Origin of the sequence: Mesorhizobium sp. M6A.T.Ce.TU.002.03.1.1 (assembly GCF_003997275.1) — a bacterium.
GTDB classification, from domain to species: domain Bacteria; phylum Pseudomonadota; class Alphaproteobacteria; order Rhizobiales; family Rhizobiaceae; genus Mesorhizobium; species Mesorhizobium mediterraneum.
The window spans coordinates 57,672-100,383 of record NZ_RZTI01000007.1; the positions used below are offsets into that span (position 1 = coordinate 57,672).

Annotated in this window: 46 protein-coding genes (1 of these 46 running past the window's edge); 14 read left to right on the plus strand and 32 right to left on the minus strand. The window is 62.4% G+C overall.

The window, feature by feature from the left end:
- The 9 genes from EOC93_RS03895 to pxpA form a co-directional block, all read right to left on the minus strand.
- Nucleotides 1-564, minus strand: partial view of a branched-chain amino acid ABC transporter permease gene (locus tag EOC93_RS03895; protein ID WP_127203905.1) — the 5' portion only. Its footprint begins 528 nt before the window's first position; the window shows 564 of its 1,092 coding nt (coding positions 1-564); it begins with the start codon at nt 562-564; its stop codon lies beyond the left edge, outside the window.
- A 4-nt stretch (nt 565-568) separates the two neighbouring features.
- The gene (locus EOC93_RS03900) at nt 569-1,474 is read right to left on the minus strand and encodes a branched-chain amino acid ABC transporter permease (RefSeq protein ID WP_095483664.1); all 906 of its coding nucleotides are present in this window, start codon (nt 1,472-1,474) and stop codon (nt 569-571) included.
- Between the two features lies 1 nt (nt 1,475).
- Nucleotides 1,476-2,210: an ABC transporter ATP-binding protein gene (locus tag EOC93_RS03905; protein ID WP_027036290.1), complete on the minus strand. Its 735-nt coding sequence runs from the start codon at nt 2,208-2,210 to the stop codon at nt 1,476-1,478.
- On the minus strand, nt 2,207-2,959 hold the full coding sequence (locus EOC93_RS03910; RefSeq protein ID WP_095483665.1) for an ABC transporter ATP-binding protein: 753 nt from the start codon (nt 2,957-2,959) through the stop codon (nt 2,207-2,209). Before EOC93_RS03910 ends, EOC93_RS03905 begins: the two co-directional genes overlap by 4 nt.
- Before the next feature lie 250 nt (nt 2,960-3,209).
- Nucleotides 3,210-4,181: a biotin-dependent carboxyltransferase family protein gene (locus EOC93_RS03915; protein WP_127203906.1), complete on the minus strand. Its 972-nt coding sequence runs from the start codon at nt 4,179-4,181 to the stop codon at nt 3,210-3,212.
- Nucleotides 4,171-5,046 carry a carboxyltransferase domain-containing protein gene (locus tag EOC93_RS03920; RefSeq protein ID WP_126103558.1) on the minus strand — a complete coding sequence of 292 codons (876 nt, stop codon included), beginning with the start codon at nt 5,044-5,046 and terminating at the stop codon, nt 4,171-4,173. Before EOC93_RS03920 ends, EOC93_RS03915 begins: the two co-directional genes overlap by 11 nt.
- A 9-nt stretch (nt 5,047-5,055) precedes the next feature.
- A complete protein-coding gene (locus EOC93_RS03925) occupies nt 5,056-6,420 on the minus strand; it encodes an acetyl-CoA carboxylase biotin carboxylase subunit (RefSeq protein WP_127203907.1) in 1,365 nt (454 codons plus the stop codon).
- Nucleotides 6,420-6,653 (minus strand): acetyl-CoA carboxylase, encoded by a 234-nt coding sequence (locus EOC93_RS03930; RefSeq protein WP_013533152.1) that lies wholly within the window; start codon nt 6,651-6,653, stop codon nt 6,420-6,422. The genes EOC93_RS03925 and EOC93_RS03930 overlap by 1 nt, the downstream gene beginning before the upstream one ends.
- 66 nt (nt 6,654-6,719) lie before the next feature.
- The gene (pxpA, locus tag EOC93_RS03935) at nt 6,720-7,442 is read right to left on the minus strand and encodes a 5-oxoprolinase subunit PxpA (protein ID WP_127203926.1); all 723 of its coding nucleotides are present in this window, start codon (nt 7,440-7,442) and stop codon (nt 6,720-6,722) included.
- Nucleotides 7,443-7,577: 135 nt separating this feature from the next.
- Between pxpA and EOC93_RS03940 the strand changes: the two genes are divergently transcribed.
- Nucleotides 7,578-8,483 carry a LysR family transcriptional regulator gene (locus EOC93_RS03940; protein WP_095483669.1) on the plus strand — a complete coding sequence of 302 codons (906 nt, stop codon included), beginning with the start codon at nt 7,578-7,580 and terminating at the stop codon, nt 8,481-8,483.
- Between the two features lie 189 nt (nt 8,484-8,672).
- Here the strand turns inward: EOC93_RS03940 and EOC93_RS03945 are convergent, their stop codons facing one another.
- Nucleotides 8,673-9,434 (minus strand): IclR family transcriptional regulator C-terminal domain-containing protein, encoded by a 762-nt coding sequence (locus EOC93_RS03945; RefSeq protein ID WP_127203908.1) that lies wholly within the window; start codon nt 9,432-9,434, stop codon nt 8,673-8,675.
- Between the two features lie 138 nt (nt 9,435-9,572).
- On the opposite strand from EOC93_RS03945, the gene EOC93_RS03950 reads away from it, so the two are divergent.
- From EOC93_RS03950 to EOC93_RS03960, 3 genes are read left to right on the plus strand one after another with little or no spacing between them, the layout of a single operon-like run.
- Complete coding sequence (locus EOC93_RS03950; RefSeq protein ID WP_127203909.1) at nt 9,573-10,304, plus strand: 3-oxoacid CoA-transferase subunit A; 732 nt, start codon at nt 9,573-9,575, stop codon at nt 10,302-10,304.
- A gap of 1 nt (nt 10,305) precedes the next feature.
- On the plus strand, nt 10,306-10,977 hold the full coding sequence (locus EOC93_RS03955; RefSeq protein ID WP_127203910.1) for a 3-oxoacid CoA-transferase subunit B: 672 nt from the start codon (nt 10,306-10,308) through the stop codon (nt 10,975-10,977).
- Nucleotide 10,978: 1 nt separating this feature from the next.
- Complete coding sequence (locus tag EOC93_RS03960) at nt 10,979-11,239, plus strand: hypothetical protein (protein ID WP_206532209.1); 261 nt, start codon at nt 10,979-10,981, stop codon at nt 11,237-11,239.
- A gap of 44 nt (nt 11,240-11,283) precedes the next feature.
- Here the strand turns inward: EOC93_RS03960 and EOC93_RS03965 are convergent, their stop codons facing one another.
- The 7 genes from EOC93_RS03965 to EOC93_RS03995 form a co-directional block, all read right to left on the minus strand.
- The gene (locus EOC93_RS03965) at nt 11,284-12,333 is read right to left on the minus strand and encodes a 3-carboxy-cis,cis-muconate cycloisomerase (RefSeq protein WP_127203911.1); all 1,050 of its coding nucleotides are present in this window, start codon (nt 12,331-12,333) and stop codon (nt 11,284-11,286) included.
- On the minus strand, nt 12,330-12,944 hold the full coding sequence (gene pcaG / locus EOC93_RS03970; RefSeq protein ID WP_127203912.1) for a protocatechuate 3,4-dioxygenase subunit alpha: 615 nt from the start codon (nt 12,942-12,944) through the stop codon (nt 12,330-12,332). The genes EOC93_RS03965 and pcaG overlap by 4 nt, the downstream gene beginning before the upstream one ends.
- A complete protein-coding gene (pcaH, locus tag EOC93_RS03975; protein ID WP_127203913.1) occupies nt 12,944-13,702 on the minus strand; it encodes a protocatechuate 3,4-dioxygenase subunit beta in 759 nt (252 codons plus the stop codon). The genes pcaG and pcaH overlap by 1 nt, the downstream gene beginning before the upstream one ends.
- Nucleotides 13,699-14,103, minus strand: a complete 405-nt coding sequence (pcaC, locus tag EOC93_RS03980) for a 4-carboxymuconolactone decarboxylase (protein ID WP_127203914.1) — start codon at nt 14,101-14,103, stop codon at nt 13,699-13,701. The genes pcaH and pcaC overlap by 4 nt, the downstream gene beginning before the upstream one ends.
- Nucleotides 14,100-14,900 (minus strand): 3-oxoadipate enol-lactonase, encoded by an 801-nt coding sequence (pcaD, locus tag EOC93_RS03985; protein WP_127203927.1) that lies wholly within the window; start codon nt 14,898-14,900, stop codon nt 14,100-14,102. The genes pcaC and pcaD overlap by 4 nt, the downstream gene beginning before the upstream one ends.
- Nucleotides 14,901-14,905: 5 nt before the next feature.
- Entirely contained in the window at nt 14,906-16,798 is a 1,893-nt protein-coding gene (locus EOC93_RS03990) for a bifunctional sugar phosphate isomerase/epimerase/4-hydroxyphenylpyruvate dioxygenase family protein (protein ID WP_127203915.1), read from the minus strand.
- Between the two features lie 84 nt (nt 16,799-16,882).
- Complete coding sequence (locus EOC93_RS03995; protein ID WP_127203916.1) at nt 16,883-17,569, minus strand: TetR/AcrR family transcriptional regulator; 687 nt, start codon at nt 17,567-17,569, stop codon at nt 16,883-16,885.
- Between the two features lie 178 nt (nt 17,570-17,747).
- On the opposite strand from EOC93_RS03995, the gene EOC93_RS04000 reads away from it, so the two are divergent.
- From EOC93_RS04000 to EOC93_RS04035, 8 genes are all read left to right on the plus strand, one after another.
- Nucleotides 17,748-18,656, plus strand: coding sequence for a shikimate dehydrogenase (locus EOC93_RS04000; protein WP_126103548.1), 909 nt, complete (start codon nt 17,748-17,750; stop codon nt 18,654-18,656).
- 48 nt (nt 18,657-18,704) lie between these two features.
- Nucleotides 18,705-19,691 carry a TRAP transporter substrate-binding protein DctP gene (gene dctP, locus EOC93_RS04005; protein WP_127203917.1) on the plus strand — a complete coding sequence of 329 codons (987 nt, stop codon included), beginning with the start codon at nt 18,705-18,707 and terminating at the stop codon, nt 19,689-19,691.
- 91 nt (nt 19,692-19,782) lie between these two features.
- Entirely contained in the window at nt 19,783-20,289 is a 507-nt protein-coding gene (locus EOC93_RS04010; protein WP_348627361.1) for a TRAP transporter small permease subunit, read from the plus strand.
- Nucleotides 20,286-21,587 (plus strand): TRAP transporter large permease, encoded by a 1,302-nt coding sequence (locus EOC93_RS04015; RefSeq protein WP_095483683.1) that lies wholly within the window; start codon nt 20,286-20,288, stop codon nt 21,585-21,587. The genes EOC93_RS04010 and EOC93_RS04015 overlap by 4 nt, the downstream gene beginning before the upstream one ends.
- A 4-nt stretch (nt 21,588-21,591) precedes the next feature.
- On the plus strand, nt 21,592-22,026 hold the full coding sequence (locus EOC93_RS04020) for a type II 3-dehydroquinate dehydratase (RefSeq protein ID WP_127203918.1): 435 nt from the start codon (nt 21,592-21,594) through the stop codon (nt 22,024-22,026).
- 173 nt (nt 22,027-22,199) lie between these two features.
- Nucleotides 22,200-22,955 carry a cyclase family protein gene (locus tag EOC93_RS04025; RefSeq protein WP_158302519.1) on the plus strand — a complete coding sequence of 252 codons (756 nt, stop codon included), beginning with the start codon at nt 22,200-22,202 and terminating at the stop codon, nt 22,953-22,955.
- 71 nt (nt 22,956-23,026) lie between these two features.
- A complete protein-coding gene (locus EOC93_RS04030; protein WP_127203919.1) occupies nt 23,027-23,293 on the plus strand; it encodes a hypothetical protein in 267 nt (88 codons plus the stop codon).
- 174 nt (nt 23,294-23,467) lie between these two features.
- Nucleotides 23,468-24,814 (plus strand): FAD-binding oxidoreductase, encoded by a 1,347-nt coding sequence (locus EOC93_RS04035; RefSeq protein WP_127203920.1) that lies wholly within the window; start codon nt 23,468-23,470, stop codon nt 24,812-24,814.
- A 72-nt stretch (nt 24,815-24,886) separates the two neighbouring features.
- Here EOC93_RS04035 and EOC93_RS04040 read toward each other — a convergent pair whose 3' ends face one another.
- The 8 genes from EOC93_RS04040 to EOC93_RS04075 form a co-directional block, all read right to left on the minus strand.
- Nucleotides 24,887-26,398 (minus strand): amidohydrolase, encoded by a 1,512-nt coding sequence (locus tag EOC93_RS04040; protein WP_127203921.1) that lies wholly within the window; start codon nt 26,396-26,398, stop codon nt 24,887-24,889.
- A 68-nt stretch (nt 26,399-26,466) separates the two neighbouring features.
- A complete protein-coding gene (locus tag EOC93_RS04045; protein WP_095483689.1) occupies nt 26,467-27,360 on the minus strand; it encodes an ABC transporter permease in 894 nt (297 codons plus the stop codon).
- The gene (locus EOC93_RS04050) at nt 27,345-28,391 is read right to left on the minus strand and encodes an ABC transporter permease (RefSeq protein WP_095483690.1); all 1,047 of its coding nucleotides are present in this window, start codon (nt 28,389-28,391) and stop codon (nt 27,345-27,347) included. The genes EOC93_RS04045 and EOC93_RS04050 overlap by 16 nt, the downstream gene beginning before the upstream one ends.
- Nucleotides 28,388-29,953, minus strand: coding sequence for an ATP-binding cassette domain-containing protein (locus EOC93_RS04055; RefSeq protein WP_126103542.1), 1,566 nt, complete (start codon nt 29,951-29,953; stop codon nt 28,388-28,390). The genes EOC93_RS04050 and EOC93_RS04055 overlap by 4 nt, the downstream gene beginning before the upstream one ends.
- A 22-nt stretch (nt 29,954-29,975) precedes the next feature.
- A complete protein-coding gene (locus EOC93_RS04060) occupies nt 29,976-31,046 on the minus strand; it encodes a BMP family ABC transporter substrate-binding protein (RefSeq protein WP_095483692.1) in 1,071 nt (356 codons plus the stop codon).
- 105 nt (nt 31,047-31,151) lie between these two features.
- On the minus strand, nt 31,152-31,472 hold the full coding sequence (locus EOC93_RS04065; RefSeq protein WP_095483693.1) for an NIPSNAP family protein: 321 nt from the start codon (nt 31,470-31,472) through the stop codon (nt 31,152-31,154).
- Nucleotides 31,469-33,100, minus strand: a complete 1,632-nt coding sequence (locus EOC93_RS04070; RefSeq protein WP_126103540.1) for a choline dehydrogenase — start codon at nt 33,098-33,100, stop codon at nt 31,469-31,471. Before EOC93_RS04070 ends, EOC93_RS04065 begins: the two co-directional genes overlap by 4 nt.
- Nucleotides 33,101-33,102: 2 nt before the next feature.
- Entirely contained in the window at nt 33,103-33,954 is an 852-nt protein-coding gene (locus EOC93_RS04075) for a uracil-DNA glycosylase (RefSeq protein WP_245329774.1), read from the minus strand.
- A gap of 225 nt (nt 33,955-34,179) precedes the next feature.
- Here EOC93_RS04075 and EOC93_RS04080 point away from each other — a divergent pair, with 225 nt between their 5' ends.
- A complete protein-coding gene (locus EOC93_RS04080; RefSeq protein ID WP_095483696.1) occupies nt 34,180-34,857 on the plus strand; it encodes a TetR family transcriptional regulator C-terminal domain-containing protein in 678 nt (225 codons plus the stop codon).
- Between the two features lie 74 nt (nt 34,858-34,931).
- Here the strand turns inward: EOC93_RS04080 and EOC93_RS04085 are convergent, their stop codons facing one another.
- Nucleotides 34,932-35,828 carry an arginase family protein gene (locus EOC93_RS04085; protein ID WP_095483994.1) on the minus strand — a complete coding sequence of 299 codons (897 nt, stop codon included), beginning with the start codon at nt 35,826-35,828 and terminating at the stop codon, nt 34,932-34,934.
- Nucleotides 35,829-36,225: 397 nt separating this feature from the next.
- Nucleotides 36,226-37,155, minus strand: coding sequence for a LysR family transcriptional regulator (locus EOC93_RS04090; protein WP_245461350.1), 930 nt, complete (start codon nt 37,153-37,155; stop codon nt 36,226-36,228).
- A gap of 77 nt (nt 37,156-37,232) precedes the next feature.
- Between EOC93_RS04090 and EOC93_RS04095 the strand changes: the two genes are divergently transcribed.
- Entirely contained in the window at nt 37,233-37,712 is a 480-nt protein-coding gene (locus tag EOC93_RS04095) for a cupin domain-containing protein (protein WP_158302520.1), read from the plus strand.
- Between the two features lie 29 nt (nt 37,713-37,741).
- On the opposite strand, the gene EOC93_RS04100 is transcribed toward EOC93_RS04095, so the two are convergent.
- The 5 genes from EOC93_RS04100 to EOC93_RS04120 all read right to left on the minus strand — a co-directional run.
- A complete protein-coding gene (locus EOC93_RS04100) occupies nt 37,742-38,818 on the minus strand; it encodes an ABC transporter ATP-binding protein (protein WP_095483698.1) in 1,077 nt (358 codons plus the stop codon).
- Entirely contained in the window at nt 38,815-39,615 is an 801-nt protein-coding gene (locus EOC93_RS04105; protein ID WP_095483699.1) for an ABC transporter permease, read from the minus strand. The genes EOC93_RS04100 and EOC93_RS04105 overlap by 4 nt, the downstream gene beginning before the upstream one ends.
- Before the next feature lies 1 nt (nt 39,616).
- Nucleotides 39,617-40,477, minus strand: coding sequence for an ABC transporter permease (locus tag EOC93_RS04110; protein WP_095483700.1), 861 nt, complete (start codon nt 40,475-40,477; stop codon nt 39,617-39,619).
- A gap of 69 nt (nt 40,478-40,546) precedes the next feature.
- On the minus strand, nt 40,547-41,551 hold the full coding sequence (locus EOC93_RS04115; RefSeq protein WP_127203922.1) for an ABC transporter substrate-binding protein: 1,005 nt from the start codon (nt 41,549-41,551) through the stop codon (nt 40,547-40,549).
- 68 nt (nt 41,552-41,619) lie between these two features.
- Nucleotides 41,620-42,712 (minus strand): aldehyde dehydrogenase family protein (locus tag EOC93_RS04120; protein ID WP_127203923.1); only part of this gene is annotated, 1,093 nt, incomplete at its 5' end.

Below are 42,712 nucleotides of genomic sequence, written 5' to 3' on the forward strand. Positions count from 1 at the left end.
AATGCCGACGACCGATGAGGTCGCTCCGGTCACGCTCTCCCAGTTGGAATAAATTGTGTTGATCATGGCGAGCATCGCGAAGGTCGCGATCGATGCTGCGATGCCCGATAGCCGCATCAGCACCCGCCCGAAAATGAGAGCGGCGAGGGCGGCGAACAACGCCGCCAGCACAGCCGATTGCCAGTACGGCAAACGGGTCGCCAGCAGCCATTCGGGCAGTCCCGGCAACGAACCGCGTTTCATCATCGGATTGATGGTGAGCCACGCGGCCGCGTAGGCGCCAAGGCAGGTGAAGCCGATATGCCCGAAGCTGAGAACGCCCGAATTTCCGATAAAGATGTATAGGCCCACGACGAGGATGACACGGACGAACACGTCGATCACCGTCTGGTTGAAGGGCCGCGATCCGGTCATCACCGTGATCAGCGCGATGGCCAGCAGCAGCAGAGAAAGCAGGACCGGCGTCAGGATTGTGCGGCGGGCAAGCGCGAAGCGGGCGGGCTTTCGCTCGGCAGCCGCGGCACCGGCAGCGGTAGAGTTGGCAAGGGAGGCGGCGACAGCCATGAAATCAGACCCTTTCCTTGGTGCCGCGCGCGGCAATGAGCCCTTGCGGGCGGAAGAGGAGAACGAGGATGACCGCTCCATAGACAAAGGCATCGCGGAATGGCCGGGCGTCGATGGGCAGCATGACCTGCATGATCACCGAGGCGGCACCCAGCAGGAAGCCGGCGAGCACGGCCCCCCCGAGGCTGCCGAGGCCGCCAATGACGGTGGCGATGAAGGCCATCAACATGATCGAGGCGCCCATCTGGATGTCCAGCGTGCCTGTCTGGGCGCCAAAGATCAGCGCAATGGCGGCGGCCAACGCGCCGGAGAGGGCGAACGCGCCCATGATAACCCGGTTCGCACGCACACCCAGCATGCGGGCCATCGAGAAGTTCTCGGCCGCCGCCCGCATCTCCAGGCCGAAGCGGGTTTGACGCAGGAACAGCGTCAGGCCGATCAGGATGACCATCGTAGTGACGATCGTTATGAGCTGGAGGAGGGGAAGCCGGGCACCAAGGATCTCCACCGGTTGGGACAGTTCGGGCAGCAGCGAGATCGATTTCGGCCGACTGGAGAAAAGCATGAGCAGGAAGTAGCGAATTACGAAACCGAGCGCGAAGGAGGCGATCATCATCGTTGCCGGATTTGCCTGGCGGAAACGCCTGAAGACGACGATTTCGCACAGCACTGACAGCCCGGCGCCGCAGAGGAGAACGAAGGGCACCAGCAGGTACCACGGCAATTGGCCAGCGAAGACGATGGCCATTGCGTCCGTAGATGGCCACAGCAGTGCGAAGACGCAGAAGGCGATGACGTCGCCATGCGCAAAGTTCACGAGCCGCATGACGCCGAAGATGAGGGCAATGCCGAGCGCTCCGAGCGCGTAGAGCGAACCAAGCGAGAGTGCGTCAAACAGGATCTGGAGCATCTCAATGGTCCTCGTAACCGAAATAAGCAGCCTGGATCGCCTCGCCGTTGCCGAGCGTCCGGGCGTCGCCATCGAGCACGATCTGTCCGCCACGCATCAGGATCATCCGCCCGCCCACCATCATCGCCCGGGCCGAGCTCTGCTCAACGATCAGGAGCGTGAGCTGGCGCTGCGCACGCAGCGCGATCAGCCGCTCGTAGACCTGGTCGTTGATGTTGGGGGCGAGGCCCAGCGAAGGCTCGTCGATGGCTACAAGCCGCGGATTGGTCATCAGCGCGCGTCCGATGACCAGCATTTGCTGCTGCCCGCCGGACAGCAATCCCGCCTGCCCGTGCCGCCTCTCTTTCAGCATCGGGAAGGTTGCGTAGACGGCTTCGAGCTCGTCGGCAGCTCGGCTGCGCCAGCCGCGTTCGCGGGCGTGCATGCCAGTTCCGACCAGGAGGTTCTCTTCGGTCGTCAGCGAGCCGAAGACATCGCGCCCCTCCGGCACCATGGAGAATCCGAGCCGGGCGATGTTCTCCGGCGCCTGGCCGGTGATCTCATGACCTGCAAGATCGATTCGGCCGCCCGCAACCGGCGTAACACCGGCGATCGCGCGCAGCAGTGAAGACTTCCCGGCTCCGTTCGGGCCGGTGATGAACAGGATCTCTCCCTCGTCCATGGAGAAGGAGACATTGCGGACCGCCGTGAGACGGCTGTAGCGGATGGTGATATCGGAAAGGGCGAGCAGGCTCATTCCATCGCCTCCAGCACAGGCAGGTCGGTGTTCGCGGCCGTGCCCATATAGGCGTGGCGCACCTTCTCGCTGTCGCGGATCGCGGCAGGCGGGCCTTCCTCGATGATCGCTCCGGAATCGAGCACGACGATATGCTCGCAAAGGCCGAGCACCAGCCCGACATTGTGCTCGATGAGCAGGACACCGCAGCCGAGATCGGCGGCGATGTGTCTTATCAGGGCCGACAGCTCCCGCGCCTCCAGCGCGCTCATGCCAGCCGCGGGCTCGTCGAGCAGGATGTATGCGGGCCGTCCCATCAGGGCGCGGCCAATGGCGACGCGGCGCTCGTCTGTATATGGCAACGTCCCGGCGATGCGGGTGCCCAGCGCACCGATGCCTATCCAGTCGAGCATCGCTTCCGCTTCGGCGATGGCAGCGCGCCGGCTCATTCCCAGACCAACGCCGGTTACCTCCAGGTTGTCCAGCACAGGCAGGTCGCGGAAGAGCCGCCCACCCTGGAAGGTGCGGGCGATGCCGCGCCGCCGGACCTGATGCGGCTTGAGACCCGTGAGTGCTGCCCCGTCGAGCTTGATGGTGCCTTCCGTTGGTGCCTGGAAGCCGGTCAGCACGTTGACGAGTGTGGTCTTGCCGGCGCCATTCGGGCCGATGAGGCCACTGATGCGGCCGGGCGTGATTTGGAGGTCTACCGATGACAGGGCCTTCAGCCCCGCAAACGATACCGAGACGTTCTCCGCGCTCAGATGACTCATGTCCCTTTCCTTCTTTTTACCGACGGAAAGGCGCGAAGCATCCAGCCTTGCGGCCAGTCACGTTGCAAATGTCTTCCCCTGTCGGTTCCGGCGGTCTCTAGCGGACTGCTCGGATGCCAAATTCACGCCGTTGCCCGGCGTCGTCTTGTCGTTTCGCGCACCGGATTTTGTCTTCCGCCACGCGCGGTCGGTTTTGGCCGACCGATCTCCTCGCCTCCGGCTCCTCTGCCGGCATTTTTCCCGGCTGACGTCAGCCGGCCAGATGCCTTTCAGCAAGCGCCAGCGCGGCGCGCTGTTCGGTTCGCGCGGCAAGCGCGTCTTCCAGCGTCACCGGAACGAAGCGCGCCGGGGTGTGCGGCTGGAGCTGGGCGATCAGGTCCATGTCGGCCGATATTACCACGCCCAGCATCATGTACCCGCCACCCGAAACTGCGTCCCGGTGAAGAACGATCGGCTCTGTGCCACTCGGCACCTGGACGGATCCATAAGGATAGCAGGCATCGACGATGTTCGAGGGGTCGGAGCCTGCACCGAAAGGCTGCTCGCGCTCAACGAACTCCAGCGCCGTTCCGCCACGGAAGCGATAGCCGATGCGGTCAGCTTCGGGCGCGACCTTCCAGGTTTCCTCAAAGAACCGGTTGCCGGCAGCTTCAGTGATCCGATGCCAGTACATGCCGGGCAGCATTCTGAGTTCCGCCAAACTACTCCGCGCGCGGCGCAGATTTGCAGGCAGCGAAAGACCGGCTTTGCCGGAACCTTCGCCGACGGGAAGCTCATCGCCCGCCTTCAGCGTGCGGCCCTGATGGCCGCCGAGTGCGCCCAGAATGTAAGTTGAGCGCGAACCGAGAACCACCGGTACGTCGATGCCGCCGGAGACGGCCAGATAAGCGCGCGCGCCGCCCTTGAGGAAGCCAAAGGAAAGCCGGTCACCCGCCTTCACCGGAAAACTTTCCCAGGTCGGCCGTTCCTCGCCATTAAGTTTGGGTGGGAGGTCTCCTCCCGTGACGGCGATGATTGCGGATTGGGTGAATTCGAGTTCGGGGCCCATGAAGGTGGCTTCGAGCACCGCAGCATCCGGATCGTTGCCGACAAGCAGGTTTGCGATGCGTGTGGCAAAGCGGTCCATGCCGCCGCCTTCGGGAATGCCAACATGATAGTGGCCTGGTCGGCCAAGGTCCTGCACGGAAGTGGACAGGCCGGGAGAGATTACCTTAACGGCCATTGATAAGCTCCATCAGCTTTGCATTGGTGCCGTAAATATCGCTGTTGAAGTCCTTTAGGCTGAAGGTGCACTCGCGAACCGTCGGCTGCCACCGATTGGCTTCGATTTCCTCCAGCGTGGCGTCGTAGTCATCGCGGCCAATGGCCTTGAACTTGACGATGTCGCCTGGCTTGAACAGGCACATGTCATCGGAGAGGTAGCGCACCTTCCTGGTCGGGTCGTAGATCGGGGCCGGGGTTATGCCATACATCTGGTAGCCGCCAGCGCCGCGCACCGAATAGATCGCTGCAAAGCAGCCGCCATGGCCAATGGTGAGCTTGGGAGTGTCGGTGCGTGGACGCAAGTATTTCGGCGCCTGAATCTGTTTCTTGCGCTCAACCATCTGGTACAGGAAGGGCAGTCCAGCGACGAAGCCGACCATGGATACGAACCAGGGCTGGCCGGAATAGGCAGCGATAAACTCTTCCACCGTGGCGTAGCCGTTGATGCGTGCCGAATATTCAAGATCGGTGGAGGACGGGTCCTGATGGCGCTCGCGGAAGCGCAAGCAGGTTTCACGCGTCCACGGATCCTGGAAATAAACCGGCAGTTCGATGATCCGGGTCTTCAGCACCGGGTCCGCCTTTGAGGCCGCCTCTTCCATCGACTTCAGTTCGCTGAGCAAATCCTGGGGCTTGACGATGTCGGGGTTGAAGCGAATCTGGAAGCTGGCGTTGGCTGGGCAGATCTCGGTGACACCTCGGATGCCTGCCGTACGCACCGCGTTGGTCATCGAAAGGCCGGTAAAGAAGGAGGTGAGCGACATTTCCTCGGACACCTCGCCGAAGATATGTTCGTCACCGCCGAAGTTGAATCGTATCGACATCGATCCTCCTTAACCCGCCAATGCTGCGGCGTTTTCGATGAGCCAGCCTTCCAGCCAGCGGGTATGCACGTCTCCCGCCCGCACCGCCGGATCGGCGGCCAGCGCAAGAAACAGCGGCTTGGTGGTATTGAGCCCGCCGATCTTCAACTCGTTGAGCGCGCGGATCAGGCGCACTATCGCCGCCTCGCGCGTCTCTGCATGCACGATCAGCTTGGCAAGCAGCGAGTCATAAAAGGGCGGCACCTGATAGCCTTGGTAGAGCATGGAATCGAAGCGTACGCCCGGACCGCCGGGAATGCGAAGCTCGGCCACCTGCCCGGGGAATGGAGCGAACTCCTTCGCCGGGTCTTCGGCATTGAGCCGGACTTCGATCGCATGCCCCTTGACGGAGACATCGCCTTGCCGAATCCGCAGCTTCTCGCCGCCGGCGACGCGAAGCATCTCCGCAACGAGGTCGATGCCGGTGATCGCCTCGGTGACCGGGTGCTCAACCTGGATACGGGTGTTCATCTCGATGAAGTAAAAGCGGTCTGCTTCATCGTCATAAAGATACTCCACCGTGCCGGCACCAGAGTATTTGACCGCCTTGGCCAAAGCGACCGCCGAAGCGCAGAGCTCCTCGCGCAGCCTGTCGGAAAGTGCGCGCGACGGCGCCTCCTCCCAAACCTTCTGGCGTCGCCGCTGCAGCGAGCACTCCCGCTCGTAGCAGTGGATGGCATCGCTTCCGTCTGACAGTACCTGCACTTCGATATGGCGGGCCTTGCCGATCACCTTTTCCATGTAGAGACCACCGTCGCCAAAGGCGGCGAGAGCTTCTGCTTCGGCCTGAGGAAAGGCTTGTTCGAACTCTGCGAGCGAGTTCGCAATGCGGATGCCCCGCCCGCCGCCGCCCGCCGCAGCCTTGATCATCACCGGAAAACCGGTTTCGGTCAGCACCTCGTGGCCAGCCTTGAGGCCCTCGACCCGGCCAGCCGAGCCAGGCACCACAGGGACACCTGCAGCGGCAGCGGCCGATCGCGCCGAGACCTTGTCTCCCATCATCCGGATCGCATCTCCCGACGGGCCGACGAAGACCAATCCAGCGCCTGTGACCGCGTCGGAAAACGCGGCATTCTCGGCAAGGAAACCATAGCCAGGATGAACGCTGTCGCAACCGGTGTCGCGGGCAGCCTTCAGAATTGCTTCGACGTTGAGATAGGACTTCTTTGCTGCCGGTGGGCCGATGTTGACCGCTTCGTCTGCAAGCTGGACGTGGAGCGATCCCGCGTCTGCGGCCGAGTACACCGCCACGGTGGCGATGCCCAGATCTTGTGCGGCCCGGATGATCCTGACCGCTATCTCGCCCCGGTTGGCAACCAGAAGCTTTTTCAGCATCAGTCGAGATCCGCAATAGGTGCGCCGGCCATGATGGGGTCCTCATTGTCGGCAATGAAGCGGATGTTCGTACCGGCCGTCTCGGCCCTCACTTCATGGAACGACTTCATCACTTCGATGAGACCGATTACGTCTCCGGCAGAAACCGCGTCGCCATCCGCCTTGTAGGGCGGCTGGTCTGGCGAAGCGCTCCGATAAAAAGTGCCGGGAAGAGGCGAAAGGATCTGGGCCATAAAAAGCTCCGGAAAACTGCTGACAGGCTAATTTGTAACCGCCTGCGCGGGCGGTTTCGGTCGACTTCAGTGCCAAGGGGCGATTGCAGTGCGCACGGCCCTGGCTATTTCGATGGCGTTCGGCGTATCGGAATGCACGCAGATGGTTTCGCAGCGCACAGGGAAGAAACTGCCGTCCTCTGCCGTGCCCTCACCCTCGCTGATGGCGCGCACGCAACGCTCGGCCATCTCTGCGGGGTCCTTGGCGTCATGAACGCGTGTCAGAATCAGCTTGCCGGAGGCATCGTAGTCGAGATCGGCATAGAACTCGGCGACGAATGGGATACCGCGCTCTTGATAGATCTTCTCGTGCAGGGTGCCCGTCATGCCGAAGAGGGGTACGCCGAAAACCTCTGCCGCGTCGCACACGCCATGGGCGACGGCCTCCTGCTGCATGGCCATGAAGTAAAGGCTGCCATGCGGCTTTATATGGTGGAGTTCCACACCCTCGGCCTTGAGGAAGCCGGCAAGCGCTCCCACCTGGTAAACGATGGTGTTCCTGACTTCGTCGCGGGTCATCCGCATCTCGCGCCGTCCGAAACCCTGAATGTCCGGTAAGCCTGGATGGGCGCCGATCTTTACGCCACTCGCCTTGGCGCTGCGGACGGCGGCGTGCATGTGATCTGGATCGGAAGCGTGAAAACCACAGGCGACATTGGCAACGTCGATGATCGGCATCATGCCCACATCATCACCAACCTTGTAGAGGCCAAAGCTTTCGCCCATGTCGCAGTTTAGCGTCACCGCCATCGCATTGTTACCCCTCGAAGCTGCCGTCTTTGCGGCGTTGCAGCATTTTTTGCGCATGCGCGGGCATTTGTGAAATAGTAGTTTATTGATTGTCATATCAAAAAAACAGATAATGGTTCTGGGCCGGAGCGCACCATGACCATCACCTTGAAACAGCTTGATTATTTTATCGCGACCGCCGAGAGCGGACAGGTCAGTCATGCCGCGGTGGAACTCAACATCTCACAATCGGCGGTCACTGCGGCGATAAAGACGCTTGAGGCTGACCTGGGCGTACGGCTTTTGGAGCGTAACCACGCTGGCGTAAGATTGACGATGGAGGGCGCGCGGTTTCTTGAACATGCGCGTGTTATCACCGGGGCGGTCGCAGCCGCCGTCCGAAGCCCGTTGCGCGATAGGAAAGGCCTGGCGGGCAAGCTGCGGCTGGGCATGACCTACACGGTCGTCGGCTACTACATGTCGCGCCACTACGCGCGGTTTCGAAAGACCTATCCCGAGATCGAGGTCGAGGTGCTGGAACTGCCCCGAGACGCTCTCGAAAGCGGCTTGATGTGCGGGGACATCGACATGGCCGTGATGCTGGTGTCCAACCTGGAGCACACCGAGGAATTGGCGCAGGAGGTCTTGATGCGGTCGAACCGCCGGCTCTGGCTTTCGGCTGATCATCATCTGCTCGCGCGGCAGGAAATCAGCCTCGCCGATGTAGCGGCGGAAGATTATGTCATGCTGACGGTGGACGAGGCACGCACGACGGCCGCCCGTTACTGGGATGCCGCGGGCCTTTCGCTCCGCGCCGTCCTTACCACCAGTTCGGTCGAGGCCGTGCGGTCGCTCGTGGCTGCCGGCATGGGGGTCACTGTCCTGTCCGACATGGTTTACCGCCCCTGGTCCTTGGAGGGGCAGCGCATCGAAGTGCGCGGGCTTGTCGAGCCGATCCCCACTATGGATGTCGGCCTGGCCTGGTCGCGTGACAGACCAATCGACCCGGCGGCGGCGGCCTTCCGGGCCTTCATGTCCGTGACCATGGGCGGCGGCGGCTAACCGCCGGCCCGTCAGACAGACGCTCTACCTCAGGCTCGCTGGTTGGACAGCGGATGGTCGTGAAATAGTCCGCGACGATCGCGTCCTTCTGGGAGCGGCTTCCCACTGGCGAGCCACGCTACAGGCGTCGCGAGTTGGTTCCGCGCCCGCCGGCGCGGTCGTCCGGGCTGAACCATTGCGCGACCATGTTCAGCGTAGGATTTCCTGCATTCTCGAGCTGACGGTCTGAAGCGCCGGGAGATAGCGCGCTGCGAGCTCTTCGATCGGCTCGCTGCGGGCCGGCAACCCGAGATTGACGGCAGCGACGATGACACGGCGTGCCGTCACCAGGGGAACCGCGATGGAGCGGAGGCCGATCTCGACCTCTTGGTCGATGACGGCATAGCCTTCTGCCCGAACGCGAGCCAGCTCGGCCATGACCGCCTCGGGCTCCGTAAGCGTATGCGGGGTGCGGCGGGGCAGGGGGACGGAACCGAGCCGCTCCCGCGCCTGGGCCTCGGGCAGGGCGGCGAGCAGCACACGGCCCATCGAGGTGCAATAGGCCGGCAGGCGCGAGCCGGGCATCAACGTGATCGACATCACCTTTCGCTGCGCCGCGCGGGCGACATAGACGATCTCGGCGCCATCGAGGATCGAGACCGAGGAGCTTTCCCCGATCTCGTCGGACAACTGGTCGAGCAGCGGCTGCACGAGTTGCGGCAGCGGCATGGTGGCGAGGCAAGCCGTGCCCAGCCGCAGCACGCGCGGGGTCAGCGTGAAGAACTTCCCGTCATAATCGGCATAGCCGAGATGTGCGAGCGTCAGCAGGCACCGCCGTGTCGTCGCCCGATCTAGCCCGGTGGCCGCCGCGACCTTGGAGATCGACTGGCGCGGGTGGTTGGGGCTGAACGTCTCGATCACAGCCAGGCCCTTGGCGAGGCCGCCCATCAGGTCGCGTTCGGTGACGGTCATGCTGCTTCTTACCTCAATCTTGAGCGATATGCGAACAAATGCATCATATCGCACAAGCTGAATGGACGGAAGCTCGGGCCGGGCCTATCCCTCGCTTTGCCGCAGGCGTTTTGTGCCACGGAACTGAGAGGAACTCGGATGGACAAGACAGTCGCAGACCCCGCCACGGCGGTGGCGGGGATCGGAGACGGCATGACCGTGATGATCGGAGGCTTTGGGGGGGCGGGGTCGCCCATCGAGTTGATCCACGCGCTCATCGACCGTTTCCGCGCCACGGGGCACCCGAAGGACCTGACGATCATCAACAACAATGCGGGCAACGGCCATGTCGGCCTCGCCGCGCTGATCGGGGCCGGGATGGTGAAGAAGCTGATCTGCTCCTTCCCGCGCTCTGCTGATCCGGTGGTGTTCACCGATCTCTATCTGTCCGGGAAGATCGAGCTGGAGCTGGTGCCGCAGGGCACGCTTGCCGAGCGCATCCGCGCGGGTGGGGCAGGAATCCCGGCCTTCTATACGCCGACGTCCTACGGAACGGATCTCGCGAAGGGCAAGCCGGTCGCTGAATTCGACGGACGGTGCTATGTGCAGGAACGCTGGCTGAAGTGCGATGTAGCGCTCGTGAAGGCGGAGATTGCAGACGCCCATGGCAATCTCACCTATCGGGCGGCCGCGAGGAACTTCAATCCGCTGATGTGCATGGCGGCGGCGGAGACCGTCGTGCAGGCGACGCGGATCGTGCCGGAGGGAGGGATCGACCCCGAAATCGTCATCACCCCCGGCATCTTCGTCCAGAAGGTGGTCGCGGTCGCCCATCCGCGGCAGGAAGAAGATCTGAACCGCGCGAACGCCGTCTATCCGGAAATTGCCTGAGATGATTGTGAAGCTGACCAACAACCAGATCGCCTGGCGCGCCGCGCAGGACATTCAGGACGGCGCCTATGTCAATCTCGGCATCGGCTTTCCCGAGAAGGTGGCGCAGTATCAGCCGCCCGGTCGGGAGGCGATCTTTCACACCGAAAACGGCATCCTGAGCTTCGGCGAGCCTCCGCCGAAAGGCGAAGAGGACTGGGATCTAATCAATGCCGGCAAGAAGGCGGTGACGCTGAAGCCTGGCGCCGCGTTCTTCCACCACGCGGACAGCTTCGCCATGGTGCGGGGCGGCCATCTGGATGTGGCGATCCTCGGCGCCTATGAGGTAGCCGAGAGTGGCGACCTCGCCAACTGGTCGACAGGGCCAAATGGGGTGCCGGCGGTAGGCGGCGCGATGGACCTCGTCCATGGTGCCCGGCGCGTTGCGGTGATTACCGATCACGTGACGAAAGACGGCAAGCCGAAGCTTCTGAGGCGCTGCACCCTGCCTCTGACCGGCGTCGGCTGCGTGACGCGCGTCTATACCTCGCTTGCGGTGATCGACATCGAGGGCGGGCGCTTCGTCCTGCGCGAGAAGCTGCCCGCATTGTCCCTCGATGATCTGCAGGCCGTCACTGGCGCCGAATTGCTGGTGACCGGCACTGTTGCCGACCTGATCGTCCCGGAACTCTAGGATGACGGACGTTTTCATTGGCGACTATATCCGCACGCCGATCGGCCGCTTTGGCGGGGCACTCTCTTCGGTACGGGCCGACGTTCTCGGCGCCATTCCGCTCAAGGCGTTGCTAGCGCGCAACGGTGGCGTCGATTGGGAGGCCGTGGACGATGTAATCTTCGGCTGCGCCAATCAGGCGGGCGAAGACAATCGCAACGTGGCGCGAGCATTTTGCAGCCAAGTGGAATCAATTGGCGTCGCAGAAATGCAGCTAAAATAAATATATAGAGCGGGATGTCCAGTTTAATTTGAATGCATCCCGCTCTAGGCTCCGATCGCCGTAATGTTGCTCAGCAGCCTGTCCGCGACACAGGTCGATGCTCCAGCCGCCATGAGCATCTGCGGCAGGATCAACCATTCCAGCGTCCAGGCGGCGCCAGAGCGCTCCTGCTCGTGGACGAGCGCATGATGCGTCCCGGAGAGCTGGACGGCGTTGTAGCGGGCGAGCGTCACCAGCATCTCGGCATCGATGGGATTGCGCTTGTGCGCCATGGCCGACGATGAACCGCCGCCCGCCAGTTGCAGCTCGTCGCCTGCCTGCGCCATCAGCGCAATGTCCTGCCCGAACTTGCCGAGGCCGCCCGTCACAAGCGACAGCCAGTTGGCCAGCTCAGCGATGCGGTCGCGCTGGCTGTGCCATTGCGGCGCGTCGCCGAGGCTCAGCCGCTCGGCCACCGCGGCACGGACGGCGGCTCCCTTGTCTGCGAACTTCTCGAGTGTCCCGACGGCGCCGCCGAACTGGATGACGAGAACCGATCTTCGCATCGATTGAAGCCGCTCGTGGTGGCGCACGAGCGGTTCGCGCCAGCTTGTGACGCGGTCGGCTACGGAAATCGGGATCGCTGCCTGCATTCGGGTTCGGGCCATCAGCGGGCGATCGCCAAACCGATGACCGAGATCGGCAAAGGCGACCACCAGTGCCGAAAGCCGTTCTTCCAACAGGTCGATACAGGTGCGAATTCGCAGGATCATGGCCGTGTCGATCACGTCCTGGCTGGTCGCACCGAAATGCACATGCTCCGAATGCGGCTCTCCCACAGCATGCCTGATCTGCCGCACGAGCTCCGGCACCATGACGCCGTCGCGCGCCGTTCCGTCCCTCAGGGCCGAAATGTCCGGCCGGAAGTTGTCGAGGACGCGTCCGATTGCGCTTGCTGCAGCCGCCGGGACGATGCCGAGTGCGCCTTCTGCGTCGGCGAGCGCCTTCTCGAATTGCAGCATCGTCGCAAGTTCGGCCTCGACGCCGAGCAGCGTCGCCATCTTCTCATCGCCGAGAAGCCCGGACAGGAGGGGACTGTCGAATGCTGCGATCATATGTCGAAGAAGACCGTCTCGTTCATGCCCTGAAGATGAATGTCGAACTTATAGATGTCGCCATCGCGCGGCGCGACCAGCGTTGACACGCGCTCTCTTTGCTCAATACGCATCAGGACGGGATCCTCGGCGTTGGCCGTTTCCTCGTCGCCGAAATACATGCGGGTGTGAAGGCCAATGTTGATGCCACGCGCGACGATCCAGACCGTCAAATGCGGCGCCATCTTGCGGCCGTCAAAAAAGGGCACGCGACCGGGTTTGATGGTCTCGAACATGCATTCGCCCGTCGTCATGTCGGTGGGCAGCCGGCCCCAGCCGGTAAAATTCGGGTCGGCGGAGCCGCGCAGATCCGAGGGCGAATTGTAGATGCCGGCGGCGTCCGCCTGCCAGATCTCCACAAGCGCGTCTTTCAGCGGCGAGCCGGCGCCGTCGATCACCCGGATGTTGACCCTGATGCGCTCGCCCTTGGTCTTGTCGTTGACCATCGCGGCGCCAAGGTCGCGTTCATAGATGCCCGAGATGCCGGCAAAGTCGGGCGTCAGCCCTATATGGACGTAAGGTCCCGCAGTCTGCGAGGCGCTTTCCTTCAGCCGGCTGAGACCCTGGACCATCAGCTGCCCTCAATGCGGTTTTCGAACAGCGTCGAGCGGCGGCCGCGCAGCACGATGTCGAATTTGTATGCCCGCGCATCCATCGGCATCGTTGCCTCCATGTCGAGCGCGGCGGTGAGGCCTTCAATAGCGCGGCGGTCGTTGATGGTCCGCACGATCGGGCACCTCCAGATCATCGGGTCGCCCTCGAAATACATCTGGGTGATCAAGCGCTGCGCGAAGCCGTGCCCGAAGATCGAGAAATGGATGTGGGCTGGACGCCAGTCGTTGGGTCCGTTGGGCCAGGGATATGGCCCCGGCTGGACTGTGCGGAAACAATAGGAGCCATCCTCGCCGGTGATGGTGCGGCCGCAGCCGCCGAAGTTCGGATCGAGCGGCGCGAGATAGGTTTCCTTCTTGTGTCGGTAGCGTCCGCCTGCGTTGGCCTGCCATATCTCCAGCAGCGCACCGGCGACGCCAATGCCGCGCTCATCGAGTACGCGGCCATAGACGAGGATGCGCGGCCCGATCGCGCTTTCGCCCGGCCCGGCAAAATTGTATATGAGGTCATTGTCCAGCTCACCGAGAATATTGTGGCCGAAGACCGGCCCCGTAAGCTCCGACAGGGTGTTGTCGAGGGAAAGAAGCGGCCGTTGCGGCGAGCGCAGCACCGAAGTCTTGTAGGCTGGCGTGAAGGCCGGCGGATGCCAGTTGCGGTCGCGCTGAAAGAAGGCGCCGAGTTCCGGCGTGCGGTTGGCGGGAAAGCGCGACTTGGTCATGATTTGCCGGCTTGAGCATCCATTTCGTCGAACGTCTTTCTGGCGATCTTCATCGCGTGATTTGCCGCCGGCACGCCGGCATAGATTGCCACATGCAGCAGCGCCTCGCGTATGTCGTCGCGCGTCGCCGCGGTATTGACGCTGGCGCGGATATGCATCGCGACTTCTTCGTCCTGCTTCAGCGCGGCGAGCAGCGCGATGGTGATCATAGAACGCTCGCGCTTGGTGATGTTCGGCCGTGACCAGACGTGGCTCCATGCAGCCTCCGTGATCAGTTCCTGGAAAGGAATGTCAAATTCGGTCTTGGCCGCCTCTGCGCGGTCGACATGGGCGTCACCCAGCACCGAACGGCGCGTCGTCATCCCTTCGACGTATCGGGCGCCGTGTTGTGGCTTGCTCATTCGCGCTCCCTTCGCATGTCGTTCAGGAAGCCACGGATCAGCCCTGCGAGCCTTCCCGGCTGCTCGACGCATGGGATGTGGCCCGCACCGGCGATGACCTCGAACCGTGAGGCGGGGATTGAGAGGGCCAGCGATTCCACCAGTTCAGGCGGCGTCGATCCGTCTTGATCGCCGACAATGCAGAGTGTCGGCACATTAATCGCGGCGGTCGTAGCGGTCAAATCGGCGTCGCGGATAGCTGCGCAGGCAGCAGCGTAGCCGGCCGGATCCTGGCGCGTCAGCATCGTTTTATACCCTGCCAGTTCCTCGCCGCGATTCTTATGGAAATCCGGTGTGAACCATTTTCGCATCACGTCGTCGGCAAAGCTCGCGATGCCCTCCGACAGCGCCGCGTTGATGCGCCCGTTCCACATCTCGGCCGTGCCGATTTTCGCTGCCGTATCGCAAAGGATCAACCCCTCGATCAAATCCGGCCGCGTCTTGTAAAGGCATTGCGCAATGACGCCGCCGATCGAAAGCCCGCAGATCACAGCGCGTTTTGCGCCAAGATGGTCGAGCAGCCCTGCAAGGTCCGTCGCATGGGTCTCGATTGTTTGCGGCGCGTCACCCAGTTCGCTCAGACCGTGTCCGCGCTTGTCAAATGCAACGAACGTGCAGTCGTTGGCGAGCCTTCGCTCGACCTCGTTCCAGATGCGCATATCCGTGCCGAGCGAGTTCGCGAAGACGACCGTCGGCCTGCCAGCTGCGGGACGATACCGATAGTGGATCGTCGCGTCGTTGATGCGAGCAAAGTTTATACCGGTCATATCTTTGGCATTCCTTTGGGCCGCATCAGCCGCTTTTGCGCGGCGATGCGGAATGGTGCGTTCGGCGCACCATATCCTGCATACGCGCCGCGCCGTTCAACAAACTCGATAATGAACCCCTCTCCGAATGTCGGCGCATAGAGCTGAAAAAATTCGCCGTTGTCGTCGCGGTCATAAAGAATATTGGCTGAGCGCAACCGATCGGCGACCTCCGGATCCAAACCGAAGCGCGCCTCTATGTCGTCGTAGTAGTTCATCGATATCTGAAGCGGTTCGAAGCCGTTGGCCTGCAGCTTCGCCGCCGTCGCAAAGATGTCATCGGTCGCGAGTGCGAAATGCTGGACGCCGGAACCAAAGGTTTCGGCGATGAAATGGCCAGCCAGGGTGCGGTGACTCTCGGCGCCGTTCAGCGTGAGGCGGAAGCGCTTGTCCAGACCTTCGATCACCTGGCTGCGCACGAGGCCGGCCGGATCGACGATGTCGACCATAGGGGTCTTGGTCGTCCTGAAGATCGAGACATAGAACAGCAGCCAGCTCGGCATCTCCTCCTGTGCCATGGTCTGCCCGACATGATCGATGCGGGTGAGGCCGACGCCATTGCCGGAACTTGTCGGCATGACCGGCGTGAACTCTATGTCCCAGACCTTCGCCAGGTCGGTCTTGGCGTCGAGGAAGTAGATCAGCCCGCCACCGACGCCGCGGATCGCCGGGATCGACAGCTCGCCAGGGCCGACCCGCTGGTGAAAGATCTCCGCGCCCAGCGCCTCGGCGCGCGCAACCGAGGCGGCGGCGTCCTCGACCTTCAGGCCCATCGCATATGCCGATGTGCCATGGACAACAAAGGAAGAATGGGCGAAGCCCTGCCGCTCCGTATTGATGACAATATTGATCTCGCCCTGGCGGTAGAGCGTGACGTCCTTCGAGACGTGTCGACCGGCCTCGACAAAGCCGAGCATGCGCAACAGCGATCCAAGCTGTCCGGCGTCCGGGCGATCGGCCGCGAACTCGATGAACTCGACCCCTCCAACCCAGATGCGGTCGGGCATGGGCGGGATAGCCACGTCAAGTGCCGGTTCTTCACGCCGCACCTGATCCATCAACCACACTAGCGAACGCCGTCCGTCGACGGAGATCGCCTTTGCCGACCCGCCACGGAACTGGTCGTTGAAAATCTCGAGCGACAGATAGCCATCATAACCGGTTGCCGCGACCGCCTGCATGAACTGTCGCACCGGCAGATCGCCTTCGCCTGGCATGTTGCGGAAGTGCCGGCTCCAATAGAGCAAGTCCATTTCGATCAACGGCGCGTCGGCGAGTTGGACAATGAAGATCTTGTCGGCGGGTATCGAACGGATGGAGCCGAGCTCAATCCTGCGGGCTAGCGTGTGGAAAGAATCGAGAACCAGCCCGATGTTCGGATGCGCAGTCCTGCGCACGATTTCCCACGCATCGCGATGATCGTTGACGTGACGCCCCCAGGCCAATGCCTCGTAGCCGACGCGCAGGCCGCGCTTGGCGGCGCGCTCGCCAAGCTCGTGAAAGTCCATGGCCGCCCGGTCGATCCCGCCAAGCGAGACCGGCGACACCGACGAGCATACCAGCATCAGGTCGGTGCCGAGTTCCTGCATGGCGTCGAACTTGCGCTCGGCACGGTCGAAAGCGCGGCTACGCTGGGGCTCCGGCAAACCCTCGAAGTCCCTGAACGGCTGGAAGAGCGTTATGGTCAAACCTGCGTCATCAGCCATTCGGCCGACGTCGCGCGGTGAGCCGTCAAAGGCGAGGAAATCGTTCTCGAAGATTTCAACACCGTCGAAACCCGCGGCGGAAATTGCCGCGAATTTCTCCGCCAGGTCACCGGCGATCGACACCGTCGCGATCGAAGTCTTCAAACGCGCCTCCTCCCTGGTTGTTATGAACGAACCAGTTCGTACATAATTAAGGCAACGCTGGCAGCACCGCAAGTTTTGGCGCGCTTAGCGTTCTGCGGAAGCTTCGTCCTTCGCGACAAAACGCAACAGCATCTCCACGCTGTTGCGTTTGAGCCGCTCGAGTTGTGCCGGCGCGCCGAAGTCGCGTCCGAAGATCATCGAAAAGGTGGCGCGATTGGAAACGTTGAAGAAGCACAGCGCGCTTACCTGCCAATGGAGTTCGACCGCGTCGAGTCCCGGCCGAAAGACCCCCTCTTCGACACCGCGTGAATAGATGCGAGAGATATGGTCGATCGCAGTCACGTTCAAATCGCGGATCGCATCCGATTGTTCGAGGTATTGGCCGTGATGGATGTTCTCGATCATCACCATGCGGATGAATTCCTCGTGTCGGTGATGGTGGTCGAACGTGAACTCCACTAGGCGCGTCAGTGCCGCCACGGGGGGCAAACCTTCGATATCGAGTTGGGCCTCGCCCTCGCGTACCTGGCGATACGCGTTCTCGAGCGCGCGCAGGTAGAGGCCCTCTTTGTCACCAAAGTAGTAGTAGATCATGCGCTTGCTGAAGCGTGTGCGCGCCGCAATCTCGTCTATGCGCGCGCCCGACAAGCCGTTGAGGGCAAACTCCTTGGAGGCGATCTCCAGGATGTTGCGGCGCGTGCCCTCAGGGTCCTGGATACGCGTCGTGCTCGCGTCCTGCTTCGTCTTTCGTTCCTTCTTGATAACGGCCATGCAGTTTGAGTTCCCGCCCCGGCGCCAGCCGGCAATTGACTAAACTAACCAGTTAGTACATCATTCGCAAATCGCGAGGGACTTATTTACCGGCGCGTTTGTCGTGAACACAAGGGCGATCCAAGAATTGCCGCAGTTGGGCTAGGAAGGCGGCCCGCACAGGGAGGAATCTCGGGAGATGGGCGACAGCCTTGTCGACCTCCTTTGCCGTCTTGCGGACGAGCACAAGAGCGCTGCTAGCGGCGACAGCGAAAAGGTCGTGATTGGCCTTGTCGGACGCGGCATTCAGTCCTCGCGCACTCCCGGCATGCATGAGCGTGAAGCCCGGCGCCTTGGCATCGGCTATTCGTACCTTTTGCTCGATTTCGACAGGCTCGGATTTCCGGACGCGGCGATCGGCGACTTGATCGCGGCGGCGCAAATTGCGGGCTTTCAGGGCCTCAACGTCACTCATCCGTTTAAACAGGCTGTTATTCCCGTCCTCGATGCGCTGTCGCCCGAAGCGCGCGCGATAGGCGCGGTGAATACGATCGTGTTCGCTGGCGGACGCAAGGAAGGCCACAACACCGACGGCTGGGGTTTCGCGGAGAGTTTTCGCGAAGCGATGACAGGCGCATCGATGGGCAGTGTCGCCATGTTCGGCGCCGGCGGAGCGGGCGCCGCAGTCGCAAACGCGCTGATGGAGATGGGCGTTGGCCGGCTGTTCGTCGTCGACAGCCAACCCGATCGCGCCTCGGATCTTGCGTCGCGCATGGGCGCCTTGTTCGGCGGCCGCGTCGAGGCGTGGCCGGACCCGGCCGCAGCGGTGCGCATGGCAAACGGCATCGTCAACACGACCCCGGTGGGCATGGCGAAATACCCCGGAACACCGTTCGACACGGCTCTTCTGACGGCCGAAAAATGGGTCGCCGACATAGTCTATTTTCCGATGGAAACGGAGTTGTTGATCGCGGCCCGTAAGATCGGCTGCAGAACGCTGCCGGGCATCGGCATGGCGATCTATCAGGCCGTCCGCGCGTTCGAGCTCTTCACCGGGCGCAAGGCCGACCGCCGCGCCATGGCAGATCACTTCGAGGCCGCCGCATGAACTCAATGACGCCTATAGCCGCATGAAGACCACTGGGAGGAAATCGACATGAAAGCTGAAATGAACCGACGCATGTTTATGATCGCTGCCGGCGCATTTGCCGCCGGAACCGCTGTCCCCGCCTTCGCGCAGGACAAACCAAAGCTGCGTTTCTCGGCCGTGTTCTCGGAACAGGACATCCGGGCTGAGATGATGAAAATGTTCGCTGACGCCATCAAGGACGACTTTGCTTTCGAGGGCTACTACGGCGGCAACCTGTTCAAGCAGGGCACCGAGCTTGTCGCCATCCAGCGCGGCAACCTCGAAATGGGCAACATCGCCCCGCAGGACATCTCCAAGCAGATTCCGGCCTGGTCTATCGTCACCGCCGGCTACCTGTTCCGCGACGCCGCGCATCTCAAGGCCTTCTTTGCCAGCGACGCCGGCGCGGAGCTGAAGAAGATGACCGAGGACCAACTCGGCGTGAGGGTGCTCGGCCCCACCTATTTCGGCCTGCGTCAGGTCGGCCTGAAGCCCGATAAGGAAATCAAGACTCCCGCCGACTTGGCCGGCGTCAAGCTGCGCATGCCGGGTGGCGACGCCTGGCAATTCCTCGGCCAGGCGCTCGGCGCGAATCCTACGCCGATGGCCTACGCAGAGGTCTATACTGGCCTGCAGACAGGAGCGATCGATGGGCAGGACAACCCTCTGCCCAACGTCGAGAACATGAAGTTCTACGAGGTCATGTCGCAGATCGTGCTCACCTCGCACCTTGTCGGTTTCGACCTTCTCAGCATCTCGAAAAAATTGTGGGACGAGATGGGGGCCGAGAAGCAGGCAAAGATCCAGGCCGCGGCGGACAAGGCGATCGACTTCTCGACAGAAAAACACCTGACGCGCGAGAAGGAACTCGTTGAAACATTCAAGGGCAAAGGCCTGAAGATCTACGAGCCCGACGTCGCTGCATTCCGCAAGCACGTGCAGGAGCAATATCTTGCCTCTGACCTCGCCAAGGAATGGCCGGCCGGGATGATCGACAAGATCAACGCGCTTTGACGCGACAAAACTCGCCAGCCGGTCCGCTTGTGACCGGCTGGCCCAAACTCGTTTAGCCAGACGACGCCAGGGAGGCATGATGAACCCGGGATTGAGAAAGGTCGGCGGCTGGCTATACCGGCGCGCCGAGAACGCCATCGCCATCGCAATCGGCGCCATGTTCGCCGCGTTTCTTCTGCAGGTTGCTTTTCGTTACCTTCTCAACTGGCCGACCGGCTGGAGCAACGAGCTCACCGTCGTGCTCTGGATTTGGGTTGTGCTGTTCGGCGCAGCGTTCGTCGTTCGTGAGGAAGAGGAAATCCGTTTTGATCTCCTCTATGCCGCAGTCGGTCCGAACATAAGGCGAGCGATGACGCTCGCCTTCGCGATCGCTCTCGTCGCGCTCTATGGCTGGTCCTTTCCGGCCGTCTTCGACTATGTGACCTTCATGAAGGTCGAGAGCACCGCCTACCTCAAGATACGCTTCGACTGGCTGTTCTCGATCTACCTCGTCTTCGTGGTCGCCGTGATTGCCCGCTACCTATGGCTCGCGTGGCGTGCTCTCCGGGGCGAAGCGCCGGCGGAATTTGACCCGACGAAAGCGAGTTCCGGCGTATGAGCCTCGCGAGTCCCTTTTCGCTGTCGGTCGTTGCGATCACAGCGCTGGCCCTGCTTGGCCTGCCGATCGGTCACTCGATGATCGCCGGGTCGATCCTCTATCTCTGGCTAGCAGGGCTCGACATGGGCACGTCCGCCGAGCAGCTCCTCAACGGGCTCTACACGAGCTACATTCTGCTTGCCGTGCCGATGTTCATTCTCGCCGCGGAGTTGATGAACGCCGGAACAATGACCGACCGGCTGCTGCAATTCTGCAACGCTGTCGTCGGCCGTTTCCGCGGCGGCCTGGCGCAGGTCAACGTGCTGCAGTCGATCATCTTCGCCGGCATGTCCGGCTCGGCCATTGCCGACGCCGCGGGCACCGGCAAGATGATGCAGCAGCTCATGACCAAGGATGGCAAGTACCCGGCGAGCTATGCCGCTGCGCTGACAGCCGTCACCTCCGTGATCGGCCCGATCATTCCTCCGTCAATTCCGCTGGTCATCTATGCGCTGATCTCGGATGCATCCATCGGCTACCTCTTCATTGCGGGTATCGTGCCGGGCCTTCTTCTCGCCCTGTCGCAGATGATCATCGTCGCCATCGATGCGCGCCGGAAGAACTTTCCGGTCGAGAAGCCGGTGCCGCTCAGGGAATTTCCGGGGATCACCTTGCGAGCGTTTCCGGCGCTGATGCTGCCGGTCGTTCTGCTGGTCGGCATAAGGGGCGGCGTGATGACCCCGACCGAGGCTGCGGCGGTCGCCGCCGGCTACGCGCTGCTCATCTCGGTCGCGATCTATCGCAGCGTGACGCCGGTTCAGCTCTACCATGCGCTTCTCAACAGCGCCCGCACCACGGCCTCGATCGGCATGCTCATCGCCGGCGCCCTGGTGTTCAACTACGTTGTCACGGTTGAGAACATTCCGCAGTCCCTGTCGGTGATCCTGCAGTCCTGGGATCTTTCGCCGATGGGTTTCCTGATCCTCGTCAACATCCTGCTGCTGATCCTGGGCTGCGTGCTGGAGGGCACGACTATTCTGCTGGTGATCGTGCCGGTGCTGATTCCGACGGCGAAGGCGCTCGGTGTCGACATGGTGCATTTCGGCGTGATGGTCGTCGTCAACATCATGCTCGGCCTCGTCACCCCGCCATACGGGTTGCTGCTGTTCATCATGACCCGCATCGCAGAGGTGCCGCTGCGCGACCTGGTGCATGACGTAATGCCGTTTCTCTACGCCATGATTGCCGCCCTGATGCTGATCACCTTCTTCCCATCGCTGGTGCTGTGGCTGCCGCGCCTGCTGGGCTATCAAGGATAGGACCATGACCAAGCCAATCTTCGTTCTCAACGGTCCAAACCTCAATCGCTTGGGCAGCCGCGAGCCGGAAATCTACGGGACGACGACGCTTGCCGAGATCGAGACGATGTGCCGGAAGGCAGCAGACGGGCTTCCAGTCCGCTTTCACCAGTCGAACTTCGAGGGCGAGATCGTCGGCTGGATCCACGAGGCGATCGACGAGGGCGACGGCATCATCATCAACCCGGCGGGCTTCTCGTTCACCTCGATTGCCATCCTAGACGCACTCAAGATGTTTCCTGGACCGATCGTTGAGCTCCACATTTCCAACATCCACCGACGCGAGGAAATCTATCACAAATCGCTCGTCTCGACGGTGGCGACGGCGGTCATCGCCGGTTTGGGGCCGCGAGGATACGCCACCGCGGTCAATTCGCTGAAGCACCTGATGGAAGGTTAGGTAAGGCCACAGGCAAGGCGTGAAATCCGCAGCGGGAATATACTAACTGGATAGTACGACAATCGTCTCGTCAAGATCGCCAATGGGAAGGAAAAAACATGTGCCCTCCGGGATGCCTGCATTCAATCTGTGAGAAAGCCACACGTAGAGGTCTTCTCAAAACCGGCTTCACTTTGGGCCTCGGCGCCGCCGCCGCGGCGTTTCCTGGCACGCCACAAGCCCAGGCCGCTCCAACGAGCTTCAGCGAGACGGTCGACCTTTCGCACGCGCTCTATGAAGGGTTTCCGACCTTTAGCGGCGAGAAATGGTTCACCGTCGAGCATTTGGTCACCTTCGCAAAGGACAAGGTGAACCTGAACCGCTGGACGATCGTCGAACACAGTGGCACCCATATGGACGCGCCCATCCATTTTTCTGCCGATGGCTTGACGGCCGATCTGATTCCCATCTCCGACCTGATCGTGCCTGTCGCAGTCATCAATATTGCTTCGCGGGCGGCCGAGAATGCGGACACATCTCTCACCCCCGACGATATCAAAGCGTGGGAGGCAAAAAACGGGCCTCTTCCGGAGGGATGCTGTGTGGTGATGAATTCCGGATGGCACAAGCTTCTGGACGATCCAAAGTTCACCGGCAATGACGGCGAGAAGAGAAATCATACCCCCGGCTTTCACGTCGAGACTGCGCAATTCCTGATAGGCGAGCGAAATGTTAAGGGCATTGGAGTCGACACCCTCTCCCTCGACACGGGGCTTAATTCGGGCGGGGCATTTCCCGTCCACTACGAATGGCTTGGAAGCGGTCGCTGGGGCGTCGAGTGCCTTGCAAATCTAGACGCGATTCCTGAAGTCGGGGCGCGTCTCTTCCTTGGGATTCCGAAGGTGAGAGGCGCGACCGGCGGGCCGACTCGGGTGATCGCGCTTCTCTAGATCCACCCGGTGGCGACTGCGGTAAAAGACGATCTGCGGGCTTGAGAGCCGTTTGAAAAATCGAGGGCTGGATGGCCCAGATCGCCAAGAAGACCAAGCGCAATCACCACGGACTCCTCTGCGCGCACGAGTATGACGACGTCTTCGCCGCTTCCATCAACGAGCCCGAGGCGACGGCTATCTTCGCCAACGGATTGGAGCGTGCGGGTATTGGGCGGCGCGACCAGAAGGTGCCGTCGGTCGGTTCGGAGGATCGGGCAGTTCGGGCTGAGCGGCGCAAAGGCCGCGATGCTCTTTCTCGGGTCCGGCCCCGACTGGCCACGGGTCCGTCCTCCTGAATATGACTTCCGCGACGAACTGATTCCGGTGGGTATCCGGATATTCTCGGAGACGCTGGCGGCCTGTCTGGATAACAGCTGAATGCGATCGTCTGCGATGTCCTGCCGACCGATGCCGCCGGCAGAAGTGTGCGGATAAGGTGTCGATGTGACCAAGAGAAAGACAGGCTGCCATTGACAACCTTCCCGTTCAGCGAAGCCACCCCGGTGCAGTTTCAGGCGCTGTTGCCGAAGACATCCGATGTCGTGATCGTTGGCGGAGGCATCATCGGCGTGATGACGGCACTGTTTCTGGCGCGACGGAACATCTCGGTCACGCTTGTCGAGAAGGGCCGCATCGCGGCCGAGCAGTCATCGCGCAACTGGGGTTGGATCCGGCAGCAAGGCCGCGACGCTGACGAACTGCCGATCATGATCGAAGCGCGCCAACTCTGGCAGCAACTTGCCGAAGAGTGCGGCGAGGATATCGGTCTGAGGCAGACCGGGATCACATACCTTGCGCGGACCGACACGGAGATGGCCGCGTTTGCTGCGTTCGTGCGGATCGCCGGCGCACACGGTGTCGACACACGCCTCCTCGACCCGAATGAGGTCGTGGATCTGATCCCCGCCATGTCGCGGCGCTACAAGGGCGGAATGATAACCCCGTCGGACATGCGGGCCGAGCCTTGGGTTGCCGTGCCGGCGATCGCTCGCCTGGCCGCCCGGGAAGGCGTCACGATCATCGAGAATTGCGCGGCGCGGATGCTTGACCGATCCGGCGGTCGGATCAGCGGCGTCTGGACCGAAAGGGGCCACATCGCTACCTCGAATGTTCTCGTCGCCAGCGGCGCGTGGACGTCGCTCTTCCTGCGCGCGCATGGCATCTCGATCCCGCAGCTCAGCGTCAGGTCGACCGTCGCCGCGACCGAGCCGATGCCCGAGATCTATGCGGGGGCAGCCACCGACGAATACATCGCCTTCCGGCGGCGGCAGGATGGCGGCTATACGCTCGCGTCGGGCGGTGCCAGCCAGCTCTATGTCGGCCCGGACGCATTCCGGCATGCGATCAAATACGTTCCCGCCTTGAGGGCAAATCCCCTGGGCACGCGATACCTGCCGGCGGCGCCAATGGGATATCCGGATGCCTGGTCGACGCCGCGCAAGTGGGACGCGACCCAGGAAAGTCCGTTCGAGCGGATGCGCATCCTGAACCCCGCTCCCGAATCCTCCGGGCTCCGCTCGATCGAGCGCGGGTTCAGGGAGCTTTTCCCTCAGGTCAAGGACGTGCGGCTGAAGGCGAGCTGGGCGGGCATGATCGATGCGATGCCGGACGTGGTGCCCATCGTCGACCGCGTAGCCGAGATTCCAGGCCTCGTCGTTGCGACCGGGATGAGCGGCCACGGCTTCGGCATCGGACCCGGTATAGGCCGCGTCGTGTCGGACCTGATCCAGGGTAACGAGATTGGCCACAACCTCAATCGGTTCCGCATATCGCGATTCAGCGACGGCAGCCCGATCCGATTGGGGCCAGCCCTGTAGCCCCCATGCCGATCATGACGACGGAGCTTGAGGCATGTCGCCGGCGATATGATGGTGCCTGCTACGCAAGGCTCATGCGCTTTGATTTCCGGCATAGCGGTTCATCCCGATGTCCTTCGACGTGGCGCGCCGATGGATTTCCGCCATGGCGGAGTGGAACACCGCGTTCCGTGTCTCCAGTTCGGCGTGCGCGGCGAGGTGCGCCGGGACAAGCTCACGGATCTCGGCCAGTATGGCTGCTTCGTCGATCGTTTGCAGGCGGCCGTCATGGACGACGATCTGCCCCGCTATCATCACCGCTTCGATGGAAGAACCGTTCTCGGCATAGACGAGATGCTTGGCGATATCGTTGAGCGGGGTGAAGCTGAGGGTGGTGAGATCGAGGATCAGCAGATCAGCGGCCTTGCCGACTTCGAGCGAACCGGTGACATTCTCCAGCATGGCACTGCGTGCGCCGCCGATCGTCGCCATGGTCAGGATTTCGTCAGCACGGACCCACTGGTCATAATCCGGGCCGGAAACACTGTGGATCAGCCCGGCCACCCGCATGACGTCGAAGATGCGCGCCGTGTCGTTCGACGACATGCCATCGGTCCCGAGACCAACGGTTATGCCTGCATTCATCAGGCGGCGAATGGGAGCAATGCCGGCGCCGAGCTTCTGGTTGGAAATGGCATTGTGGGCAACGGAGCACCCTGCCTCGCCCATCGTCGCGATGTCCTTGTCGCTCACCCAGACGGAATGGGCGATCGTCGTGTTGCGCGACAGCACGCCGAGATCGCTCATATAGCCGATCAGGCTCTTGCCGTAGACTTCATGGCCGGTCACGGCCTGTGTCTTGGTTTCCAGGATATGCGTGTGTAGCGGCACGCCCATGTCAACGGCGAGTGCATGGCAGGCTTGCAGCAAGTCCGGGGTACAGCGTTGCGGCGCTGACGGTGCGATCATGAAATTGAGCCGGCCGGCCCTGCCATGCAGCGACGCGAAGGCGGAACGGCAGTAGTCCATATAGGCGTCGGTCGACATCGGCGGCCCGAAATCGAGCTTCTGCTGCAGGTGGAGCGGCATCACCTCGCGGGCGTAGGGCAGGGCGTCCAGCGCATGCACGTTCATGGCCGCGCTCGACACATTGGCGCGGATGCCCGCGTCCTCATAGGCCCTGAAGACGGCTGACTGCCGTGAGAGGTCGTGCGCAGGCGGATCGAAGAAGTCGTCGCATATCGTCGTGACGCCGCTGCGCAGCGATTCCATCGCGAGGAGAAGGCTGCGCAGGTAGAGAAGTCGCTCGTCGACGACAGGGCCCATCAGCAGGGGGTAGGCGTAGAGAAGCCAGAGCTCTAGCGGCATGCCTTCATATCGGCCGCGAAAGAAGGTTTCGCCCGAATGGGCATGGGCATTGACGAGGCCCGGCATTACCAGCCGGTTTTGGCCGTCGATTAAGGTGGCATCCGGCGCAGCCACGAGGTTCTGTCCGACGGCAGAGATGCGGCCGTCCTCGATAAGAATGTCGCCTTGGAACGGCTTGCTTCCGTTCCGGGCGCACATCGTCAAAAGGGTGGCGTTCTTGATCAGTGTCTGGGGCATGGGCATGTCCTGCTCGTGTCGCGCTGTACGCGCCCGGCTGCCGGTCCGGTGCGATGCCAGCCTGGTGTCTATTGGTCGCGCAGCTCACCGAAGCCGCTGGCGGCCTTGGTGCCGCCGCGCAGCTGCGTGCTGAGCCAGATGCCGAGAACGGTGGCTATGTAAGGCAAGGCGAGCAGCAGATCGTGCGGGACGCGGTCGCCGAAGGCGAGCTGCGCCCTGATGCCGAGCGCACCAACGACGGCGAAGAACACGGCTGCCAGAGTCGCGCCAATTGGATGACCCGCGCCGAATATGACGGCGGCAAATCCCATGAAGCCGCGGCCGGCTGTCATGTTCTGCGCAAAGATCTGAAGGCTCCCCGCAGCAAGCTCAGCGCCGGCGAGCGCGCAAAGCACGCCGCCGGTCATCAGCGCGACGAGGCGCATTGCCGCTGGATTGACACCCACACCGCGCGCGGCAAAGGGATGCTCGCCCGATGCCGCCAGACGCAGGCCGAAACGGGTTCGCCGCAAGACAACCCACATCGCGAAGACGATCGCCGGCATCATGACGACGAGGATCGAAAGCGACCCGAACGCCCCGAAGGCGGGTCCTATGCGCGGCAGGCCGAAGGGTGCGCTCACTGCGGCCTGCGTTCCAAAAATCGACTGCACGGCAAGCGCGGTTCCTCCGAGGCCGAGCCCTGTAAGCCCGAGGCCGGCAATGATCTGGTTGGCCTTGAGCTTCTCCACCACGAACCAGAACAGGATTGAGCCGAGGACGCACGCCGTGATCGCACCGAAAAGCGCGATCCAAATCGATTGCGTAAGCACGATGCCGAGGATCGTTGCGCATGCGCCGGTAATCATCAGGCCTTCGAGGCCGAGATGCCAGATGCCGGCTCGCTGGGCGATGACGCCGGCAAGGGTCACGTAGATCAGCGGAGTGCCCGACCGCAGGATGGCGATTACGAAGTCTTCCATATCCGTCCTCCGAGTTTTGCTATCCGGTCGACGGCGCTGGATTTCGCGGTGATGAACAGAGCAATGGCTGCGTTGATGATGTCGATTGCCGACGACGGCAGGCCGGCCATGATCGGCAGGTAGAGGGCGGCGGACGCTAGCCCACCGAAGAACAGCGACACGATAGCCGTGCCGACGACCGAGAAGTTGGCGACGAGTGCGATCAGGATTGCGGTGAAGCCGTGGCCCGGCAGGAAACCGCCGGTCAGTCGTCCGTTGGGGCCCATGAACTCTATCGTGCCGGCAAGACCGGCGAGCGCGCCGCTGAGCAGGAAACTTGCGAGCCCGATGCGCCATGTCTTCGCGCCCTGCCACTCGACCATCGTCGGATTGCGACCGGCAAGGCCAGAGAGCACGCCGAAGGCGGTTCTGTTGACCAGAAACCACATTGCCAGGCCGACCAGAACGGCGATGGCGATGATCGTCGGAGACAATCCGAGCGAGTCGCTGATCCGGTAAGCGCTGTCGAGCGGGCGGCTTGACGCCTGCTGCCCGGTGCCCGATGGGTCCTTGAGCGGTCCGGCCGTCACATAAAGCAGCACCAGACCGGCAATGAAATTGCCCATAAGCGTGGTGATCACCTCGTCCGCGCCGGATTTCAGCCGCAGGAGCCCGGGCCAGAAAGCCCACAACGCACCACCCGACATGCCGGCGAAGAAGCAGGCGGTCATGAGGATCGGCGCCGGTGCGCCGTCAAGCCATTCGGCCATGAACGCGGCCGCGATGGCTCCCATGTAGAACTGGCCCTGGGCGCCGATGTTGAAGTAGCCCGCCCGGAAGGAGACGGCCACGCCGACAGCCGTGATGAACAGGGGAAGCCCCCAACGAAGTGCCTGTTGCAGGGCGCCGGGTCTGAGGAAAGCGCCATCGGCGATCGACTGGAACATCAGGGGCGCCGAATAGCCGGCGGCCTGAAAGATAACCCCGCAAAGCGCAAGGGCGATCAGGATGAAGATCAGCGCGCGGAAAACGGAGACGAACCGATCGATCATCCGAGCACTCCTGTCATGGCTGCGCCGACGGCTGTGATGTCATAGGGTGGACGGAACTCGGCGACGATGCGCCCGGACAGCATGACAACGACGCGGTCCGAGATATCGAAGATCTCGTCGAGATCCGAAGAGATGAACAGCAGGCCGCAACCGCGCGCCCGCGCATCGAGCATCGATTGCCATACGAACGACGTTGCGCCGATATCGAGACCTCGCGTGGGCTGCGCCGCAAGAATAAGGCGGGCGTTTTCGTCCATCTCACGCGACAGGATCACCTTCTGGGCGTTCCCGCCCGATAGCGAGCCGGCCCGCTGACCGACATCGGAATAGCGGACATCCCATTGCTTGAGGGCGGTATCGCATTGCTTGCGCAGAGCAGAGGGGCTGATGGCGGACAGGAGCGGTCTCTGAAGGAGACCGCGCGCCGACCAGTTTTCCCAAAGAGAGCTGGTCAGGCTAAGGCCTTCGACATTCCGTTCGAAGGGAATGACGCGCAGTCCGGCCGCTCGTCGTGCAGCGAGTGGTGCGCGGGTCACGTCCATCCTGTCGATGGAGATATCGCCGCTGACGACATCAGCCAGTGCCGAGATCGCGCGCACAAGCGTTCTCTGCCCGTTGCCCTCGACGCCGGCCACGCCGACGATTTCCCCGGGGCGAACCTCGAGGCTGATCTCGTCGAGCGCCGGGCCTTCGGGATCGCGCCGCGTGGAAACGGCGCGCATCTTGAGGACCGGGGCGGCAGCATCGGTGTCCGCAACATGCTGTTCGGCATGGGTGATCACTGCTGCGCCTGTCAAAGCCGCCTTGTCGTCCGAGCTGAGGTTGCGGGCGGCGGCTGGCCCGATGATAAGCTCGGCCAGCCGATCCGCATCAATCCCGTCGCAGGACAGCGGTCCGTCGACGAGCTTTCCGCCGCGCAGAACCGTCACCGTATCCGCAATCGCCAGAACCTCCCGTATCTTGTGCAGGATGAGGATGACCGTGACGCCGCGCTCCTTGAGACGTCGGACCCGATCGAAAAGCTTCTCAGCGCCTTCGGGAGACAGGACCGCGGTCGGCTCATCCAGGATGAGGAGCTTCGCATCCGAGACGAGGGCTCTGGCGATTTCAACACTCTGCTGGGTTTCCACCGGCAGGTCGCGGATACGCTGCTTGGCCTTCACCTTCACATGGAGCGCATCGAGATGATGCTGCCACCGCTTTTCGAGGGCTGCCTTTGTGAATAGCCCTCCACCTTCCGCGCCGAACTGCATGGCTTCGGCAACCGTGAAAGAGGGGGGAAGGGCAAAACTCTGGTGGACGAGTTCGACGCCCGAACGCCGGGCATCCCTCACGTTTCCACCCGCAAGCGGGCGGCCGTCGATTTTGAGCTCGCCCGATGCAGGGCGCACGAGACCGGCCAGGACTCGGGCAAAAGTCGTCTTGCCCGCGCCGTTTTGGCCGACCACGGCGTGGATCATGCCCCGTTCGAAGACTGCTCCGACATCGGAGAGCGCGACAATGTGACCGTAGCGCACGGTCACATTGCGGCATTCAAATATGGGGGATCTGTCCTCGGTCACCGCAGCATGATCCAGTCGAAGGTCAGAGGCTCGTATTGAACGGCACCTTCAGCGACCCATCGAGGATCGCTGCGCGCGCCGCCGCTATTTCTGCCCCTGCCTCCTTGCCTTTGGCGATGATGTCAGCCGGTCCCTGCTGCGTGAAGAGGGGCGACGGAATGAAGTCGATGACGCCTGTTCCAAGGCCGGTATGCTCATGTGTGCCACCGGAAAAATCGCTGCCGAGTGCCTTCGTGACCTCGTTGTAAAGCGAGGTGCCGAAGTCGAGGCCGACGATCGAGATCACGGACTTTGGCCCCTGCGGGAACTGGGCCGGGTCGAGCACGCTCACCAGGCGGCCTTCCGCCTCGTTTGCGGCGGCGATGATGCCGAAGTCGGTTGCCGCGGCGTCGGTCTGGATGAAGTCGATACCGCTCGAGTACATCTGCGTGGCGATTTCCTGGCCCTTGGCCGGGTCCTGGAAAGAGCCCGCGAATGCAATGGCGACGGATACGTCTGGACGCACGGACTGGGCGCCTGCCTTGAACGCATTGTAGTCGGCATTGATCGGCGGAATGGAAACACCACCGATGAAGCCGAGCTTTCCTGCTTTGCTCACACGCGCGGCGAAAATGCCGGAGAGATAGCACCCCAGATAGTAATCATAGGAAACGGTGACGACATTCGGGATCGCCGGCTCGAAGGGATCTGCAAACAGCTGGATCCACTTGGTATTGGGATAGGAGGGAGCGAGCGCCTTGAAGGGTTCCGCGACCTCGTTGAAGGTCGAGACGATCACTGCCGCACCAGCATCGCCCAGCGTACGGAAAATGGTCTCGTAGGTCGCCGGGTCCTGAGCGTATACCGCGCGATACTGGAAGCCTTGCTCCTCGGAGAGCTGCTTGAGCTTGGCAATCATCGAGTCCACCGGACCGGCATCGCCTGCCGCCTGCGTGTGAACCAGCGCCACGAGGCCGCCCGAAGCGTGCGCGGCAGCTGTCAGCAGGCCGCCCGCCATTGTGAAGGCAGCCAATCCTGCCGAGGCCTTGAGGAGGCTGCGGCGGCCGACCGGCCGGTGCAGCACATTCATTTCATTTGAAGTCTTGTTGGTCATGTTCCCTTTTCCTTGCTCTAGAGGTTCGATATCTGCAACTTCTTATTGGGGTGGCTTCTTTCGCCGCCCGGTCGTCATCGGGATGCAAGGTTTGCATCCTCTTCCTCAGGCGCCGGGAGAAAACGGCGCCGGATTCATGATCATCACGTCCTGGCTCTGAATGGCGCCGAGAGACCAGACGCCGGAGATGAACGCCTGCCATTCCGGGTCGGCATACATGGCTGCCCGCCGCGTCTCGCGGTCGGCGAGGCTGTCATAACGCCACATCAGGACCGTCGTGTGCAGGCGGCCGATCTCGCTGACATAGAGTCCGAGAAAGGTGTTGAGATGCCGCTTCTGGATCGGCAGACCCTCGGTCTCGTATTTCTTCAGCCAGCCATCGACTGTTCCCGGCCGAAAGGTGTACGTGCGATGTTCCACGATCATCTGGATGCCTCGTCGAGAATGAATTCGGCGGCTCGCTCCCCGATCATGATCGACGGCGCGTTCGTGTTGCCGCTGGAAATGATTGGCATGATCGAGGCGTCCGCTACGCGCAGGCCCTCGATGCCGTGAACTTTCAGTCGGGCGTCGACCACGGCCATCGGGTCGTTGCCCATCTTGCAGGTGCCGACCGGATGGAAGGTCGTCATGGCATTGGTACGCAGCCACTTGACCATTTCGGCATCGCTTTCGACGGCCGGACCCGGGGCGAGCTCCTTGCCGCGATATTTTTCGAAAGCCTTCTGCTTGATGATGTCGCGCGTCATGCGGATCGCGTTGATCATCGTGCGAATGTCAAACTCGGTTTGCAGGTAGTTCGCGTTGATGCGCGGCCGGTCCATCGGATCGGCCGAGCGCAGCCTGATCTCGCCGCGGCTCTCGGGATTGACCGGGCCGACGCGCAACGAGAAGCCATGGTTGGCCTCCACCCGCTCTTTCTTGAACGGGTTTGGAAAATGCAGGTTCGCCGTCTTTTCGAGCGCCGGCATGAAGTGAAGCTGGATGTCAGGCGCGGCCAGATCGGTGCGCGACTTGACGAAGGCCCCGGCTTCGTAGGGGAAAGTCGTGGCGATGCCTTCACCGAACAGCATGCCCTGGATCACCGACCAGGTGAGCTTGTCGGCGCGTAGGTCCGAATAGAGCGTGACCGGCTCCCGGCATTCATAGGCCATGACGCAATCGACATGATCCTGAAGGTTCTTGCCGACACCAGGAAGATCCTGGACGACAGGGATGTCATGCTGCGCGAGCTCGTCGGCAGCGCCGATCCCCGAAAGCATGAGGATCTGCGGCGAGTTGACGACGCCGGCCGACAGGATCACCTGGCGGTCTGCATAGGCTCTCGAAATGTTGCCTTTTCGGCTGAACTCGACGCCGACAGCCTGGCCGTTCTCGATGAGGATGCGCCTCGTATGGGCGCGGGTGATGATCGTCAGATTCGGGCGTTTCTTTGCCGGCCGCAGGAACGCATAGGCTGCCGAGCAGCGTTTGCCCTTCGCGATGGTGAAGTCATAACGGCCGAAGCCTTCCTGCTCTTCGCCGTTGAAATCATCGTTGTGAGGATATCCCGCCTGTCCGCCTGCCTCGTGAAAGACATCGAGCAGGCTGTTCCAGCCGCGCGCCCGGCAGACGGTCAGTTCGCCTTCGGCGTTGTGATAGGCGCCATTGCGCTGCACATGGGTCTCCGAGCGGAGGAACGCTGGCAACACCTCATCGTAGGACCATCCTGTGGCGCCCATCTGCGCCCAGCGATCGTAGTCGTGCCGGTTTCCGCGAACATAGATCATGCCGTTGATGGTGGATGTGCCGCCGAGCACCTTGCCACGAGGCCAGTAGAGCGACCGTCCGTTCAGATGCGGCTCGGGCTCTGTGTGATAGTGCCAGTTGTAGATGCCCGAATGGAAAAGCTTGCCCATCAGCATGGGCAGCCGGAACAGCGGGTTGAGATCCCTGCCGCCGGCCTCGAGCAGAAGCACCTTGTTGGCGGGATCGGCGGACAGGCGGTTTGCCAGAACGCAGCCTGCCGAACCGGCGCCGATGATGATGAAATCGAATGTCTTCGTTGCCGCCATGGTCACCACGCGATGGGACGAGAGCCCATCTCCTCCAGGTAGCGGTTGCAAAGAATGAATGGATTGGGTCTGGAAAGGACGGCTTCGGCGCGGGCGGGATGATCGCGCAGAACGCAGCGAAGATGCCCGCCCGCGTTCTCGTCGATTCCCGCTTCTGCCAGTGCTTCCGCGGCGGCGTCGCCGAACCCGAGGAATACCAGCGGCTTTTCCCGCGAGGCAAGGGCGCGCAAGGTTTCCACGATCAGCGGACGCCAGAGCCGGAGATGGCCCTTGGACTGATGCGGATCCACATCCACCTTGAAGCGAGTGAGCGTCAGCGAGGCATTCAGTAGGAGAACGCCTTTCGAGACCCAGCGGTCCGCGATATCGGACGGCTGCTCGATGTCGGCTGCACCGCTCTCCATGGCTGCAAGTGTCTTCGGCCAATCGTCGAAGCTGCGGGTATAGGACAGGTCACCGGTGCGCGCTGCCAGGATCATCTGCATGTAGGCACGGATGCTCTTTGAAAACATCTTGTCGAGCTCGTGCCATCCCGCCAGGTTTCCAGCTTCAAATGCCCGTCCGGTGGCAAACCCGGGTTCGGGGTAGGGGTCCTGGCCCAGAACGACACAGTGAACCTCATCGGGGGCGATTCCGTCGAAAGCTCTCAGGCAATGCGCGCCCGCAGGCATTCCCGGAAAGTGCTTGCCGCGACGGACGGGAAAGATCGGTTCCCAGACCTCGAGCTCAAGTTCGGCCGCGATCCCGTCAATATCCGGCCCCGCATGCCTGATCAGTGCACGCCAGGGTCCGTTCAGATCGGCGGACCAATCTGAAAGGAATTCCTCCATGGCGGTCTTTAGCAACATTGCCATTCGCACCCTCTCCAAGGTGGTCGACTGCGGCAGCTCCTCCAGGAACCTGACCGTTTTGTCAGCTTTTCATGAAAAAACTTGACCAGATTGTCAACTTCTTTTTTAGTGGTGCTTCGATTCTCGAGGCCTCATAAAATCCGGTTGAAAGGTCTCTGAGCAAAAACGAACTGTTGACCCGGGTGATCATCCAGGCGCAAAAAATCAATGAAAATAACGGAATAACCAATGGCAGAAGAACTGAACGCGCCCCGTGCTTCCGCTGAAAAAGGGCACCCGTCGCAAGCCGCGTCGGATGAGCCGATCAGAGCGAGGAACGTGCTCAAGATCCTGACAGCGGCTGTCGAGATCTTCTCGCGGAAGGGCCTTGATGGTGCCCGCATCGTTGAGATCGCGAAGGCCTCAGGGCTGCCGAAGGGCAATGTCTACTATTACTTCTCGTCGAAAGAGGAGATCTACAATGCCGCCATCGATCGCCTCATCCATAGTTGGGACGACGCGTTTCGGCATATATCGGCCGATCGTGAGCCCGGCGAGGCAATCGAGGCTTACATTCGAGCGAAGCTGGACCATGCCCGGGAGAATGCCGCAGAGACGCGCCTTTTCGCAAACGAGATACTGCAGGGAGCTGTACATCTCTCGACCGAGGCTCGCGATCATATGCGAACCGTCACGTCCGAGAAGGCCCGGGTGATCGATATTTGGGCCATGGCCGGAAAGATAGAGAAAGTCGACGCGCGCCATCTGTTCATTCTGTTGTGGTCCGCGACGCAGTTCTATGCCGAGTTCGAGGCTCTCGCCTGCGATGCGCTACATGTCAGCCAGCTAAAGGTGGCTGACTACAATTTGGCTGCGAAGACGATCACGGAGACGGTCTTGCGGGGGCTCCTTACCCGTCCATCGTGATGGACAATACGGCAGGGAGTCCGACCTCTGCGGCGACTGATGAGTTGGCAGCTCATCGGGGCAGCCCGGCCCCCTTAAGCGGGCGCGGAAGTGCCGAGAGCTACGGCCAGGACATCAACAAGGCCACGGCCGGCGCTGCCGTCGACGTCGAGGCGCGGATTGTAGATGGCGACCTCGAGCCCGACCGCCTTGCCGCTTGCCAGGATGATCCGGAGCGCTGCCGATAGCTCGTCCCACGACAGCCCGCCCGGTACGCGGAAATCGACCGCCGGCATGATCGCATCGTCGAGACAATCGGCGTCTAAATGGATGAAGAAGCCGTCGAGCTCAGGCCGCGTCAGGTGGCCAACGGCCGCCCGGGCAGCGGCTTCGACGCCCAGGAGGCGGACGGCATGGAGATCGTAGGCCATGAGCTCCGCCGGTAAGGGCTGGCTGCCGAATTCGGCCTGGTCTTCGTGATCGCGAAAAGCGAAGGCGACAGCGTCCTCGGAGCGCACCAACGGACGGCGGCCCTCCAGGTCGGTCAGCAGCGCCGGCCCGTAGCCGGTGACGAAGGCCAGGTCCATGGACGCGCCTTCGCCGTTGGGCTCGGCCTCGGGCTGGAAGAAATCGGCGTGGCCGTCGATGAAGAACAGGCCGTAGCGGCCGCGCCGGCGCAGCGCGAGCATCGGGCCCAGCACGATCGTACAGTCGCCGCCCAGCACCACCGGGAATTCGCCTGCGTCCAGCACCTCCTCCACCGCGTTGGCGAGCTTGGGCGACCACGCCGCGATCGCGTTGGCGTTGAGCGTCAGGGTGGCAGGGTCGGGCTTCGGGTCTTTCGGCGGGACGGCCAGCCGCCCGGCATGGCGCGCATGGATTCGGTCGGCGAGGCCCAGTTCCAGCAGCCGACTGGGCAAGTCCTCCACGCCGTCGGTCGCCAGACCCAGCGCGGACGGCGCTTCAAGAATGGCATAGGGGCGGGTCGGCATCAGATGCTCCCAGGTATCGCGAGTGAGAACCGGCGCAGCGCCGGCGGTCTCTGCCACTAAGCGCTGCGCGCCCAAGGCAGCCTCGGTACGCAAGATCCCAAATTGCTCTTCAGGCCGCCACGCTCTTCGACCAGCACCGCTGACGGTATTTTTCTCGTCAATTCGATCGCGCTGTTTTCGCCGGAAATCGCACCACTCGGCCAATTGATAGCGAAAGTGGGCAAAACCGAGGAAATTTCAACCCGCCCAAGTCCCTTTTGAAGTCAAGATCGCAAGTTTTCTGACCGGCATGGAGACTGTTCCTGACTGCGTTCTGAGAGAAAGTTGCGAGGCTGGATCAATGGGTGCCGTAGCTCAAAACGATCCAAAACGGGCGCTCTTCTCAAAGGCCTTCATCCTAATACGGCATGCGCCCAATGCATCGCGCAAGGTGGTCGACGAAGGCGCGGACCTTCATCGACATGAGCCTGTTGCTGGGATAGACGGCATAAATCGTGCTGGCTGGAGGCTCCCAGGCGTCAAGCACGCGTCGCAGCGCGCCAGTACGCAGCGGCTCCGCTACCGCCCAAGTGGGCAGTAGGGCGATGCCGATGCCACCGAGCGCCGCAACGCGCAGCATCTCCGCATTATTGCTGCGAAAGCTGCCCCCCACGGCCACCCTTACCTCGCCAATTTTGCCGGCAAGGCGCCATTCATCGCCCCAAGGCAGGAGGCTGGTGCAGAGGCAGTTGTGCTTGGCAAGGTCGCCCGGCTCGCGCGGCGCTCCACGCTCCGTGAGATAAGCGGGCGCAGCACAGGCGACGAGCCGGGACGGCGCGAGCTTACGCACGACAAGCGGCGAATCCTCGATCACGCCGATGCGGATCGCCAGATCGAGCCCTTCATCGACCAGACTCACATGCGCCGGGCTCAAAGCAATATCGACGGAAAGTTCCGGATAGCGCGTCAGGAACTCGGGGACGGCCGGCGCCACATGCATCCAGCCGAAGCTGTCGGGCGCCGAAATGCGAAGGGTGCCGCGCGGCTCGCGCTGCAGCGCGCTCGCCGCCTGTTCGGCAGCTTCGGCTTCGGCGAGAATCCGCGCACAGTGGCGGTAATAGGCTGCGCCCGCTTCGGTCATCGAGAGTCGACGCGTGGTGCGGTTGAGCAGGCGAACGCCCAGGCGCTCCTCGAGCCGCTGCACATGGGCGCTAACAGCAGATTTGGAGATTTTGAGGTGCCGTGCCGCCGCTGAGAAGCTGCCGCTATCAACGACGCGAGCGAACGCAGCGATTCCATCGAGCGGATCCATCGTCGGATTGTCCTGAAATCCGGACAGCATGTCCATACAATTCCGGCTAATCGACGGGCGAGAACGGACCTATGTCTCTTGGTGAGCCACCTGAGCCACAAAGGAGATCGACGATGGATGCCAAAGTCACAGCAGCCGAACCGTTCGTTCGCGAACCGGCGACCGGATCGACGCTCAACGTTCTGGGCATCACCCATATCTACAAAGCCACCGGCGCTGAGACTGCGGGGTCCTTCTCGCTCTGGGAGTCCGTGGTTCCGCCGGGCGCGGGAACGCCACCGCACACCCATGCCCGTGAGGATGAAGCCTTCTACGTGCTGAGTGGCGAACTCGTCATCGAATTCGAGGGCGAACCGGCACCTCACCGCGTTGCGCCCGGCTGCTGTTTCTTCGGCCCGCGCGGCCGGCGCCATGCCATCCGCAATGTCGGCGACAAGCCGGCTCGCGTGCTCGTCCTTTGCGCGCCGAGTTGCGGCCTTGATCAGATGTTTGGCGAATTGGACGTCGCGACCGCCGCCGACATGCCGGAAATGGCAAAGCTCATGGCCATCGCCGCCAAATACGGCGTCACCATCGAGCCGCCGGCTGCCTGAGATCTCGTTCCAGACCGCCAGCGCGCCCGTCAGGCGGGAAACAGAAATGCGGCGGCGGGATCGAAAAAAATCTGTCTGCTCGAGGCGATGCCTTCATGTGCTTGCGCCATGTCGGATGTCGGCCTGACGTCGATCTCCTGGCCGGCGGCCGTGCGCGCGATGACTCGCCGCCGCTCGCCGAAGAAGGCGGTGTCGATGAATTCGACCGCAAGCCCGGCAGTGGCCGGGCCGGGCCTCAGCCGAAACGCTTCCGGCCGCACCATCAGCCGGGTCTTCTGGCCATGGCTGAAGTCCTGATCGATCCTGACGCCGGAGACGACCGAGCCATCGGCCAGGCGGATCGTGGCGGAGCCGTTGACGGTTTCAAGATGCTCAGCCGGCAGGAAATTGGAATTTCCGATGAAGCTGGCCACGAATTCGCTCGCAGGTCTCAGATAGAGGTCCTCACCGGTGCCGATCTGCTCGATGCGCCCGTCCCGAAACAGGGCGATGCGATCCGAAAGATGCAGCGCCTCGTCCTGATCGTGGGTGACGTAAAGGATCGTTACGCCGGTTTCGCGATGGATGCGCCGTATCTCGGCCTGGATTTCCTCGCGCAGCTTTTTGTCGAGCGCCGAAAGCGGCTCGTCCATCAGAAGGATCGGCGGATCGTAGGCCAGCGCCCGGGCAAGCGCCACGCGCTGCTGCTGTCCGCCGGAAAGCGCGCCAGGATATCGGCCGCCGAAACTCTCGAGCCGGACCAGCGACAGCATCTCGGCGACTTTTCGGTTCACCTCGGCGTCCGGCCGGCGGCGCACGCGCAACGGAAAGGCAACGTTCTCGGCGACGGTGAGATGCTGGAACAGCGTGTAGCGCTGGAACACCATGCCGATATTGCGCTTGTGCGACGGCACCGACAGCAGCGACCTGCCTTCGAGAAGAACCTCGCCGGATGTCGGCTGCTGAAAGCCGGCGACCGCGTAGAGCGTCGTCGATTTGCCGGAGCCGGAAGGGCCGAGGAAGGTCAGGAATTCGCCCTTAGGTATATCGATCGTGACATCGTGCACCGCGACGAAGCTGCCGAATGTCTTGCGCAGGTAGCGAATGGAGAGAAACGGTTCGGTCATTTCGACAGTTTCCGCCGAATGAGTGCGGTTACGATCATCAGGCTCAAGGTCAGAAGTACCAGAAGGCTGGAGGCGGCGGCGATGACCGGGCTGAGATCCTGGCGCAGGCTGCCCCAGATCTTGACCGGCAAGGTCTGCAAGGTGGGGCTGGCCATGAAGATCGCGACCACCACCTCGTCCCACGAGGCGAGGAAGGCAAAGATCGCCGCCGAAAAAATCCCGATCTTGATCGCCGGCAAGGTGACCCGGAGTTTTGCCTCGAATGGGCTTGCGCCGCAGACGATCGCCGCATCCTCGATGGATTTGTCAAAACCTTCGAGTGCCGCGGTGATGGGAATGATGGCGAAGGGGAGTGCCAGGACTGTGTGTGCGATGACGAAGCCTGCCGTGGTGCCGCCGAGCCCGATCCGCAGGAAGAATGCATAGATGGCGATGGCGAAGACCACGACCGGCAGCACCATTGGCGTCAGCAGCAGGCCGCGAAGCGTGTTGCGCCCGCGAAACTGTCCCCTGACCAGGGCGAAAGAAGCCAGGAGCCCGATGACGACGGCAAGAATCGCGACCATGGTGGCAATGCGCGCGCTGGTCAGCGCTGCTTCGAGCCAAGCCGGATCGGCGAACAGCTCCGCATACCATTTCAGCGTCCAGCCGGGCGGCGGAAAAGCCAGCCACCGCGACGATCCGAACGACAAAAGCACGATGAAGACCACCGGCAGCAGCAGAAACGCGGCAACCAGGCCGGTGAAACCCAGAAGTGCTGCGCGCAGCCAGCCCAGCCGGTCGTAGTCGAGCAGCATCTCAGATGCCTCCTGTCATGCGCTTGGCGCCGACGAGGCGCAGTTGCAGCGCGTAGAGGGCCATGGTCACCAAAAGCAGGATGAAAGCCGCCGCGCTTCCGAGCCCCCAGTTGAGCAAGGACTGGATCATCTGGGCGATCATTGCGGCGAGCATCATGTTGGAGGTGCCGCCGAGCAGCGTCGGCGTCACGAAATAGCCGAGCGACATGACGAAAACCATCAGGCCGCCTGCAGCGATTCCGGGAAGCGACAATGGCAGCAGGATGCGGCGGAAGGCGTTGAAGGGGCTCGCACCGCACAGGGCGGCGGCGCGCAGCGTCATCGGATCAATGGCGCGCAGGGTTCCGACCAGTGGCAGTATCATGAAGGGCAGCATGATGTAGACCATGCCGATGGTGACGCCGGTCAGGTTGTTGATCAGCGGCAGCGGCTCGCTGATCAGGCCAATATCCATCAGCGTCCGGTTGATGACGCCGGTGCGTTGAAGCAGCACCATCCAGGCATAGGTGCGGGTGAGCAGATTGGTCCACATCGACAGGATGATGATGCCGAAGACGATCGAGCCGAGGGCAGGCGGCATGATCGCCAGCATCCAGGCGACCGGAAACGCCACGATCACGGTGACGGCGGTGACGACGGTGGCGACCAGAAAGGTGTTGAAGAAGACCCGCGCATAAGTGCCGTCGCCAAACAGGATGGCGTAGTTCTGCAGGCCCGGTACGGGCTCGGTCACGCTGCGCAACAGCAACGCGACGACCGGCACCACGAAGAACAGGGTGATGAGGGTCAGCGCCGGCAAGGCGCCGCCGACGCCGTCTGGCCTTCGGAGGATTGGCTGTCGATGAAGCAAATTGCCCGACATGGCGATGATCCCGGCAGCTCAGGCGGGACGCCTAGCGGCGCCCCGCCGGTTCATGGGTGAGGGCGGCGGCTATTTGGCCTGCCAGGCGTACCAACGCTCCGCGATCGCGTCGCGGTTTTCAGCCCAGTAGTTCATGTCGAGGTTGATCTGCCCGTCGACATAGGCGTCCGGCAACGACTTGACGACGTCGGCCGGCATTTCGGCCTTGGCTGCCGTGTTGATCGGCGCGTAGCCGCTTGCTTCAGCAAACATTGCCTGGCTTTTCGCGCTTGTCGCTGTGGCCAGGAATTTCATCGCGCTAGCCTTGTTCTTCGAGCCCTTGGGGATGACGAGCACGTCGGCGGCAGTCATGTTCTGTTTCCAGGATGCCCCTACATCGGCGCCGTCCTGCTGGAGGGCGAAGACACGCCCGTTCCAGAGTTGCCCGAAGGCTGCCTCACCGGAGGCGATCAGCTGTTGCGACTGCGCGCCGCTGTCCCACCAGACGATTTCCGACTTGATCGTATCGAGTTTCTTGAACGCCCGGTCGAGGTCGAGCGGATAGAGCTTGTCTGCCGGCACGCCGTCGGCCAGCAATGCGATCTCGATGACGCCTGGCGCCGACCATTTATAGAACGTGCGCTTGCCGGGAAATTTCGTCAGGTCGAACATGTCGGCCCAGCTGGTTGGCTCGCCCGACACCGCCCCTTTGTTCCAGGCAAGAACGAAGGAATAGTAGAAGCTGCCGACCGCATGCTCGGTGGTGAAGCGAGGATCGAGATCGGCTTTCGGCACGACATTGAAATCGATCGGCTCCAGCAGGCCATCCTTAGCCGCCTCGATGGCGAAATCCATTTCGACATCGACGACATCCCAGGCGACGCTGCCGCCTTCCACCATGGCCTTCAGCTTGCCGTAGTCCGTCGGGCCGTCCTGCAGGACCTTGATGCCGGAATTGGCTTCGAACGGAGCAGCCCAGGATTTGGTCTGCGCCTCCTGGGTGGTTCCGCCCCAGCTGGTGAACACCATTTCATCGGCCCGTGCGGCGGTGGTTGCCAAGAGTCCGGCCAAAATGCCGGTCAAAATCAGTTTCATGTCATTCTCCTCTGTTGGTTGTTTTTGGTTTCTTGTTGTTATGAAATTGCGCGATCGCGGCGCTGCCCTCATCGCATGACGAACGGATCCGGGATCGGCTCGTCGGATATCCGTATCCAGACGGATTTCGAGCGCGTGTAATCGCGGATGGCGTCGAGCCCGCCCTCACGGCCGAGCCCTGACTGACCGTATCCGCCGAACGGCACGAGCGGCGAAACGGCGCGGTATGTGTTGACCCAGACGACACCGGCATGGATGTCGCGCGCCATGCGGTGCGCCTTGGCGAGATTGGTGGTGAACACGCCCGAGGCCAGGCCGAACGGCGTATCGTTGGCAAGCGCCAGGGCTTCGGCTTCCGTGTCGAAGGTGAGAACGCTGAGCACCGGACCGAACAATTCCTCCCGCACGCAGGGCAGCGCTGTATCCTCGGTGTCGATCATGGTCGGTGCGTAGTAGAAGCCGCGCGGATGCTCGTCGGGCCGTTTTCCGCCGGTGATCAACGTCCCACCACTGGCGAGGCTCTCGGCAACGATCCTCTCGATCCATTCCCGCTGACGTAGTGTTGCCAGTGGTCCCATTTCGGTGGCCGGATCCTGCGGATCACCGATTTTGATGGCCTCGGCCTTGTGCTTCAGCCTGTCGAGGAACTCGGCCTTTATCGAACGCTCGACCAGCAGCCGCGAGCCGGCGACACAGCTTTGTCCAGACGCCGCGAAAATCCCGGCCACGACCGCGTTTGCCGCACTGTCCAGGTCTGCGTCGGCGAAAACGACAACCGGGCTTTTCCCGCCCAGCTCCAGCGTCGTGTAGGCGAGATTTTCCGCCGTGTTGCGGATAATCGCGCGAGCGGTCGAAGGTCCGCCGGTGAAGGCGACGCGTGAAACCAGCGGATGACTTGTCAGGCGCTGGCCGCAATCGTGCCCGAACCCGGCCAGTATGTTGACGCTTCCGGCGGGAAATCCGGCCTCGTGAACGAGTTCGGCGAAGGCCAGCAACGGCGCTGGGCCGTCTTCCGAGGCTTTCAAGACGACCGTGCAGCCGGCCGCCAGTGCCGGACCGAGCTTGACGGCCGAAAGGAAGAGCTGCGAATTCCACGGCACGACGGCAGCGACGACGCCGATCGGCTCGCGCCTGATGGTGACGTCCATATCGGCCTTGTCG

What these genes read in the sequence shown, in the direction of transcription:
- EOC93_RS03900 (WP_095483664.1), bottom strand. Translation starts at nt 1,474, where the DNA reads ATGCTCCAGATCCTGTTTGACGCACTCTCGCTTGGTTCGCTCTACGCG.
- EOC93_RS03905 (WP_027036290.1), bottom strand. Translation starts at nt 2,210, where the DNA reads ATGAGCCTGCTCGCCCTTTCCGATATCACCATCCGCTACAGCCGTCTC.
- EOC93_RS03910 (WP_095483665.1), bottom strand. Translation starts at nt 2,959, where the DNA reads ATGAGTCATCTGAGCGCGGAGAACGTCTCGGTATCGTTTGCGGGGCTG.
- EOC93_RS03915 (WP_127203906.1), bottom strand. Translation starts at nt 4,181, where the DNA reads ATGGCCGTTAAGGTAATCTCTCCCGGCCTGTCCACTTCCGTGCAGGAC.
- EOC93_RS03920 (WP_126103558.1), bottom strand. Translation starts at nt 5,046, where the DNA reads ATGTCGATACGATTCAACTTCGGCGGTGACGAACATATCTTCGGCGAG.
- EOC93_RS03925 (WP_127203907.1), bottom strand. Translation starts at nt 6,420, where the DNA reads ATGCTGAAAAAGCTTCTGGTTGCCAACCGGGGCGAGATAGCGGTCAGG.
- EOC93_RS03930 (WP_013533152.1), bottom strand. Translation starts at nt 6,653, where the DNA reads ATGGCCCAGATCCTTTCGCCTCTTCCCGGCACTTTTTATCGGAGCGCT.
- pxpA (WP_127203926.1), bottom strand. Translation starts at nt 7,442, where the DNA reads ATGGCGGTGACGCTAAACTGCGACATGGGCGAAAGCTTTGGCCTCTAC.
- EOC93_RS03940 (WP_095483669.1), top strand. Translation starts at nt 7,578, where the DNA reads ATGACCATCACCTTGAAACAGCTTGATTATTTTATCGCGACCGCCGAG.
- EOC93_RS03945 (WP_127203908.1), bottom strand. Translation starts at nt 9,434, where the DNA reads ATGACCGTCACCGAACGCGACCTGATGGGCGGCCTCGCCAAGGGCCTG.
- EOC93_RS03950 (WP_127203909.1), top strand. Translation starts at nt 9,573, where the DNA reads ATGGACAAGACAGTCGCAGACCCCGCCACGGCGGTGGCGGGGATCGGA.
- EOC93_RS03955 (WP_127203910.1), top strand. Translation starts at nt 10,306, where the DNA reads ATGATTGTGAAGCTGACCAACAACCAGATCGCCTGGCGCGCCGCGCAG.
- EOC93_RS03960 (WP_206532209.1), top strand. Translation starts at nt 10,979, where the DNA reads ATGACGGACGTTTTCATTGGCGACTATATCCGCACGCCGATCGGCCGC.
- EOC93_RS03965 (WP_127203911.1), bottom strand. Translation starts at nt 12,333, where the DNA reads ATGATCGCAGCATTCGACAGTCCCCTCCTGTCCGGGCTTCTCGGCGAT.
- pcaG (WP_127203912.1), bottom strand. Translation starts at nt 12,944, where the DNA reads ATGGTCCAGGGTCTCAGCCGGCTGAAGGAAAGCGCCTCGCAGACTGCG.
- pcaH (WP_127203913.1), bottom strand. Translation starts at nt 13,702, where the DNA reads ATGACCAAGTCGCGCTTTCCCGCCAACCGCACGCCGGAACTCGGCGCC.
- pcaC (WP_127203914.1), bottom strand. Translation starts at nt 14,103, where the DNA reads ATGAGCAAGCCACAACACGGCGCCCGATACGTCGAAGGGATGACGACG.
- EOC93_RS03995 (WP_127203916.1), bottom strand. Translation starts at nt 17,569, where the DNA reads ATGGCCGTTATCAAGAAGGAACGAAAGACGAAGCAGGACGCGAGCACG.
- EOC93_RS04000 (WP_126103548.1), top strand. Translation starts at nt 17,748, where the DNA reads ATGGGCGACAGCCTTGTCGACCTCCTTTGCCGTCTTGCGGACGAGCAC.
- dctP (WP_127203917.1), top strand. Translation starts at nt 18,705, where the DNA reads ATGAAAGCTGAAATGAACCGACGCATGTTTATGATCGCTGCCGGCGCA.
- EOC93_RS04015 (WP_095483683.1), top strand. Translation starts at nt 20,286, where the DNA reads ATGAGCCTCGCGAGTCCCTTTTCGCTGTCGGTCGTTGCGATCACAGCG.
- EOC93_RS04020 (WP_127203918.1), top strand. Translation starts at nt 21,592, where the DNA reads ATGACCAAGCCAATCTTCGTTCTCAACGGTCCAAACCTCAATCGCTTG.
- EOC93_RS04030 (WP_127203919.1), top strand. Translation starts at nt 23,027, where the DNA reads ATGGCCCAGATCGCCAAGAAGACCAAGCGCAATCACCACGGACTCCTC.
- EOC93_RS04040 (WP_127203921.1), bottom strand. Translation starts at nt 26,398, where the DNA reads ATGCCCCAGACACTGATCAAGAACGCCACCCTTTTGACGATGTGCGCC.
- EOC93_RS04045 (WP_095483689.1), bottom strand. Translation starts at nt 27,360, where the DNA reads ATGGAAGACTTCGTAATCGCCATCCTGCGGTCGGGCACTCCGCTGATC.
- EOC93_RS04050 (WP_095483690.1), bottom strand. Translation starts at nt 28,391, where the DNA reads ATGATCGATCGGTTCGTCTCCGTTTTCCGCGCGCTGATCTTCATCCTG.
- EOC93_RS04060 (WP_095483692.1), bottom strand. Translation starts at nt 31,046, where the DNA reads ATGACCAACAAGACTTCAAATGAAATGAATGTGCTGCACCGGCCGGTC.
- EOC93_RS04065 (WP_095483693.1), bottom strand. Translation starts at nt 31,472, where the DNA reads ATGATCGTGGAACATCGCACGTACACCTTTCGGCCGGGAACAGTCGAT.
- EOC93_RS04070 (WP_126103540.1), bottom strand. Translation starts at nt 33,100, where the DNA reads ATGGCGGCAACGAAGACATTCGATTTCATCATCATCGGCGCCGGTTCG.
- EOC93_RS04075 (WP_245329774.1), bottom strand. Translation starts at nt 33,954, where the DNA reads ATGGCAATGTTGCTAAAGACCGCCATGGAGGAATTCCTTTCAGATTGG.
- EOC93_RS04080 (WP_095483696.1), top strand. Translation starts at nt 34,180, where the DNA reads ATGGCAGAAGAACTGAACGCGCCCCGTGCTTCCGCTGAAAAAGGGCAC.
- EOC93_RS04085 (WP_095483994.1), bottom strand. Translation starts at nt 35,828, where the DNA reads ATGCCGACCCGCCCCTATGCCATTCTTGAAGCGCCGTCCGCGCTGGGT.
- EOC93_RS04090 (WP_245461350.1), bottom strand. Translation starts at nt 37,155, where the DNA reads ATGGACATGCTGTCCGGATTTCAGGACAATCCGACGATGGATCCGCTC.
- EOC93_RS04095 (WP_158302520.1), top strand. Translation starts at nt 37,233, where the DNA reads ATGGATGCCAAAGTCACAGCAGCCGAACCGTTCGTTCGCGAACCGGCG.
- EOC93_RS04100 (WP_095483698.1), bottom strand. Translation starts at nt 38,818, where the DNA reads ATGACCGAACCGTTTCTCTCCATTCGCTACCTGCGCAAGACATTCGGC.
- EOC93_RS04105 (WP_095483699.1), bottom strand. Translation starts at nt 39,615, where the DNA reads ATGCTGCTCGACTACGACCGGCTGGGCTGGCTGCGCGCAGCACTTCTG.
- EOC93_RS04110 (WP_095483700.1), bottom strand. Translation starts at nt 40,477, where the DNA reads ATGTCGGGCAATTTGCTTCATCGACAGCCAATCCTCCGAAGGCCAGAC.
- EOC93_RS04115 (WP_127203922.1), bottom strand. Translation starts at nt 41,551, where the DNA reads ATGAAACTGATTTTGACCGGCATTTTGGCCGGACTCTTGGCAACCACC.